The sequence below is a fragment of the Pseudacidovorax sp. 1753 genome, from assembly GCF_040544975.1.
In the GTDB taxonomy this organism is placed as follows: Bacteria; Pseudomonadota; Gammaproteobacteria; order Burkholderiales; family Burkholderiaceae_C; genus Xenophilus.
In genome coordinates, this window is sequence record NZ_JBEPKY010000009.1 from 54,038 (window position 1) to 111,708 (window position 57,671).

Consider the following 57,671-nt stretch of genomic DNA (forward strand, 5'->3'; position numbering starts at 1 on the left):
ACCGCCGTCCGTTCCGGCACTCCAACAGTAATGACAAGCCGGATCTGCGCGCCAAAATGACAACGTTGTCATTTCAGCCCATCCAATCAGGAGACATCATGAAGAAATTCCTTTGCGCAGCATTGGCCGGCCTGTCACTGGCCGCGGCCGCCGCCGACGCCTGGCCGAACAAGACCGTCACGCTGGTCGTGCCCTTCCCTCCCGGCGGCTCCACCGACCAGGTGGCCCGGGCGCTGATGCCGGTGATGAGCGAGTCGCTCAAGCAGAGCTTCATCGTGGACAACCGGGCCGGCGCCACCGGCACCATCGGCGCCACCTTCGTCAAGCGCGCGCCGGCCGATGGCAACACCTTCCTGGTCACCTCCCTCGGCCCGCTGGTCATCGTGCCGCACCTGATGAAGGGCCTGCAGTTCGATCCGCTCAAGGACTTCGATCCGATCACCGTGGCCGTGGCCTCGCCCAACGTGCTGGTCGTGCCGGCCGCGTCACCGCACAAGAGCGTGGCCGACGTCATCGCCTACGAGAAGGCCAATCCGGGCAAGATGACCTTCGCCTCCGCCGGCGCCGGCTCCAGCGACCACCTGACGGCCGAGCTGTTCTGGCAGCAGACCGGCACCACCGGCATCCATGTGCCCTACAAGGGCGGCGGTCCGGCCCATACCGACCTCATGGGTGGCCAGGTGGATGCCTCCTTCCAGAACGTGAACGCCGTGCTGCAGTACATCAAGGCCGGCCGCATGCGCCCGCTGGCCGTGACCAGCGCCAAGCGATCGCCGGTGCTGCCCGACGTCCCCACGCTGTCGGAGCTGGGCGTCAAGGGCGTCGAAGTGACCTCCTGGCAGGCCATCGTGGCCCCCAAGGGCCTGCCGGCGGACGTTCGTGAGAAGGCCGCCGCCGCCTTCGTCGCCGCCCTCAACGACCCGCGCGTCAAGGACCAGTTCACCGGCATCGGCTTCGAGATGGTGACCAACACGCCGGCCCAGTTCGCCACCTTCATGCAGGCCGAGTCCGCCCGCTGGAAGAAGGTGATCGAGACCGGAAAGATCTCGCTCGACTGAGCATCGACCTCGCCCTGCCCCGCACGCTTCCCTCCTGCACGCCATGTCCCACGACCGCATCACCTGGATCCGCCTGTCCTCCTGCTACCTTCCTCTGGCCACGCCCATCAGCGACGCGAAGGTGCTCACCGGGCGGCAGAAGCCGATGACCGAGATCGCCATGCTCTTCGCGGAGGTGGAGACGAAGGACGGGCACCGCGGGTTGGGCTTCTCGTATTCGAAGCGCGCCGGCGGTCCCGGCCAGTTCGCGCACGCGAAGGAGGTGGCGCCCGCGCTGCTGGGCGAGGACCCGAGCGACATCGCGCGCCTGTGGACCAAGCTGTGCTGGGCCGGCGCCTCGGTCGGCCGCAGCGGCATGGGCGTGCAGGCCATCGGCGCCTTCGACGTGGCGCTGTACGACCTCAAGGCGCGGCGCGCCGGGCTGTCGCTGGCCAAGTTGCTGGGGGCGCAGCGCGAGTCGGTGCGCTGCTACAACACCTCCGGGGGCTTCCTGCATACACCCATCGACCAGCTCAAGGTGAACGCGGCCGCGTCCATCGAACGCGGCATCGGCGGCATCAAGCTGAAGGTGGGCCAGCCCGACGGCAAGATCGACATCCAGCGTGTGGAGGCCGTGCGCCAGCACCTGGGCGACCATGTGCCGATCATGGTGGATGCCAACCAGCAGTGGGACCGGCCGACGGCGCAGCGCATGTGCCGCATCTTCGAGCAGTTCAACCTGGTGTGGATCGAGGAGCCGCTGGACGCCTACGACCACGAGGGTCACGCCGCACTGGCAGCCACCTTCGACACGCCCATCGCCACCGGCGAGATGCTCACCAGCGCCGCCGAGCACGGCGACCTGATCCGCCACCGCGCCGCCGACTACCTGATGCCCGATGCCCCGCGCGTGGGCGGCATCACGCCCTTCCTCAAGATTGCGGCCCAGGCCGAGCATGCCGGCCTGATGCTGGGGCCCCATTTCGCCATGGAACTGCATGTGCACCTGGGTGCCATCTACCCGACCGAACCCTGGGTCGAACACTTCGACTGGCTGGAACCGCTGTTCAACGAACGGCTGGAGATCGCGGGCGGCCGAATGTTGGTGCCCACGCGCCCGGGCCTGGGCCTGTCGCTGAGCGAGCAGGCCCGCAGCTGGACCCGCGAGACGGCCGAAGTGGGCGAACGCGCCTGAGCGTCCATTCGCGCCTTGACCCGACGAAGATCCCCCGATGAGCTCCACCCGCCCGCCCCTTCGCATCGCCATGCATCCCGCCGACAACGTGGCCATCGTGGCCAACGACGGCGGACTGCCGGCCGGCACCGTGTTCGCCGATGGCCTTACGCTGGTCGACAAAGTGCCCCAGGCCCACAAGGTGGCGCTGGAGGACATCCCCGAAGGCGGTGCCGTGCGCCGCTACGACGTGGTCATCGGCTATGCGCTCAAGCCCATCCCGCGCGGCAGCTGGGTGCACGAGCGCCTGCTGCGCATGCCCGAGGCGCGCTCGCTGGAAGGCCTGCCCATCGCCACCGTGCGGCCCGAGCCGCTGCCGCCCCTGGACGGCTACACCTTCGAGGGCTACCGCAATGCCGACGGCTCGGTCGGCACCCGCAACATACTGGCCATCACCCAGACGGTGCAGTGCGTGGCCGGTGTGACCGACTTCGCCGTGCAGCGCATCAAGGCCGAGTTGCTGCCGCGCTATCCGAACGTGGATGACGTGGTGGCGCTCGAGCATTCATATGGCTGCGGCGTGGCCATCGACGCGCCCGATGCGGTGGTGCCGATCCGCACGCTGCGCAACATCAGCCTCAACCCCAACTTCGGCGGCGAGGTGATGGTGGTCAGCCTGGGCTGCGAGAAGCTGCAGCCCGAGCGGCTGCTGCCGCCGGGCAGCATCCCGCTCGTCGACGAGCGAAACGTCGCCGACGTCGGCAAGGCCGAGGAAGCCCCGCTGGACGTGGTCTGCCTGCAGGACGAGGCCCACGTGGGCTTCATGTCCATGGTCGATTCCATCCTGCGGCAGGCCGAGGTGCACCTGGCGCGCCTCAATGCCCGCCGCCGCGAGACGGTGCCGGCCAGCGAGCTGGTGGTGGGCGTGCAGTGCGGCGGCAGCGATGCCTTCAGCGGCGTCACAGCGAACCCGGCGGTGGGCTTCTGCACCGACCTGCTGGTGCGCGCCGGCGCCACCGTGATGTTCAGCGAGGTGACCGAGGTGCGCGACGGCATCGACCAGCTCACGGCCCGCGCCGCCACGCCGGAGGTGGCGCAGGCCATGATCGAGCAGATGGCCTGGTACGACGCCTACCTGCAGCGCGGCCAGGTGGACCGCAGTGCCAACACCACGCCGGGCAACAAGAAGGGCGGCCTGTCCAACATCGTCGAAAAGGCCATGGGCTCCATCGTCAAGAGCGGAAGCGCGCCCATCAGCGGCGTCGTGGCGCCGGGCGAGAAGGCGCGGCAGAAAGGGTTGCTGTATGCCGCCACGCCCGCCTCGGACTTCATCTGTGGCACGCTGCAGCTGGCCGCCGGCATGAACCTGCATGTGTTCACCACCGGCCGCGGCACGCCCTACGGCCTGGCCGAGGCGCCGGTCATCAAGGTGGCCACCCGCAGCGATCTGGCGCGCCGCTGGCACGACCTGATGGATGTCAATGCGGGCCGCATCGCCGATGGCGAGGCCAGCATCGAGGACATGGGCTGGGAGCTGTTCCGCCTGATGCTGGATGTGGCCTCGGGCCGCAAGAAGACCTGGGCCGAGCAGTGGAAGCTGCACAACCAGCTGGTGCTGTTCAACCCGGCGCCGGTGACCTGACCGCAGGCCTGCACCGTACAAATCCCGGGGCGGCTTGCGGGAACCCCCTCGATAGAATCGAACGCCCACGATCGCCGGTGTCCCCTTGTCCGACCGTTTCGCCGTTCTCCCCCAGTACCTCTATCCCAAGCAGGCATTGACCTCCTTCGCAGGCTGGGTGGCCGGCAAGGAGCGCGGCGCACTGACGACCTGGATCATCCGCAACTTCGTCGCCAAGTACGGCGTCGACATGAGCGAGGCGATCGAGAGCGACATCGCGCGCTACGCGAGCTTCAACGACTTCTTCACCCGCGCCCTCAAGCCCGGCGCCCGGCCGATCGCCGACGCACCGCTGGTCTGCCCGGTGGATGGCGCCATCAGCCAGTTCGGCCCCATCGCGGGCGACCAGATCTTCCAGGCCAAGGGCCACCGCTATTCCACCACGGCCCTGGTCGGCGGTGATGCCGGCCTGGCGGCGCAGTTCCAGGACGGCAGCTTCGCCACGCTCTACCTGAGTCCGCGCGACTACCACCGCATCCACATGCCCTGCGATGGGCGGCTCACGCGCATGATCTATGTGCCGGGGGCGCTGTTCTCGGTCAATCCGACCACGGCGCGCGGGGTGCCGGGGCTCTTCGCCCGCAACGAGCGGGTGGTCTGCGTCTTCGAGAGCGACCACGATCCTTTCGTGCTGGTGCTGGTGGGTGCCACCATCGTCGGCAGCATGGCGACCGTCTGGCATGGCGTGGTCAATCCACCACGCGGCGGCGAGATCCGCGAATGGCGTTACGACGATCCGGCCCTGCGCTTCGTCAAGGGCCAGGAGATGGGACGCTTCCTGCTGGGCTCGACGGTGGTGATGCTCTTTCCGCCGCCGGCCCTGTCGTTCAACAAGGACTGGGCGCCAGGGCACGCGGTGCGTCTGGGCGAGCCGATGGCCGGTGCGGGTGCGCACCGATAGACTGCGACACGACCGGCCGCAGTGCCGGCACCAGCCCCGAGACGACATCCCGGGCCGCCCCGAGCCCACGACGAGGAGGGTTTGCCGATGAGCTCCAAAGACCAGGCCGCCGTGCGGCAACTGCTGGCGCTGCTCGAAGCGCGGTATGCGCTGCGCGTGCTGTGGGCCCTGAGGGACGGCCATCCGCAGACCTTCCGCCTGCTGCAGGACAGCGTGGGCGGCATCACGCCCAACACCCTCAACACCCGCATCAAGGAACTGCGCGAGGCCGGCCTGCTGTGCCATGGCGGCGACGGCTACTGCCTCACCACCAGCGGTCAGGACCTGCTCAAGCGCCTGTCCGACCTGCAGGCCTTTGCCGGCCGCTGGCAGGTCGGTCTCGTCAAGAAGACACCCGCGACACCCGCCGAGGCATCGCCCTCCGCCTAAACTCGCGCGTTTGCCCCCGCCGCCCTGCATCCCTGCTGCCGGTGCGGCCCGTCCATCCAAAGGAATCTCCATGCCCACCACCGCATCCGGCCTGCAGTACGAAGACACCGTCGTCGGCGAAGGCGCCGAGGCCAGCGCCGGCCAGTACGTCCATGTGCACTACACCGGCTGGCTCTACAACGATGGCCAGCAGGGCGCCAAGTTCGATTCCAGCCTGGACCGCAACGACCCCTTCGCCTTCCCGCTGGGCGCCGGCCACGTGATCAAGGGCTGGGACGAAGGCGTGGCCGGCATGAAGGTCGGTGGCAAGCGCACGCTGATCATCCCCCCGGGCCTGGGCTACGGCGCCCGTGGCGCCGGCGGCGTGATCCCGCCCAATGCCACCCTGAAGTTCGACGTCGAACTGCTCGACGCTCGCTGAGCCCCGCGCCCCTGCGCACCCAGGCGGCCCACGACGGCCGCCTTTTTGCTTCGGCTCAATCGCCTTCCTCGATGGCCCTCGCGGCCCTCATTGGAAATTTCTTAGCCTTTGCGCAGCATCCCCACCTTGAAAAGGGCCTTGGGGCCCCTAGCTGCTGGGCAGTTTCGAACCCCAACGTTCCATCGACCATGACGGAGAACACCCCCCATTCGCCCGCCCCGGAAGGCCAACAGGCCGCCGCCGACGCCCAGAATGACGCCGTGCACACCGAGGGCACGGCCGTGCAGAACCTGGAAGCCGAGCTGGCAGAGCTGAAGGCCAAGTCGGCCGAGCTGGCCGACCAATACCTGCGCGCCCAGGCCGACGTTCAGAACGCCCGTCGCCGCGCCGACGAGGAAATCTCCAAGGCACGCAAGTTCGCCGTGGAGTCCTTCGCCGAGAGCATGCTGCCCGTGCTCGACAGCCTGGAAGCCGGCCTCGCCATCAAGGAGGCGACGCCCGAGCAGATCCGCGAAGGCGCCGAAGCCACGCTGCGCCAGCTCAAGAGCGCACTGGAGCGCAACAAGGTGATCGAGGTGGCGCCTGCCGCCGGCACCAAATTCGACCCGCACCAGCACCAGGCCATCTCGATGGTGCCCGCCGAGCAGGAAGCCAACACCATCGTGAGCGTGCTGCAGAAGGGCTACACCATCGCCGAGCGCGTGCTGCGGCCGGCCCTGGTCACCGTCGCGGCGCCCAAGTAATTCGTCATTGCTCCACAGGAAATCCCCGGCGCATCCCTTGAATATGGCCGGGTTATCCACAAGTTCAGCACAACAGATTCTTCAGATTCAGGAGTAACAACACCATGGCCAAGATCATCGGCATCGACCTGGGCACGACCAACTCGTGCGTGGCGATCATGGAGGGCAACAACACCCGCGTGATCGAGAACTCGGAAGGCGCGCGTACCACGCCGTCCATCATTGCGTATCAGGAAGACGGCGAAGTGCTGGTCGGCGCCTCGGCCAAGCGCCAGGCGGTCACCAACCCGCGCAACACCCTGTATGCGGTCAAGCGCCTGATCGGCCGCAAGTTCGAAGAGAAGGAAGTGCAGAAGGACATCGACCTGATGCCTTATGCCATCTCCAAGGCCGACAACGGCGACGCCTGGGTGGAAGTGCGCGGCAAGAAGATGGCGCCTCCGCAGATCAGCGCCGAGGTGCTGCGCAAGATGAAGAAGACCGCCGAGGACTACCTGGGCGAGCCTGTGACCGAGGCCGTGATCACGGTGCCGGCCTATTTCAACGACAGCCAGCGCCAGGCCACCAAGGACGCCGGCCGCATCGCCGGCCTGGAAGTCAAGCGCATCATCAACGAGCCCACCGCGGCCGCGCTGGCCTTCGGCCTGGACAAGCAGGACAAGGGCGACCGCAAGATCGCCGTGTATGACCTGGGCGGCGGCACCTTCGACGTGTCGATCATCGAGATCGCCGACGTCGACGGCGAGAAGCAGTTCGAGGTACTGTCCACCAACGGCGACACCTTCCTGGGCGGCGAGGACTTCGACCAGCGCATCATCGACTACATCATCACCGAGTTCAAAAAGGAACAGGGCGTCGATCTGTCGAAGGACGTGCTGGCGCTGCAGCGCCTGAAGGAAGCGGCCGAGAAGGCCAAGATCGAGCTGTCGAACTCGTCGCAGACCGACGTCAACCTGCCCTATATCACCGCTGACGCCACCGGCCCGAAGCACCTGAACATCAAGCTGACCCGCGCCAAGCTGGAAAGTCTGGTCGAGGACCTGGTCGAGCGCACCATCGCCCCCTGCCGCACGGCCATCAAGGACGCCGGCATCAGCGTGAACGACATCAGCGACGTGATCCTGGTGGGCGGCCAAACCCGCATGCCCAAGGTGCAGGAGAAGGTCAAGGAGTTCTTCGGCAAGGAGCCGCGCAAGGACGTGAACCCTGACGAGGCCGTGGCCGTCGGTGCCGCCATCCAGGGCCAGGTGCTGTCGGGCGACCGCAAGGACGTGCTGCTGCTGGACGTGACCCCGCTGTCGCTCGGCATCGAGACGATGGGCGGCGTGATGACCAAGATGATCACCAAGAACACCACGATCCCGACGAAGTTCGCGCAGACCTTCTCGACGGCCGACGACAACCAGCCGGCCGTGACGATCAAGGTGTTCCAGGGCGAGCGCGAGATCGCCTCGGGCAACAAGCTGCTGGGCGAGTTCAACCTGGAAGGCATTCCGCCGGCGCCGCGCGGCACGCCGCAGATCGAGGTGAGCTTCGACATCGATGCCAACGGCATCCTGCACGTCGGTGCCAAGGACAAGGGCACCGGCAAGGAAAACAAGATCACCATCAAGGCGAACTCGGGCCTGTCCGAGGACGAGATCCAGAAGATGGTGAAGGACGCCGAGCTGAATGCCGCCGAGGACAAGAAGAAGGTCGAGCTGGTGCAGTCGCGCAACCAGGGCGAGGCCATGGTCCACAGCGTGCGCAAGTCGCTGGGCGAGCATGGCGACAAGCTCGACGCCGGTGAGAAGGACAAGATCGAGGCCGCCATCAAGGAGCTCGAGGAAGTCCTGAAGTCCGACGACAAGGATGCCATCGAGGCCAAGACCACGGCGCTGATGACCGCCAGCCAGAAGCTGGGCGAGAAGATGTACGCCGACGCGCAGGCCGCCGCGGGTGCCGCAGGTGCTGCGGCCGGGGGCAGCGCAGGTGCGGAAAATGCAAGCGCCAAGCCGGCCGACGACAACGTGGTCGACGCCGAGGTCAAGGAAGTCAAGAAGGGCTGATTGCCTTGAGCTGACGCGGGGCTGGTCACCTGTCCAAGGGTGGTCCAGCCTCTTTTCGTTTTCCACCGAACCGCTTCCGCGCGAGTCCCATGGCAAGCAAACGCGACTACTACGAGGTCCTCGGCGTTCCCAAGAACGCGGGCGAGGACGAGATCAAGAAGGCCTATCGCAAGCTGGCGATGAAGTACCACCCTGACCGCAATCAGGGCGATGCCGCCACCGAGGCCGAGGCGAAGTTCAAGGAGGCCAAGGAGGCCTACGAGATGCTGTCGGACGCCGACAAGCGCGCGGCCTACGATCAGTACGGCCACGCTGGCGTCGACCCCAACATGCGGGGCGGCATGGGCGGGGGGCCCGAGGGCTTCGGCGGTTTCGCCGAGGCCTTCGGCGACATCTTCGGCGACGTCTTCGGCGGCGGCGCTGGGGCGCGCCGCGGCGGCGGCCGGCAGGTGTTCCGCGGCAGCGACCTCAGCTACGCGATGGAGATCACGCTGGAAGAGGCGGCTGAAGGCAAGGACGCGCAGATCCGCATCCCCAGCTGGGACGAATGCGGCACCTGCCACGGCAACGGCGCCAAGCCCGGCACGAAGCCGATCACCTGCACCACCTGCCACGGCTCGGGCGCCGTGCAGATGCGCCAGGGCTTCTTCAGCGTGCAGCAGACCTGCCCGCAATGCCGCGGCACGGGCAAGATCATTCCTGAGCCCTGCCCCACGTGCCACGGCCAGGGCAAGGTCAAGAACAACAAGACGCTCGAGGTGAAGATCCCCGCCGGCATCGACGACGGCATGCGCATCCGCAGCACCGGCAATGGCGAGCCGGGCACCAACGGCGGGCCGCCGGGCGACCTCTACATCGAGATCCGTCTGAAGAAGAACGAGGTCTTCGAGCGCGACGGCGATGACCTGCACTGCATGGTGTCGGTCAGCATGACCACCGCGGCGCTGGGCGGCGAGATCGAGGTGCCCACGCTCAAGGGTCCGGCCGCTATCGACATTCCCGAAGGCACGCAGAGCGGCAAGCAGTTCCGCCTGCGCGGCAAGGGCATCAAGGGCGTGCGTTCCAGCTATCCGGGCGACCTCTACTGCCACATCCGGGTGGAAACGCCGGTCAAGCTGACCGAGTACCAGCGCAAGCTGCTCAAGGACCTGGACGAGTCGCTCAAGAAGGGGGGCGACAAGCACAGCCCGCAGGAGAAGGGTTGGCTGGACAAGGCCAAGGAATTCTTCAGCTGATCCCGCAGGGGAGGTGCTTCGCGCCCTCCTCTGCCACCGCTCAGGCGCTGCGCGACTCCGGTCGCCAGCGCCTTTTTCGTGTCCCGGCCCGGCGGGCGCCGCGCCCGCAGCCGCCAGGAAGTGTTGTCGGCCGGCCACGCTCCCTTCGCTGGTTTCGCTGAGGTCCTCGGCCTACGCGCCTGTGGGGCGACACCGACGGACGTAGGTCTTTCCCTCGATTCCTGCGGGTTTGCATGCATGGCTCCATCCAACGGCACGTCTTTTGCGTAATAGAAGGTGTGCCAGCCGGGGTGGAACTTCGGCCCGGTGTGCGGCCCCAAGAATTGGGCGGGTTTCGGCCCCTTCATCGAAGCGCACGCCGCGCGAAGTTCTGCCGTATGCTGGAACCGCGTCTTGAGGAGTTTCCGGAGCCTGGCGGCCTGGTCATCCGCTGTGGCTCGATGTTGAATCCTGCCGACCCATTGGAGGTGTGCACCCATGGACGTCATCAGCAACTTCACCGCCCGGTACGAGCGAACGCGCGAAGAGGTCATGTCGCTGCAGGACTACCTGAACGTCTGCAAGCGCGACGCCACGGCCTACGCGACAGCCGCCGAGCGGATGCTGAAGGCCATCGGGGATCCGGAGGTGGTCGACACCCGCAACGACCCGCGCCTGTCGCGGATCTTTGCGAACAAGGTCATCAAGATCTACCCGGCCTTCCGCGAGTTCTATGGCATGGAAGACGCCATCGAACAGGTGGTCTCGTACTTCCGCCATGCGGCCCAGGGCCTCGAAGAGAAGAAGCAGATCCTCTATCTGCTCGGCCCGGTGGGCGGCGGCAAGAGCTCCATCGCCGAGCGGCTCAAGCAGCTGATGGAGCAGGTGCCTTTTTATGCCATCCAGGGCTCGCCGGTGAACGAGTCGCCGCTGGGCCTCTTCGATGCCGCCGAGGACGGCGAGATCCTGGAGAAGGAATACGGCATCCCCCGGCGCTACCTGCAGCGCATCCTTTCGCCCTGGGCTGTCAAGCGGCTGGAGGAATACGGCGGGGACATCCGGCAGTTCAAGGTCGTCAAGCGCTATCCCTCCGTCCTCAAGCAGATCGCGGTGGCCAAGACCGAGCCGGGCGACGAGAACAACCAGGACATCAGCTCGCTGGTCGGCAAGGTCGACATCCGCAAGCTCGAGACCTATGCGCAGGACGACCCCGACGCCTACAGCTATTCCGGCGGCCTCTGCCTGGCCAACCAGGGCCTGCTGGAGTTCGTGGAAATGTTCAAGGCGCCCATCAAGGTGCTGCATCCGCTGCTCACCGCCACACAGGAAGGCAACTTCAAGGGCACGGAAGGCTTCGGCGCCATTCCCTTCGACGGTGTGGTGCTGGCCCACAGCAACGAGAGCGAGTGGAAGGCCTTCCGCAACAACAAGAACAACGAGGCGTTCCTCGACCGCATCTACATCGTCAAGGTGCCGTACTGCCTGCGCGTCTCGGAAGAGATCCGCATCTACGACAAGCTGGTGCGCAACTCCTCGCTGGCCGCCGCGCCCTGCGCGCCGGGCACGCTGAAGATGATGGCCCAGTTCTCCGTGCTCACGCGCCTGAAGGAGCCGGAGAACTCCAACGTCTTCAGCAAGATGCAGATCTACGACGGCGAGAACCTGAAGGACACCGATCCCAAGGCCAAGTCGCTGCAGGAGTACCGCGACTATGCGGGTGTCGACGAGGGCATGAGTGGTGTCTCCACCCGCTTTGCCTTCAAGATCATCTCCAAGGTCTTCAACTTCGACAGCACCGAGGTTGCCGCCAATCCGGTGCACCTGATGTACGTGCTGGAGCAGCAGATCGAGCGCGAGCAGTTCCCGCCCGAGACCGAGCAGAAGTACATCGGCTACATCAAGGAGATGCTGGCGCCGCGCTACGCGGAGTTCATCGGCAAGGAGATCCAGACGGCGTACCTCGAGAGCTACTCCGAGTACGGTCAGAACATCTTCGACCGCTACGTGACCTATGCCGACTACTGGATCCAGGACCAGGAGTATCGCGACGTGGACACCGGCGAGGTCTTCGACCGTGCGGCCCTCAATGCCGAACTGGAGAAGATCGAGAAGCCCGCAGGCATCTCCAATCCGAAGGACTTCCGCAACGAGATCGTCAACTTCGTGCTGCGGGCGCGGGCCAGCAACAGTGGCCGCAACCCGACGTGGACCAGCTACGAGAAGCTGCGCACGGTGATCGAGAAGAAGATGTTCTCGAACACCGAAGAGTTGCTGCCCGTGATCAGCTTCAACGCCAAGAGCAGCGCCGACGAGCAGAAGAAGCACGAGGACTTCGTCACGCGCATGGTCGAGAAGGGCTATACGCCCAAGCAGGTGCGCCTGCTCTGCGAGTGGTACCTGCGCGTGCGCAAGTCGTCCTGACCGATCGTCTCCGCCACCATGGAGGTGCTGCACCTTGGCGATGTTCCAGCAGATCATTGACCGGCGCCTGTCGGGCAAGAACAAGTCGGTCGGCAACCGGGAGCGCTTCCTGCGCCGCTATCGCACGCAGATCCGCGACGCGGTGCGCAAGGCGGTCAGCGGCCGGGGCATCCGCAACTTGGAGGCAGGCGAGGACATCACCCTGCCGCGGCGCGACGTGTCCGAACCCACCTTCGGGCATGCCCAGGGCGGCAACCGTGAGTACGTGCACCCGGGCAACCAGGAGTACGTGCGCGGCGACCGCATCGAGCGGCCGAAGGGCCAGGGCGGCAGCGGCTCGGGCAGCGGCCAGGCGAGCGACAGTGGCGAAGGCGAGGACGATTTCGTCTTCCGACTGACGCGCGAGGAGTTCATGCAAGTCTTCTTCGAGGACCTCGCCCTGCCCCACCTGATCCGCACGCAGCTGGCCGAGGTGCCCGAGTGGAAGAGCCACCGTGCCGGCTTCACCAGCGACGGCACGCCCAACAATCTGCATGTCGTGCGCTCCATGCGCGGCGCGCTCGCGCGGCGTATCGCACTGGGCGGGCAGGACCGCAAGGACATCCGCGCGCTCGAAGCCCGCATTGCCGACCTGGCGCGCGAGCCCGAGCCGGATGCGGAACTGCTGAAGTCCTTGCAGGACGAGCTGGACGGCATCCGCCGCCGCGCGCGGCATGTGCCCTACATCGATCCCATCGACCTGCGATACCGCAGCCGGGTTCGCACGCCGGTGCCCAGCGCCAAGGCGGTGATGTTCTGCCTGATGGACATCTCCGGCTCCATGGACGAGGCGCGCAAGGACATGTCCAAGCGCTTCTTCATGTTGCTGTACCTGTTCCTGACCAAGCACTACGAGAAGATCGAACTCGTCTTCATCCGCCATCACACGCAGGCGCAGGAAGTGAGCGAGGACGACTTCTTCCATGCCACCGAGACCGGCGGCACGGTGGTCTCCAGCGCGCTGGTGCTGATGCGCGACATCATCCGCGCCCGCTACCCCAGCAGCGAGTGGAACATCTACGGCGCGCAGGCCAGCGACGGCGACAACTGGCACCAGGACAGCGGGCGCTGCCGCGAGCTGTTGGCCGATTCGATCCTGCCGCTGGTGCGCTATTACGCGTATGTGCAGGTGGCCGAGGCCGAACAGAACCTGTGGCAGGAATACACGCAACTCGAAGAGCGCTTCGGCCACTTCGCGATGCGCAAGGTGTCGAGCGCGCAGGACATCTACCCGGTGTTCCGCGATCTGTTCAAGAAGGAAGGCGCGGCAGCCGCCGCCTAAGTGGGAATGAACCCGCCAGGAGCCAAGGACACGATGACCCCGTCCCGCCTGCCCCCCGTCTTCGAGCGTGCGCCCGAGCGCCTGCCAAGCCCGTCCGACTGGACCTTCGAACTCATCGAGACCTACCACGACGAGATCGCCAGAACGGCACGGGCCTTCGGCCTGGACACCTACCCGAACCAGCTGGAGATCATCTCGGCCGAGCAGATGATGGATGCCTACGCCAGTGTGGGCATGCCGGTGCTCTACCGCCACTGGTCCTATGGCAAGCAGTTCATCGCCACCGAGAAGAACTACCGCCGTGGCCACATGGGCCTGGCCTACGAGATCGTCATCAACTCCGACCCGTGCATCTCCTATCTGATGGAGGAGAACACGATGGCCATGCAGTCGTTGGTGATCGCCCACGCAGCCTATGGCCACAACAGCTTCTTCAAGGGCAACTACCTCTTCCGGATGTGGACGGACGCCTCGTCCATCATCGACTACCTCGTCTACGCCAAGAACTACATCGCCGAGTGCGAGGAACGCCATGGCGTGGAGGCTGTGGAAGACCTGCTCGACTCCTGCCACGCGCTGATGAACTACGGCGTGGACCGCTACCGCCGGCCGCAGAAGCGGTCGCTGGCGCAGGAGAAGGAACGGCGCGCCGAGCGCGAGGCCTACATCCAGCGCCAGCTCAATGACCTGTGGCGCACGGTCCCACGCTCCGGCGCTGCGGCGCAGGACCCGCAGGCGGCGCGCCGCTTTCCGGAGGAGCCGCAGGAGAACCTGCTGTATTTCATCGAGAAGAACGCCGCCCTGCTTGAGCCCTGGCAGCGCGAGGTGGTGCGCATCGTGCGCAAGGTGGCGCAGTACTTCTATCCGCAGCGCCAGACGCAGGTGATGAACGAGGGCTGGGCCACCTTCTGGCACTACACGCTGCTCAACACCATGTACGACCGCGGACTGCTCGCCGACGGCTTCATGATCGAGTGGCTCAGCTCGCACACGGCTGTGGTGTACCAACCGCCCGTGGGCCACCGGGCCTACAGCGGCATCAATCCCTATGCGCTGGGCTTCGCGATGTACAGCGACTTGAAGCGCATCTGCGAGAAGCCCACCGAGGAAGACCGGCAGTGGTTCCCGGACATCGCCGGCTCCAACTGGCTGACGACGCTGGACTACGCCATGCGCAACTTCAAGGACGAGAGCTTCGTCGGCCAGTTCCTCAGCCCGAAAGTGATGCGCGACTTCCGCTTCTTCGCCATCCGCGACCATGAGGCCGATCCGGAACTGGAGGTGGCGGCCATCCATGACGAAGCCGGTTACCGGGCCCTGCGTGAATCGCTCGCGCGGCAGTACGACCTGGGCAGCCGCGAGCCCGACATCCAGGTGTGGAACGTGGACCTGCGCGGCGACCGCTCACTGACGCTGCGCCACACCCAGCGCAACAACCGTCCGCTGCATGAAGAAACGCCCGAGGTGCTCAAGCACGTCGCGCGGCTCTGGGGCTTCGACGTCCACCTGGAGAGCGTGGACGACAAGGGGCGCGTGGGCTATCGCAAGACGGTCAGCCCGAAGCGCAGCTGATCATCGTCAGCGGAAGCTGGCGAAGCATTGCGCCAACTCGTCCTTCCAGGCCTTCTTGGCCGTGGCATCGGCAAAGCTGCCGTCAAAGCTGTTGGCGGCCAGTTGCCAGGCCTGCGCAGACGTCAGCCCAGTGGCCGCAAAGGTCTGCAGGAAGTTCTCGTTCATGTAGCCGCCGAAGTAGGCCGGGTCGTCCGAGTTCACGGTCGCGACCAGGCCGGCACCAAGCAGCTGCCCCAGGTTGTGCTGCGACAACTGCGGGAACACGCACAGCTTGAGGTTGGAGAGCGGGCAGACCGTCAGAGGAATTCGGTCTGCGGCCAGGCGCTTCATCAGCGCAGGGTCCTTGGTGCTCTGCACGCCGTGGTCGATGCGCTCGACCTTGAGGACATCGAGCGCGCTCCACACATAGGCGGGCGGGCCTTCCTCGCCGGCATGCGCGACGAGGTGAAGGCCCAACTCGCGGCAGCGCGCGAAGACGCAGGCGAACTTCTCGGGCGGATGGCCGACCTCGCTCGAATCGAGGCCCACGCCGATGAACTGGTCCCGGAAAGGCAACGCCTGCTCCAGCGTCTCGAAGGCCGACTCCTCGCTCAGGTGGCGCAGGAAGCACAGGATCAGCGCGGCATCCACGCCCAGCGCCGTCTTGGCGTCCACGCACGCCCGGTGCAGGCCGCCGATCACCGTGGCCATCGACACACCGCGCTCGGTGTGCGTCTGCGGGTCGAAGAACATCTCGGTGCGACGCACGTTGTCGGACGCGGCGCGCTGCAGGTAGGCCCAGGCCATGTCGTAGAAGTCCTGCTCGGTGAGCAGCACGCTGGCGCCGGCGTAGTAGATGTCCAGAAAGCTCTGCAGGTTGGTGAAGGCATAGGCCTTGCGCAGTTCTTCCACGGTGGCATAGGGAATGGCCACGCCGTTGCGCTGCGCCAGCGCGAAGATCAGTTCGGGCTCCAGCGAGCCCTCGATGTGCATGTGCAGTTCCGCCTTGGGCATGGTGCGCAGCAGCTCGGGCAGGCGGGCGGCGGGGATGGCGGCGGGGTCGAAGGGCAGGCTCATGGTGGAGATGATTCAGCGATCGCGATGGCCAAGCATAAAGCGCCAGCAAAGAAAAACGGCCGCTCGAAAGCGGCCGTAGGTGTTGCCGGTGCACCCGCGGAACCGGCTCTGCCGGGCCGCCGGGTGCGCCCCTTGAGGGGGATTCGGCTACACGAAGTGAGCAAGAAACGGGGTGGTCAGTTCTTGCCGGGCACCTTGCCTTCCACGCCCTTGACGTAGAAGTTCACGCCCGACAGGAACTTGTCGTCCGCGGCAGCGCCAGCAGCGATAAGTTCCTTGCCGTCCTGGCCGACGATCGGGCCCTTCCAGATCTGGAAGGTGCCATCCTTCAGGCCCTTCTTGACCTCGTCGACCTTGGCCTTGATGTCGGCCGGCACGTCGTCGGCCACGGAGACCAGATCGATCGCGCCTTCCTTCACGCCCCACCAGGTCTGGCCGGTGGCCCAGGTGCCGTCGAGCACGTCCTTGGTGGCCTTGATGTAGTACGGGCCCCAGTTGATCACGGCCGAGGCCAGGTGGGCCTTGGGACCATAGGCGGTCATGTCGCTGTCCCAGCCGAAGGCGCGCTTGCCCTTCTCTTGCGCCGTCTTGAGCACGGCCGGCGAATCGGTGTTCTGGAACAGCACGTCGGCGCCGCCGTTGATCAGGGCCGTGGCAGCCTCGGTTTCCTTCGGCGGGCTGAACCATTCGTTGACCCACACCACATTGGTGGTGATCTTGGGGTTCACCGACTGGGCACCCAGCGTGAAGCTGTTGATGTTGCGCAGCACCTCGGGGATCGGCACCGAGCCCACCACGCCCAGCTTGTTCGACTTGGTCATGGCGCCGGCGATGATGCCGGCCATGTACGCACCCTCATAGGTGCGGCTGTCGTAGGTGCGCATGTTCTCGGCCGTCTTGTAGCCGGTGGCATGCTCGAACTTCACGTCCTTGGCGTCGCCAGCGACCTTCAGCATGGGCTCCATGTAGCCGAAGGTGGTGCCGAAGATCAGCTTCTTGCCCTGGCCCACGAAGTCGCGGAACACGCGCTCGGCATCGGCCGACTCGGGCACGCTCTCGACAAACGTGGTCTTGATCTTGTCGCCGAATTCCTTCTCCAGCGCCTTGCGACCGTTGTCGTGGGCGAAGGTCCAGCCGCCGTCGCCCACCGGGCCGACGTAGGCGAAGGCGATCTCCAGCGGTGCCGTCGACGCCGGGGCCGGCGCAGCGGCGGTGGGCGCAGGCGCCGCGGGAGCTGCCGCAGCTGGCGCCTCTTCCTTCTTGCCGCAACCCACCAGGGCGGCAGCAGCCGCGGCGGAGATGGCGGCGAGCTTGAGCAGCGAGCGCTTGTTCAGATCGGTCATTGTCTAAAGGTCCTTGGCAGCAAGACGTTGAGGGAGGTGAAAAATTCAGCGCGCATTATGAGCCGGGGTAGAACGGTTTCCCGATCGACGCAGGCATGTTGACGCGGATGAAGGCGGGGTTGCGCGAGATCAGCGCCAGCACCACGATGGTGGCCACGTAGGGCATCATGGCGAGGAACTGGCTGGGTACGTCGACGCCCACGCTCTGCAGGTGGAAACCCAGCTGCGTCACGCCGCCGAAGAGGTAGGCGCCCAGCAGCACCCGCAGGGGCCGCCAAGTGGCGAAGGTGGTGAGCGCCAGCGCGATCCACCCGCGGCCGGCCACCATGTTCTCCACCCACAGGCCGGTGTAGACCACCGACAGGTAGGCGCCCGCCAGGCCGCACAGCGCGCCGCCGGCCATGACCGCCATCAGCCGGATGCGCCGCACCGGATAGCCCAGCGCATGCGCCGACTCGGGCGACTCGCCCACCGAGCGCAGCACCAGCCCGGCCCGCGTGCGGTACAGGAACCAGATCAGCGCGAAGGTGAGCGCCACCGCGAAGTACACCAGCGGATGGTGGCGGAACAGCGCCGGCCCGATGAAGGGAATGTCGCCCAGCACAGGGATGGCGAAGGCCATGCCGCCTGGCGCCTTGGCCTGCACGTAGTTGATGCCGACGAAGGCCGAGAAGCCCACGCCGAAGAGCGACAGCGCGAGGCCCGTGGCGTACTGGTTGGTGTTGAGCCAGATCACCAGCACGCCGAACAGGCCCGCCAGCAGCGCACCCACCGCCATGCCGGCCGCAAAGCCGATCCAGGCGTTGTGCGTGTGCACATAGGCCGCGAAGCCGCCGATGGCGGCGCACAGCATCATGCCCTCGGCGCCGAGGTTGACGATGCCGGCCTTCTCGTTGATGAGCAGGCCGAGCGCGGCGATGGCCAGCACAGTGCCGGCGCTGAGCATGGCGCCCAGGAGGAGTGCGTAGCTTTCCATTCAGGCCTCCCGCCGGGCCGCCCCGAGGGAGGCCTGCGCCCCCTCGGGGGGGAGCGAATACACGAAGTGATGAGCGTGGGGGTTCATTTCTCAGGCTTCTTTTACTTGAGGGGCAACATCCGGCGTCGATGCCTGCAACGAGGCAGTGCCCGCCGTGGGCGGCACCGGCCGCGCTGCCGCCTTCATGCGCACGCGGTACGCCACCAGCGTGTCGCAGGCCAGCAGCGTGAACAGCAGCAGGCCCTGGAACACCGCCGTCAGCGACTTTGGCAGGCCCAGACGGGACTGCGCCAACTCGCCGCCGATGTAGAACATGCTCATCAGGATGGCCGAGAACACCATGCCCACCGGATGCAGCCGCCCGACGAAGGCCACGATGATGGCTGCGAAGCCGTAGCCCGCGGGCACATAGGGCGTGAGCTGGCCGATGGGGCCGGCCACTTCCAGAGCGCCGGCCAGGCCGGCGGCGCCGCCCGAGGTCAGCAGCGCGATCCACACCGCGCGCCGGGCCGAGAAGCCCGCATAACGCGCCGCCGCCGGCGCCAGCCCGCCCACCTGCTGCGCGAAGCCCAGCCGGGTGCGGAACAGGAAGACCCACAGCGCCGCCACGCCCACCAGCGCGATCACGATGCCGATGGTCACGCGCGAGCCCTTCATCAGCCGCGGGATCTGCGTCACCGCCTCGAAGGTCTTGGTCTGCGGGAAGTTGTAGCCCATCGGATCCTTCCAGGGGCCGCCCACCAGCCACAGCAGCAGCAGCGTGGCCACGTAGACCAGCATCAGGCTGGTGAGGATCTCGTTGGCATTGCACACGTCCCGCAGCCAGGCCACGATGGCCGCCCACAGCATGCCGCCCAGCACGCCCGCCAGCAGGATGGCCGGCACGATCCACGGACCGGTGTTCTTGTCGGCCAGCAGCGCCATGCCGCCCGCGGCGATGGCGCCCAGCACGAACTGACCCTCGGCGCCGATGTTCCACACGTTGGAGCGGAAGCACACCGCCAGCCCCAGCGCGATGACCAGCAATGGCGTCGCCTTGACCAGCAGCTCGCCGATGGCATAGCTGCTCTTGATCGGCTCCCAGAAGAAGACCTGCAGCCCCCGCACCGGGTCCTTGCCCAGCGCGGCGAACAGGATCACGCCGATCACCACCGTGATCAGCAGCGCCAGGATGGGCGAGCCGTAGCTCCAGAAACGCGACAGCTGCGGCCGCAACTCAAGCTTGAGCATGGATGCCCTCCTCCTTCGTGCGCACGCTGGCGCCCTCCCACAGTCCGCTCATCCATTCGCCGATCTGCGGCACGGTGGCCGCCGCCCGGTCGATGGAAGGCGACAGCCGCCCCTTGGCGATCACATGCAGCCGGTCGCTGATCTCGAACAGCTCGTCCAACTCCTCGCTGACCACCAGCACGGCGCAGCCCGCGTCGCGCAGCGCCAGGATCTCGGCGCGGATCAAGGCGGCAGCGCCCACGTCCACGCCCCAGGTCGGCTGCGACACGATGAAGAGCTTGGGCCTGGCATCGATCTCGCGGCCGACGATGAACTTCTGCAGGTTGCCGCCCGACAGCGACTTGGCCGCCGACTGCGGCCCGCCGGCCTTGACCTTGAAGCGCTCGATGATGGCGCGGGCCTGCTGCTCCAGCTGGCCGATGCGCAGCCAGCCGCCGCTGCCCACCGCGTCGTCGCGCGTGAGCAGCAGGTTGTGGGCGAGGCCCAGCGTGGGCACGGCGCCGCGGCCCAGCCGCTCCTCCGGCACGAAATGCAGGCCCAGCCTGCGGCGCGCCCGCGGACGCAGCCGGCCGGCACCCTGGCCGAAAAGGCGGACCATGCCAGGCTCGGCCCGCACGTCCTCGCCCGACAGGGCGTAGAGCAGCTCCTTCTGGCCGTTGCCGGACACGCCGGCGATGCCCACCACCTCGCCCGCGCGCACCTGCAGCGAGACGCCGTCCAGGTCCACGCCGAACTGGTCCTCGCGCGGCAGGCTGAGGCGCTCGACCGACAGCGCGACCTCGCCCACGTTGGACGGCCGGTGCGTCAGCGGGGGCGGCTCGGCGCCGATCATCAGGCGCGACAGCGACTCGTTGGTCTCCTGCTGCGGATTGCACACGCCCGTGACCTTGCCGCCGCGCAGCACGGTGCAGGCGGTGCACAGCTCGCGGATCTCGTGCAGCTTGTGGCTGATGTAGAGGATGGAGCAGCCCTCGGAGGCCAGCTTCTTGAGCACCACGAAGAGCTTCTGCACGGCCTGCGGCGTCAGCACCGAGGTGGGCTCGTCCAGGATCAGCAGCTTGGGGTCGGTGAGCAGCGCACGGATGATCTCCACCCGCTGCATCTCGCCCACCGACAGCGTGTGGACCGGCCGCAGCGGGTCGATCTCCAGCCCGTACTCGCCGGCCTTGGCCACGATTCGGCGCGTGACGTCGGCCAGCGCCAGGCTCTTGTCCAGGCCCAGCCAGACGTTCTCGGCCACCGTCAGCGTGTCGAACAGGCTGAAGTGCTGGAACACCATGCTGATGCCCAGCTGACGCGCCTCCTGCGGATTGCGGATGGCCACCGGCTGGCCGTTGAAGTTCACCGTGCCCTCGTCCGGCTTGACCGAGCCGTAGATGATCTTCATCAGCGTGGACTTGCCGGCGCCGTTCTCGCCCAGCACGGCATGGGTTTCGCCGGGCTGGACGGTGAGCGACACGTCGCTGTTGGCGACCACCGAGGGATAGCGCTTGGTGATGTGCGCGAGCTGGAGTCTGGGGGGGGACATGGGGGTGGCCTTCGGGGGTCGCTCTTTTAAGAAAAACGGTGAATGCTAGTCGCCTGGGGCCGGCCCGGATAGGTCAGTGACCCGGCAGGTAGATGTACTTGAACAGGAAGATCCCGCCGATCACCCACACCATCCAGTGCGCCTCCCGCGCCCGGCCGGTGATCAGCTTCAGCACCGCATAGCTGATGAAGCCGAAGGCCAGGCCATTGGCGATGGAATAGGTGAAGGGCATCGCCAGCGCGGTGATGGCCGCGGGGATGACCTCGGTGGTCTCGTTCCAGTCCAGTTCGGTCAGGTCCCTCAGCATCAAACATGCCACGAAGAGCAGGGCCGGCGCCGTCGCATAGGCCGGCACCACGCCGGCCAGCGGCGCGATGAACAGGCAGGCCAGGAAGAGCACCGCCACCGTCAGCGCCGTCAGGCCCGTGCGGCCGCCGGCCTGCACGCCCGCCGCGCTCTCTACATAGGCCGTGGTGCTGGAGGTGCCCAGCAGCGAGCCCGCGAAGATGGCGCCCGAATCGGCCAGCAGCGCCTTGTTGAGCCGGTCCATCTTGCCCGGCACCAGCAGGCCGGCACGCTTGGCCACGCCCATCAGCGTGCCGGTGGCATCGAACAGCTCGACCAGGAAGAACACCAGAATCACATTCAGGATGCCGCCAGCCAGCGCGCCCTTGATGTCCAGCTGCAGCAGCGTGGGCACGATGGAGGGCGGTGCCGACACCACGCCCTTGAACTGGTTGCCGGCAAAGAAGAAGCTGGCCAGCGTCACGGCCACGATGCCGATCAGGATGGCGCCCGGCACCTTGAGCCGGTCCAGCATCACGATCAAAAAGAAGCCCAGCACCGCGAGCACGGCCGCGGGCTGGTGCAGGTCGCCCAGCGTGACGTAGGTGGCCGGCGAGGCGGCGACGAAGCCCGCGCTCTTGAGCGCGATCAGCGCCAGGAAGAGGCCGATGCCCACCGTGATGGCATAGCGCAGCGACAGCGGAATGCCGCGGATGATCAGCTCGCGGATGCGGAACAGCGTCACCAGCAGGAACAGGCAACCCGAGACGAACACCGCCCCCAGCGCGGCCTGCCAGGTGAAGCCCATGTGCTGCACCACGCCGTAGGCGAAGTAGGCATTCAAGCCCATGCCCGGTGCCAGCGCGATCGGGTAGTTGGCATACAGGCCCATGATGGCCGAGCCCAGCGCGGCGATGACGCAGGTGGCGACGAACACGGCCTCCTTCGGCATGCCCGCGTCGCCCAGGATCGAGGGGTTGACGAAGATGATGTAGGCCATCGTGAGAAAGGTGGTCAGGCCTGCCAGCAGTTCGGTGCGCACGGTCGTGCCGTGCTCCTGCAGCTTGAACAGCCGCTCGATCGCATTCATGGGTCTTGTCTCCGGTGTTGTTGTGAATGAAGGAAGCGAAAGGAATCAGGGGCCGCCGGGCTGACGCAGCGAGGCGGCCGCGTTCTTGACCTGCTCGCGCAGCCACTGGGCCGCACTCGACGAATGCGTGCGCTCGTGCCAGAGCTGGTAATAGAGCAGGCGCGGCAAGGTGGCCGGGCAGTCGAGGATGCGCACCGGCAGCTGCTGCGCAAAGCGCTCGCAGAACTGGCGGCCGGTGGTCAGCACCAGCAGGCTGCTGGCCACCATCTGCGGAATCAGGCTGAAGTGCGCGCAGCGCGCCGTGATGTTGCGCTGGCGCCCGATGGCGTCGAGCAGCTGGTCGATGATCCCGCGCGCGCCCGGGTGCGTGGGCGTCGGCGCGATGTGCTCGGCCTCCAGCCAGGTCTCGAAGTCCCAGCCGCGGCGCACCGCGGGGTGCTCCTGGCTCACCATCGACACCACCTCGTCGCCGAATAGGCGCGACATGTGCAGGTCTTCGGGCGGCTTGAGCCAGTTGCCGATCACCAGGTCCAGCGTGCCTTCGGCCAGGTGGGCGTGGTAGTCGGAATCGGACGAAAGCGGATGGATCTCGATGCGCGTGAGCGGTGCCAGCCGCTTGATCTGGGTCACCACCAGCGGCAGGAACAGCGGATCGAGGTAATCGTTGGCGGCGATGCGGAAGGTGGTGGCCGCCGTCTGCGGATCGAAGCCGCGCACGTCCGAGAACAGCATCTCGGCGGCGCGGAGGATGCTGGCTGCGGGCTCGATCATGCGCAGGCCTGCCTCGGTGGGCACCATGCCGGAGCCCGAGCGCACCAGCAACGGATCGCCCGACAGCTCGCGCAGCCGCTTGAGCGCGGCCGAGACGGCCGGCTGGTACATGCCCAGCCGCAGGGCAGCGCGCGAGACGCTGCGGTCGGTGAGCACGGTGTAGAGCACCCGGATGAGGTGCAGATCGATCTTGTCGAAGAGGGCCTGGTCTCGCATGGGGCCTCACTCTGCCAGAGACAGGCGACGCCCGGCCCCGTGGCGGGGCCATGGCGACGACGGTCCCGGCCGAACGATCAGGCGGCGGCGGGAGCGGACTGGACCGCGTTCAGTGCACGCAGGATCGCTTCGCTGGTGGCCGGTGCCCGCAGCGGTGGATCGACCCGGTGGCCGCCCGCGGCCGACACGGCATCGCGGATGGCAAAGAACACCGAGAAAGGCAGCAGTAGCGGCGGCTCGCCGACAGCCTTGCTGCGGTGGATGGAATCCTCGGCATTGGGGCCGTCGAAGAGCCGCACGTTGAACACCGGCGGGCAGTCGTTGGCCGTGGGGATCTTGTAGGTGCTGGGCGCGTGCGTCAGCAGCTTGCCGTTGCCCGGGTGCCAGACCAGCTCCTCGGTGGTGAGCCAGCCCATGCCCTGGATGAAGGCGCCTTCGACCTGGCCGATGTCCACCGCGGGGTTGAGCGAACGGCCGGCATCGTGCAGCACGTCGGCACGCAGCAGCTTCCATTCGCCGGTCAGGGTGTCGATGACCACCTCGCTCACCGCCGCGCCATAGGCGAAGTAGTAGAAGGGATGGCCCTGCATGGTCTGTGCGTTCCAGTGCAGGCCGGGCGTGCTGTAGAAGCCGTCGGACCACAGTTGCACCCGGTCGGTGTAGGCCTCGGCCACCAGCGTGGCGAAGGTGAGTTCGCGCCCGGCCACCTGCACCTTGCCATTGGCGAATTGCACCGCGTCGGGCGTGCCGCCATGGCGGCGCGCGGCGAAGTCGGCGAGCCGCTCGCGGATCTGGCGGGCCGCGTCCTGCGCGGCCTTGCCGTTGAGGTCGGCGCCGGTCGATGCGGCCGTGGCCGAGGTGTTGGCCACCTTGGTCGTGTCGGTCGCCGTGGCGCGCACACGCTCGAATTCCACGCCCAGCTCGTGCGCCACCACCTGCGCCACCTTGGTGTTCAGGCCCTGGCCCATCTCGGTGCCGCCGTGGTTCACGAGGATGGAGCCGTCGGTGTAGACGTGCACCAGCGCCCCGGCCTGGTTGAAGTGCGGCACGTTGAAGCTGATGCCGAACTTGATCGGCGTGAGCGCCATGCCGCGCTTGAGCACCGAGCTCTTGGCGTTGAAGGCCGCGATGGCCTCGCGACGCTCGCGATAGCTGCTCGAATCCTCGAGCTGGTCGACAAGCTCGTGGATCACGTTGTCGCGCACCGTCTGGCCGTAGGGCGTGACGTTGCGCTCGGTCTTGCCGTAGAAATTGGCACGGCGCACGTCGAGCGCATCGCGGCCGAGCTGGCGGGCGATGGAGTCGAGCACGTACTCCACCGCGATGGCGCCCTGCGGCCCGCCGAAGCCGCGGAAGGCGGTGTTGCTCTGGGTGTTGGTGCGGCCCGAGAAGCCATGCATGCTCACCTCGGGCAGCCAGTAGGCGTTGTCGAAGTGGCACAGGGCGCGGGTCATCACCGGGCCGGACAGGTCGGCAGAGTGGCCGGCGCGCGAGACCATGCTGATCTCGGCGCCGAGGATGCGGCCTTCGTCGTCGAAGCCCACTTCGTACTCGTACCAGAAGCAGTGACGGCGGCCGGTGATCAGGAAATCGTCGTCGCGGTCCGGGCGCAGCTTGACGGGGCGACGCAGCTTGTTGGCCGCCACGGCGGCGATGCAGGCGAACAGGCCCGACTGCGACTCCTTGCCGCCGAAACCGCCACCCATGCGCCGGCATTCGATGTGCACCTCGTTGGAATGCAGGTGCAGCGCATGCGCCACCAGGTGCTGCATCTCGGTGGGATGCTGGGTCGAGCAGTAGACCTGCATCGTCCCGCCTTCCTTGGGGATGGCGTAGCTGATCTGGCCTTCGAGGTAGAACTGCTCCTGGCCGCCGACGTCGAGTTCGCCCTTCAGGCGGTGCGGCGCGGCCTCGATGGCGGCACGCACGGCCAGCCCCTTGTCGCTGCGGGTCAGGTGCATGGGCGGCACCACGTACTGGCCGCGGGCATGCGCCTGCTGCGGCGTCAGCACCGGCTCGGCCGGTGCCACGCGCGCGGCTTCCTTGGCGCGCGCGGCGGCGCGGCGGGCCTCGGTGCGGGTGCGGGCGATGACGGCAAAGAGTGGCTGGCCCAGGAAGCGGATCTCGCCGTCACAGAGCAACGGATCGTCATGCACGATCGAGCCACAGTCGTTGGCGCCCGGAATATCGTCGGCCACGATCACGTCCACCACGCCGGGCATGGCGCGGATGGCGTCCAGGTCCAGCCCTTCCAGCCGGCCGGCCGCCACGGGCGACAGGCCCAGCGCGCAATGCAGCGTGCCGGCCAGCTCGGGCAGGTCGTCGGTGTAGGTGGCCTCGCCGGCCACGTGCAGATGGGCGGATTCGTGCGGGCGGCTGATGCCCACGCGGGCGCCCTGGGCCAGGGCCTGGGCTTCGGCCCGGGTGTCGATGCGGGCGGCCGTGTTGGCGGCGTAGTCGGCGAAGGCCTCAGCGGACTGCAGCAGGGCGGGGTCGATCGGCTTGTTCATCGTTCAGGCTCCGAAGGCAGGGGCGTGGGGCATCACCGTCCAGACGCTGGTCTCCTGCGCCTCCAGCGGCTCGTCGGCGCGCGTCTCCAGCCAGAAGCGCTGCAGCAGGTTCTGCGCCACCTGCAGCCGGTAGTCGGCCGAGGCGCGCAGGTCGGTCATCGGCTTGAAGTCCTGGGCAAGTGCGGCCTTGGCGGCTTCGACGGTCTGCTGGGTCCAGGGCTTGCCGACGAGGGCGGCCTCGGCCTGGGTGGCACGGCGCACGATGGCGGCCATGCCGCCGTAGGCCAGGCGGATGCTGCGCACCACCTCGCCGTCCAGCTCCAGCGCGAAGCCGGCGCACAGGGCCGAGATGTCGCAGTCGAAGCGCTTGCTGATCTTGTAGCCGCGCAACTGGCGCTCGAAGGCCGACAGCGGCAGCGCGATGCCCTGCACGAACTCGCCGCTCTGCAGCTGGTTCTTCATGTAGTCGACGTAGAAGTCGGTCAGGGGCATGCGGCGCACGCAGTGGCCCTTGCGCAGTTCCACCTCCGCATCGAGCGCCATGAGGATGGGCGGCGAGTCGCCGATGGGCGAGCCGTTGGCCACGTTGCCACCCAGCGTGCCCGCATGGCGGATGGGCGGCGAGGCGAAGCGCAGCCACACGTCCTGCAGCGAGGGCGCGCGCTGCACGATGGCGGACCAGGCGTCTTCCAGCGAGACGGCGGCGCCGATCCACAGCTCGTCCTGCTCCACCACGTCGATGCGCTTGAGCTCGGGCACGTTGCCGATGTAGAGGATGTCGCCCAGGTCGCGGAACTGCTTGTTGACCCACAGGCCGATGTCGGTGGAGCCGGCCAGCAGCCGCGCCTGCGGCTTGGCCACGCGCAGTTCCGCGAAGGCCTCCAGGCTGACGGGTGCGTGGAAGTGGTCAGTGCGGTGGCCGAGCGGCGCGGCGTAGTCGAAGGTGGCGTCGGTGCGCAGGGCCTGCAGTGCCTGCACCACGGGGGCGGTATCCAGCCTGACCGGCGGCAGGTCGAACATCTTCTGGCCCGCGTCGAGGATGGGCCGATAGCCCGTGCAGCGGCACAGGTTGCCCGACAGCTCGTCGGCCAGCTGCTGGCGCGTCGGCCGGCTGCCGCGCTCGCCGTGCTGCTCGTAGCTGGCCCACATCGACATCACGAAGCCCGGGGTGCAGAAGCCGCATTGCGAGCCATGGCAGTCCACCATGGCCTGCTGCACCGGGTGCAACTGCTGGACGGGATGCTTGGAATGCCGCTCGCCGTCGTGCACGCAGGCGGTCTGCGCCTTGAGGTCCTCGACGGTGAACAGCGCCTTGCCATGCAGCGTGGGCAGGAACTGGATGCAGGCGTTGACCGTCTGCAGCTTCAGCCCGCCGACGGCGCCGGATTCACCTTCGGCGGCCAGTTCGCCGATCACCACGGTGCAGGCGCCGCAGTCGCCCTCGTTGCAGCCTTCCTTGGTGCCGGTGCAACGCGCGTCCTCGCGCAGCCAGTCGAGCACGGAGCGCGTGGGATGCACGCCGTCGACCGCCACCACGCGGCCGCGGTGGAAGAACTGGATGGGTTGGGTGAAGGTGCTCATGGATCTCGTGGGGGCAGCGAAGCCGCAGGCGGCGCGGCGATGGGCGAAGTTAGTCGGAGTCGAGCTTACGCGGATACGCCCTGGGCCATAGAGGCCATCCGCCAATCGTTATGCGCCGCGCGTGGGCACCCTCGCCATGCACCGTGGCGTCACCTGCGCGACCCATGCTGGTGCCGCAGGCCCTGCGGCGGTGCAGCATCCGGTCAGGCCGGCAGGCCAGTGTCGTCGCCGAACAGGCGCACGATCTCGCCGCGCAGCCAGCGGTTGGGCGCATCGTCCTCGAAGCGGCGGCTCCAGTGCAGGGCCACGCCGAAATCGCGCAGGGGAAAGTCGGGCTCGACGATGGCGAAGCCGGCGCCTTCGCCGAAGCTGCGGGCGATGTTGCGCGGCATGACCACCGCCAGGTCGGTGTCGCGCACGATGGCAGGCAGCACCATGAAATGCTCGGTCACCAGCCGCACGCGCTCCTCCAACTCCATCAGCTGCAGGATGCGCAGGGTGTCGGCATGCGAGCGCACGGCCACGAAGTCCAGCGTCTGCAGCGCCGCCAGCAGCGCCTTGCCGCGCAGGGTGCGGCGGGCGAAAGGATGACCGTCGCGCACCAGCACGATGTAGCGGTCGTTCAGCAGGTGCTGGCGCCGCGTGTCCTTCACCTTGGGCAGGAAGCCGAAGGCCAGGTCGATGCGGCCCTCGTCCAGCGCGGCGGCGATGTCCTGCGGGCGCAGCGGCAGCGTCTCCAGCCGCACGCCGGGCGCCAACGCGCGCAGGTGCTGCATCAGCGGCGGCAGGAAGCGGCCCTCGCCGATGTCGCTCATGTGGATACGGAAGGTCTTGCGCGAGCGGGCCGGGTCGAAGCGCTCGGGCTCGGCCACGGCCTCATGGAGCGCCGCGAGCGCCGCCCGCACGGCCGGCGCCAGCCGCTCGGCCCGCGGCGTGGGCGCCACGCCGCCGGCCACCCGGGTGAACAGCGCGTCGCCCAGCGCCAGCCGCAGCCGCGTCAGGCCATGGCTGACCGCCGGCTGGGTGAGGCCCAGGGCCTCGGCGGCGCGGCTCACGTTGCGGGTGTGGTGCACGGCATCGAAGACGCGCAGCAGGTTCAGGTCCAGCTTTTCCATATGCACGCCGTTCATAACACTTAGCGGGTCCATTGCATTGAGGACATGCCCCAGGCGCCGGACACTCCGCGCTTTCGCATGAGCGGCCCCCCGGGCCGCGGTGGCCGACGCCCCTGGACGCGCGGCCAGGCCCCCACGACGGAGAGACAAGAACATGGAAGTTTCCTTCAGCAAGGAAGTGCAGGCGCTGCGCCTGGGCGCGGGCCAGACCTTCCACGGCGAGGGCATCCTGGCCATCACCAAGGGCCTGCTGCAGGCCGGCGTGGCCTACGTGGGCGGCTATCAGGGCGCGCCGGTGTCGCACCTGCTGGACGTGATGGTGCAGGGCCGCGACTACATGCAGGAGTTGGGCGTGCACGTCGAGGCCTGCTCCAACGAGGCTTCAGCCGCGGCCATGCTGGGCGCCTCCATCCACTACCCGCTGCGCGGCGCCGTCACCTGGAAGTCCATCGTCGGCACCAACGTGGCGGCCGATGCCCTTTCCAACCTCAGCTCGCCGGGCGTGACCGGCGGCGTGCTGATCGTGGTGGGCGAGGACTACGGCGAAGGCGCCAGCGTGATCCAGGAGCGCACCCATGCCTATGCGCTCAAGTCCAGCCTGTGCCTGCTGGACCCGCGCCCCCACCTGCCGACCATGGTGCGCATGGTGGAGGAAGGCTTCAACCTCTCCGAGGCCTCGAGCATGCCCTGCATGATGGAGCTGCGCATCCGCGCCTGCCACGTGCGCGGCAGCTTCGACTGCAAGGACAACCGCGCCCCGGCCGTCAGCACCCGCAGCCTGATGGAGGAGCCGGCCCGCTTCGACTACGAGCGCCTGGCCCATCCGCCCGTCACCTTCGGCCACGAGAAGCGCAAGAGCGCCGAGCGCATTCCGGCCGCGCAGCGCTACATCGCCGAGCACGGCCTGAATGAGCTGATGCCCGGCCCACGCGAGGACCTGGGCATCGTGGTGCAGGGCGGGCTCTACAACGCCCTCATCCGCGCGCTGCAGCAGCACGGCCTGGCCGATGCCTTCGGCCAGAGCGAGATCCCGATCCTGGTGCTCAACGTCACCTATCCGCTGGTGCCGGCGCAGATCGTCGACTTCGCCGCCGGCAAGCGCGCCCTGCTGGTGGTGGAGGAAGGCCAGCCCGAGTACATCGAGCAGGACATCGCGACGCTGCTGCGCCGCCGCGACCTGCAGACGCCGCTGCACGGCAAGGACCTGCTGCAGATGGCGGGCGAGTACACCACCGAGGTGTTGACCCGTGGCCTGGCCGCCTTCGCCGCGCGCTACCTGCCCGAGGGCGCCGGCCAGACCGGTACCGACTGGCTGGCCGCCAACGACGCGCGCCGCCGGGCCGTGGCCGAGCTGCTGGGCAAGCCGCTGCCGGGGCGGCCGCCGGGCTTCTGCATCGGCTGCCCGGAGCGGCCGGTGTTCTCGGCCCTCAAGCTCGCGCAGCAGGAAGTGGGCAAGGTGCACATCGCCGCCGACATCGGCTGCCATGCCTTCGGCACCTTCGAGCCCTTCAGCGGCGGCCATTCGATCCTGGGCTACGGCATGAGCCTGGCCAGCCGCGCGGGCGTCTCGCCCATGATGCAGCGGCGGGTGCTGTCGATCATGGGCGACGGCGGCTTCTGGCACAACGGCCTGCTCACCGGCGTGCAGAGCGCCCTCTTCAACGGCGACGACGCCGTGCTGCTGATCTTCAAGAACGGCTACACCAGCGCCACCGGCACGCAGGACATCATCTCCACGCCCGACGAGGACACCAAGGCCCGCGCCGAGGACAAGCAGCAGAGCCTGGCCCACAAGAACCACACCATCGAGGACACGCTGCGCGGCCTGGGCGTGAAGTGGATGCGTACGGTCCATACCTACGAGGTGGCGACCATGCGGGCCACGCTGACGGAGGCCTTCACGACCTCCTTCGAAGGGCTGAAGGTCATCATTGCCGAAGGCGAATGCCAGCTGGAGCGCCAGCGCCGCATCAAGCCCTGGATCGCACAGCTGCTCAAGAAGGGCGAGCGCGTGGTACGCGTGAAGTACGGCGTGGACGAGGACGTGTGCAACGGTGACCACGCCTGCATCCGCCTGTCGGGCTGCCCCACGCTGACACTCAAGGACAACCCCGACCCGCTGAAGGTGGACCCGGTGGCCACCGTCATCGACGGCTGCGTGGGCTGCGGCCTGTGCGGCGCCAATGCGCATGCGGCCACGCTGTGCCCCAGCTTCTACCGGGCCGAGGTGGTGCAGAACCCGCGCTGGCACGAGCGGCTGCTGCACGGCCTGCAGTCCGCCCTGGTGCGCGCCCTGCGCCCGGCATGAGGAGCAACCCATGCCCGCTTCGCTCCATCCCCGCTTCCACACCATGAATCCCATCGCGTCCGCGAATCAACGCCCCCTCACCCTGCTCCTGTGCGCCCTGGGCGGCGAAGGCGGCGGCGTGCTCACCGAATGGCTGATCGAGGCCGCCCGCCATGCGGGTTACGCGGCGCAGAGCACCTCGGTGCCCGGCGTGGCCCAGCGCACCGGCGCCACCACCTACTACGTCGAGGTCTTCCCGGTGCCGCTGGCGCAGCTGCAAGGGCGCCAGCCGGTGTTCAGCCTGGTGCCAGCCCCGGGCGCGCTGGACGTGATCGTCTCCTCCGAGTTGCTGGAGACCACGCGCCAGATCGCCAATGGCATGGCCGACCCAACGCGCACCCAGGTCATCACCTCCTCCAGCCGCAGCCTGACCACGGCCGAGCGCATGGCGCTGGGCGACGGCCGGGCCGATGCGGCGCAGCTGCTGGAGGTGGTGCGCCGCTTCAGCCGCGCGCACCAGGTGCTGGACATGGCGGCGATGGCCCGCGAATGCGGCACCGTCATCAGCAGCATCATGTACGGCGCCATCGCCGGCAGCGGCGTGCTGCCCTGGCCGCGCGCGGCCTTCGAGGCGGCGATCCACGATCCGGCCTCGGGCAAGGCGCCGGGCGCCACCGCGGCGGCCAGCCTGCGCGGCTTTGCCCGGGCCTACGAGGCGGTGAATGCACCGCGGCAGCAGGCGGCCTTCGTCGATGCGCTGCTGAAGGACCCGAAGGTGGAAGCCACGCCGGCCCCGACGCTGCCCGCCGACCTGGCCAGCCGCTTTCCGCCCGCCGTGCACGAGATGATGGCCCTGGGCCATGCGCGCACGCTGGAGTACCAGGACGGGGCCTACGCAAGTCGCTACACGGACCGCCTGGCGCGCGTGCTCGATGCCGAACGCGCGTCCGCCCCCGCGGGCGCGCACGGCTGGGCCATCACCCGCGAGATGGCCCGCTGGCTGGCCCTGTGGATGGCCTTCGACGACATCGTGCGCGTGGCCGCGCTCAAGGCCCGCGCCAGCCGCGCCGAACGGGTGCGCATGGAGGTCAAGGCCGGCGAGGCCGACCTGCTGCGCGTCTACGACCACTTCAAGCCCGGCGTGCCGGAATTCGCCGCCCTGCTCCCGCCCGCCCTCGCCCGCCGGCTGCAGGACTGGGACCGCGCCCGCCAGCGCCGCGGCCAGTCGCCGTGGGCCCTGCCGCTGAAGGTGGGCAGCCACTCGGTCATGGGCATGGCCGCGCTGCGGCTGCTCGCCAGCCTGCGCCGGCTGCGGCCCATCGGCAGCCGCTTCGCCGAGGAGCAAAGGCTGATCGAGCACTGGCTGGCCGCCGTCCAGGCCGGCGCGCGCGAGGACTGGGCCCTCGGCCACGAACTCGCGCTGTGCGGCCGCCTGATCAAGGGCTACGGCAGCACCAACGAGCGCGGCAAGGCCAACCTGCTGCACATCGTCGACCACCTGGCCCGCAGCCCAGGCCGCACGCCGGCCGAGCGCGCGCAGGCCATTGCCGCGGCCCGCGAGGCCGCGCTGGCCGACGAGGCCGGCACCGCCCTCGACGCCACCCTGCGGGCGCACGGCGCGCCGCCGCGCCCGGTGGCCGAGCAGCCCATCCGCTGGATGCGCCGGCCGCCCCGCTCGCAGGGCCAGGGCGCCTGAGACACCGAGACCCCCAATAGACCAAGAAGGAGACAAGCGATGACCTCTCATCCCCACCCCGCCATCCGCAACCGGCGCCGCCGCCTGGCGCTGACCCTGGCCGGTGCCGCGTGCGTGGCCGCCACCCTGGCGGCACCGCTGGCTGCCCATGCCCAGGCCTGGCCGACCAAGCCGATCCGCGTCGTGGTCAACTTCCCGCCCGGCGGCGCGGCCGATCAGTTGGCGCGGCTCGTGGGCCAGCCCCTGTCGGAGGCGCTGGGCCAGCCGGTCGTGGTCGAGAACCGCGGTGGCGCCAACGGCAACATCGGCGGCGAGGTGGTGGCCCGCGCCCCGGCCGACGGCTACACGCTGCTGATGAGCTCCGGCGGCATGGTGTCGGTGAATCCGCACCTGTACGAGAAGATGCCCTTCGATCCCGCCAAGGACCTGGTGCCGGTGGCCGCCGCCGCGCGCGTGCTGGTCTACCTGGTGATCCGGCCCGAGCTGCCGCCCAAGAACATCCAGGAGTTCATCGCCTACCTCAAGGCCCGGCCGGGCAAGCTCTCCTACGGCTCGCCCGGCGTGGGCAGCTCACCCCATCTGGCGGGCGAGATGTTCAAGTCGCAGACCGGCACCTTCGCCACCCATGTGCCCTACCGCGGCGCGGCGCCCGCGCTGCAGGACCTGCTGGCCGGCCAGATCGACTACTACTTCGACCCGGGCATCGCGCTGCAGCAGGTCAAGGCCGGCAAGCTGCGTCTGCTGGCGGTGGGCAGCCCGCAGCGCTCGCCGCTCTTTCCCGATGTGCCCACGCTGGCCGAGGCCGGCCTGAAAGGCTTCGACGCCGACACCGTGTTCGGCTTCTACGCGCCGGCCGGCACGCCCGCGCCGGTGATCGCGCGGCTCAACACCGAGATCAACAAGGTGCTGGGGCTGCCGATGGTGAAGGAACGCATCCAGCAACTCGGCGGCGAAGCGGCGCCCGGCACGCCGGCCGCCTTCCACGACCGCGCGATGGCCGATTCAACGCGCTTCGGGGCCATCATCAAGGAGCGGGGCATCAAGGCCGATTGAGGCCCGCCCCGCCCGCATGAGCCCCTCTGCCCTCGGCGACGGGCGAGGAGGCTCCCCGGTCGCGCCGCCGTTAACCTGCCGCCATGTCCAAGACCATCACCTACACCGCCCGCGTCGAATTCGGCGACTGCGACCCTGCCGGCATCGTCTGGTTTCCCAACTTCTTCGGCTGGATCGACGCCGCCTCGCGCCATTTCTTTGCCGGCTGCGGCGTGCCGCGCTGGGAAGAGACGACACGCACCCTCGGCGTCGTCGGCACGCCGCTGGTGGACACCCAGGCCCGCTTCGTCAGCACCGCCAGCTATGGCGACACGCTCCACTTCGCCGTGCAGGTCCGCGAGTGGCGCGAGAAGAGCTTCGTGCAGGCCTACCGCGTGACCCGCGACGACCCCGAGGGCGAGACGCTGATCCTCGAATGCGAGGAAGTGCGCATCTTCGGCGGCAAACGGCCCGACGGGCGGCTGCGCGCGCTTCCCATTCCGCCCGAGATCCGCGCCTTGTGCGAGTGAGCCGGCGCCCTGCGCCCCGGCGCGGGAGACCTCAACAGCGCGGCACACGCGCCTACACGCGGATGGGCAGCCGCAAGGGAACATCCGGCGGCTCGTGACGTCGGCCGAGCGCAGCGCCTCGACGCAGACGGCCCGCCCGTCCGGGGCCGCGGGGGCCGGGGCCGCGCCGTCCCTCCTGCCCCTACGTCCGTCCATGATCCACACCATCGCCCTGCAACCGGCCCCTGGGGGCTCGCCATCCGCCGCCAGCGGGCGCTGCAAGGGCTGCCGCGAAGGCGAGGTGCCGCTCTTTCCCTTCAGCTTCGCCTACCAGCCGATCCTGGACCTCCAGGCTGGCGAGATCTGGGCGCACGAGGCGCTGGTGCGCGGGCCGGACGGCGAAGGCGCCATGACGGTGCTCGACCAGGTCAATGCCGACAACCGCTACCGTTTCGACCAGGCCTGCCGCGTCAACGCGATCCGCATCGCCGCCGCGCTCGGCATAGACACGCGCCTGTCGATCAACTTCCTGCCGCAGGCGGTGTACCGGCCGGAGATCTGCATCCGCACCACGCTCGAGGCAGCCGACAAGTACAGCTTTCCGCGCGACCGCATCGTGTTCGAGGTGACCGAAGGCGAGCGGGTCAGCGACGGGCCCTGGCTCGCCTCCATCCTCACCGAGTACCAGCGCTGCGGCTTCCTGACGGCCATCGACGACTTCGGCGCCGGCTACGCGGGCCTGACGCTGCTGGCCGACTTCCAGCCCGATGTCGTCAAGCTGGACATGGCCCTGGTGCGCAACGTCGACACCAGCCGCGCGCGCCAGGCCATCACCCGCGGCATCCTGCGCATGTGCGAGGAGCTGGCCATCACGGTGGTCGCCGAGGGGGTCGAGACGGCCGGCGAGCGCGACTTCTTCCTGCACGAGGGCGTGCGGCTGATGCAGGGCTACCTGTTCGCCCGGCCGCGCTTCGAGTCCCTGGCGCCGAAGGCCGAGATCTTCGGCTGAACCGGCGCCGGGCGGCCCCGCCTCAGTCCGGCATCACCAGCAGCGCGCGGAAGTCGTTGACGTTGGTGTGCGTGGGCCCGGTCACCAGCAGGTCGCCGAGTGCATCGAAGAAGCCATAGGCGTCGTTGCGGTCCAGGTGGTCCGACAGCTTGAGGCCGCGTTGCGCCGCGCGGGCCAGCGTATCGGGTCCGACGAAGGCGCCGGCGTTGTCCTCCACGCCGTCGATGCCGTCGGTGTCGGCGGCAAGCGCCCACACGCCGGGCTCCCCCATCAGCGCGCCGGCCAGGCCCATGCAGAACTCGCCCGCGCGTCCGCCCCGCCCCTTGGCGGTGCCGGGCGGGCGCTGGCGCACGGTCACCGTGGTCTCGCCGCCAGACAGGATCACGCAGGGCCGCGCGAAGGGCGTGCCGTGGCGCGCCACCGCGCGGGCCAGGGCGGCGTGCACCTTGCCGACCTCGCGCGACTCGCCTTCCATGTCGTCACCCAGCACATGGGCGTCGATGCCCGCCGCGCGGGCCGCCAGCGCGGCCGCCTCCAGCGACTGCCGCGGCGTCGCGATCAGGTGCACCGCATGGCCGGCAAACGCGGCATCGGCCGGCTTGGGGGTTTCGAGGCAGCCGCCGCGCAGGCCTTCCATGACGCGGGCCGGCAACTCGATGCCGTAGCGCTGCAGGATGGCGAGGGCGTCTGCGCAGGTGCTGCCGTCGGGCACCGTGGGGCCGCTGGCGATGACGGCCGGGTCGTCGCCGGGCACGTCGCTGATGGTGAGCGTGACCACCCGGGCCGGCGCGCAGGCCGCGGCCAGCCGGCCACCCTTGATGCGCGAGAGGTGCTTGCGCACGCAGTTCATCTCGCCGATGTGCGCGCCCGATTCGAGCAGCTGGCGGTTGATGCGCTGCTTGTCCTCCAGCGTCAGCCCCTCGGCCGGAAGCGTCAGCAGCGCCGAGCCGCCGCCGGAGATCAGGCACAGCACCAGGTCGTCGGCCGTGAGGCCATGCGTGAGGGCGAGCATGCGCTCGGCGGCGCGCAGGCCGGCGGCGTCGGGCACGGGGTGCGCGGCCTCCACCAGCTCGATGCGCGACGGCACGCCCGCCGGCCGCGGCGGGATGTGGCCATAGCGCGTGGCCACCAGGCCCGACAGCGGGGCGTCCTGCGGCCAGAGGGCCTCCAGCGCCTGCACCATGGAGCCCCCGGCCTTGCCGGCGCCCAGCACCAGCGTGCGGCCGCGCGGCGGCGGGGGCAGGTACTGGCCCATGCGCGCGAGGGGCAGCGCCTGGTGCACGGCGACACGGTAGAGGTGTTCGAGGAAGGCGCGCGGCTGCTGCTTCGGATCAGGAAGGGAAGCGGACGCGGTGTCGGATGCGATCATGTTCTTTGTCTCCAGGGATCCGGCAAAGCCGCCGAGGTCTTTGAATGCGCGAGAGGACTGTACCGATGAAAACACTGCTGATCCGCCACGCGAGCTGCGTGGCGACCTTCGACGACGCGCGCACCGAGCTGCGCGATGCCTCGGTGCTGGTGCGCGGCCACCGCATCGAGGCCATCGGCCCCGCGGCCGACCTGCCGCAGCAGGCCGACGAGGTGATCGATGCCCGCGGCCATCTGGTCATGCCGGGGCTGGTCAACACCCATCACCATATGTACCAGTCGCTGACGCGCGCCATACCGGCGACGCAGGACGCGGAACTCTTCGGCTGGCTGCGCGGGCTCTACCCGATCTGGGCCGGGCTCACGCCCGAGATGGTGAACGTCTCCACGCAGGTGGCCATGGCCGAGCTGCTGATGTCGGGCTGCACCACCAGCAGCGACCATCTCTACATCTATCCCAACGGCGTGCGGCTGGAGGACAGCATCGAGGCCGCGCAGGCCATCGGCATGCGCTTCGTCGCGTCGCGCGGGGCCATGAGCCTGGGCCAGTCGAAGGGCGGCCTGCCGCCCGACCGCGTGGTGGAGGACGAGGAGGCCATCCTGCGCGACACCGAGCGCCTGATCACCACCTGGCACGACCGCAGCCACGGCGCCATGGTCAACGTGGCGGTGGCGCCCTGCTCGCCCTTCTCGGTCAGCCGCGAGCTGATGCGCGATGCCGCGGCCCTGGCCCGCCAGCATGGCGTGCGCCTGCACACCCACCTGGCCGAGAACGACCACGACATCGCCTTCACCCGCGAGAAGTTCAACTGCACGCCGGCCGAATACGCGCAGGAACTGGGCTGGCTGGGCGACGACGTCTGGCATGCCCACTGCGTCAAGCTGGACGAAGCCGGCATCGGCCTGTTCGCGCGCAGCCGCACCGGCGTGGCCCACTGCCCTTGCAGCAACATGCGCCTGGCCTCGGGCCTGGCGCCCATCCGCCGCATGCTCGACGCTGGCGTGCCCGTGGGCCTGGGCGTGGACGGCAGCGCCAGCAACGACGGCGCGCACATGGTCGGCGAGGCGCGGCAGGCGCTGCTGCTGGCGCGGGTGCGCCGCTCGCTCGATGCCTTCGGCTGCGACCACGGCCCGGCCGAGATGACCGCCCGCGACGCGCTGGCCATGGCCACCCGCGGCGGCGCCCAGGTGCTCGGCCGCGCCGACATCGGCCACCTGGCGCCGGGCATGTGCGCCGACCTGGCCCTGTTCGACCTGCGCACCCTGGGCTTCGCCGGTGGCGCCGTGCACGACCCCGTGGCCAGCCTGCTGCTGTGCGCCAGCCCGCAGGCGGCGTACACGGTGGTCAACGGGCGGGTGGTGGTGCGCGAAGGCCAGCTGGCGACGGTGGAATTGCAACCGCTGGTGGAGCGGCACAACCGGCTTGCGTTTGAGCTGGCGCGCACCATGCCGTAGCGCTGGGGTCATGAGTCGTAGCTCTTGAATCGGTAGAAATTGCTTATCGGTGGCTTTTTTATATTCGTCTCTTCCGCCATTCCGCGAAAAGGCTGAACAATAGAGGTGCAACAAGATTGAGGAGAAGAGATATGTTTCGAAAGAGCGTTGCTGCAGTTTTGACGTGTGCCACGATTTTTCTGGTCGGTTGTGCGAGCCCCGTGCCACGGGTTGAGATAGCACAAGAAAAGTTGGCAAAGATCAAGACAATTTCAGTTGTCCGCGTCCCGGAACCGAAGACGTATACCGTCCTCAATATCGGCCATCCCGGGATGGCATTTGGACTGATTGGCGGATTGATCGCCGCCGCTGATCAAAACAACAAGCAGGAGACACTGTCAAAGGCCTACCGGGAGCAAGGCATCGCCATCAACAACGTCCTGGTGGCCGAGTTGGTGAAGGAACTTAATGCTCAGGGCTTTATTGCACAAGAACAAGATGCCCCGTGGAAAGAAGCGGATAACAGGTACAGCCTAAAGTTTGAAGACATTCAAAGCACCGCTGACGCGGTTCTCGTGGTGTCGCCGACCATAGAGGGCTTTGTTTCCCCCCAGGGCAGTACGTTGTACCTACCAACCATCACCGCACCTGCCACACTGCTCGGCGATGACAAGAAGAATCCGATGTACCGCGGCTTTCACGCAGTCGGATGGAGCCCGACTGCAGAGGGGTGGCGGTCGACGGAAGCCAAGAACACGTACCCAAACTTCGGTGCGTTGATGGCAGACCCGAAGGCCAGCGCGCAGTCACTTGAAGATGCCGCCAGGAACCTGGCCCAATCCGTATCACGCGACCTCAAACGCGCATCAAATACTGCTAGGAACTGAAGCGACAACCAGCGGATGCCCCTTTGAAGAGCGCCCCTGCGCCCTTCATGAGCGTTTGCTTTGCGCCCGACTTCATTGCGTCTTCGCCCCGCCCTGGAACCAGCGCCCGATCAGCGCCCGCTCGGCCTCGGTGATACCGGTGGCGTTGTTCATCGGCATGATCTTCGTCACCACCACCTGCTGGTAGACGGCCTGCGCATGCGCGGCCACCTGCTCGGGCGAGTCGAGCCGCACGTTCTTCATCTGCACGGCGGCGCCGTGGCACAGGTAGCAGCGCTGCTCCAGCACCTTCTGCACCTCGGCATAGGCCACGGGCGCGGCCTGTGCGGCGGCGGGTTGCGGCGCCACGGGCTCGGGCTTCATCCAGACGATGGTCAGGCCCAGCACGGCGACACCGAGCATGGCGTAGGGCAGTGGGTTCTTCGCGTTGCCCAGCTTCCAGCGATGGCGCACCACGAAGAACTGGCGGATGGCGGCGCCGCCCAGCATGATCAGCAGCAGCACGATCCAGTTCTGCGGATGCGTGTAGGTGAAGCTGTAGTGGTTGGACAGCATCGCGAACAGCACCGGCAGCGTGAAGTAGGTGTTGTGCACGCTGCGCTGCTTGCCGCGCTGGCCGTGGATTGGGTCCACCGGCTTGCCCTCGCGCAGGGCCGCCACGCTCTTGCGCTGGCCCGGGATGATCCAGAAGAACACGTTGGCGCTCATGGTCGTGGCCATCATGGCGCCCACCAGAAGGAAGGCGGCGCGTCCGGCGAACCAGTGGCAGGCCAGCCAGGCCGCGAAGGCGATGAAGAGCGCGATCAGCACGCCGACGATGGTGTCGCCGTTCTTGCGTCGCCCGAAGATCTGGCAGATGCCGTCGTACACCATCCAGAACACGACGAAGAAGGCGAGCGCGACGGCGATGGCGGCGCCGGGCTGCCAGTCCATCTTGCTCTTGTCGATGAGGTAGGTGCTGGCGTTCCACAGGTACGACACCGTGAAGAGCGCGAAGCCGCTCAGCCAGGTGGAGTAGCTTTCCCAGAAGGACCAGTGCAGGTGCTCCGGAATCTTGCGCGGCGCCACCGCGTACTTCTGCATGTTGTAGAAGCCGCCGCCGTGCACGGCCCATTGCTCGCCGCCGACACCCTTGTCGAGCGATTCGGCGTCCTTGGGCTTCTCGAGGCTGTTGTCCAGCATCACGAAGTAGAAGGAGGCACCGATCCAGGCGATCGCGGTGATGACGTGGAGCCAGCGCAGCAGCAGGTTGGCCCAGTCGAGGTAGTAGCTTTCCATCGCTCAACCCTGAGGTGATGAGAGTTCTGTCCTGCTCACCACCGCGGGCGCTGTAAGCAGAAGGTGCCGCGAACGCTTGGCATCGGGGGGCCGATGCGCCTCATCGCTCCGCTGCGGCGGTTTTGTTGTGGACGCGAGTGTATACAGTTTGCCGGTCCGGGCGCGGCTCGCGCGCGGGCCGCCAAGGGTTATCACTGACATGCCACGGCTGGCTGCAATAAGCATGCCGCCGGAGCGGCCCACCGACGTGGCGGACGAACGCGGCACGACCCGCCAGGGCGGGCGTGCCGCCTCAGCCTGCCGCGTCCGCCAGGGCCGCTTCGGCCGGCGCAACCGGCGCGGCATAACGGCGCACCAGCGCCAGCAGCTCGTCCTCGCCGTAGGGCTTGCCGAGGTAGTGGTCCACGCCCAGCGCCTGCGCATGCTCGCGGTGCTTGCCCGCGATGCGCGAGGTGATCATGACCACCGGCAGGTCGGCCAGTTGCGTGTCGGCGCGGATGTTGCGCACCAGGTCGAAGCCGTCCATGCGCGGCATCTCGATGTCCGACAGCACCAGCGCGGGCCGCTCGCCCTGCAGCAGTTCCAGCGCCTGCAGGCCGTCGGCGGCCAGCGCCACCCGCCAGCCTTCGCGCTGCAGCAGGCGCTGCGTCACGCGGCGCACGGTGATGGAGTCGTCCACCACCATCACGAGCGGTACCTGGGCCGCCGTGCGGCCCGGCTGGCCGGCGGCATCGGGCGCGGGCAGGTCCGCGGCCAGGCGCTGGCGCCGCCGCGCCTGCCCGCCGTGCAACGTGCCGAGCACCACCGGGTTGTGGATCATCACCACGGCGCCGGAGGCGAGCACGGTGATGCCCACCAGGCCCGGCACGCGCGCGAGCTGCGGCCCCAGGTTCTTGACCACCACTTCCTGGCTGCCGAGCACCTCGTCCACATGCAGCAGCACGCGCTGGGCGGCGCTGCGCACCACCACCAGGGTGTTGGCGCGGCCGGGTGGCTGCTCGCTGGCGTCGGAGGCCTGCAGCAGCGCACCCGCCCAGTAGAAGGGCAGGCGCTCCCCGCCGTAGCCGCTGTGCGCCTCGGCATAGGCCTGGGCCAGCTCGGTGGCGCCGGCGCGTTGCACCAGCTCGACCAGGCTGGCGGGCACGCCGAAGGTCAACCCGCCCGCGCGCAGCATCACCACCTGCGTGACGGCCGTCGTCAGCGGCAGCACCAGGCGGAACTCGGTGCCCTGCCCCGCCGTGCTGCGGGTCTCGATGCGGCCGCCCAGGGCCGTCACCTCGGCGCGCACCACGTCCATGCCGATGCCGCGCCCGGCCAGTTCCGAGACCTCGGTCGCGGTGGTGAAGCCGGGACGGAAGACCAGCTCGGCCAGTGCCCGCTCGTCCAGCGCCGCGCCGGGCTCGATCAGCCCCTGTGCCTCGGCGCGGTCGCGGATGCGCTCGGCCCGCAGGCCACCGCCGTCGTCGGCGAAGCGGATGGCGATGTCGTTGCCGTCCTGGCGCATCTCCACGCGCAGTTGCCCGGTGGCCGGCTTGCCGGCGCGCTCGCGCTCCGCGGGCGGCTCGATGCCATGGACCACGGCATTGCGCAGCAGATGCTCGAAGGCCGGCGCGATGCGGTCGAGCACGCCGCGGTCCATCTCCACCTCGCCGCCGAGCAGGTCGAGGTGCACCGGTTTGCCCGTTTCCTTGGACGCCTGGCGCACCACGCGGTACAGCCGCTCGGCCAGGTTGTCGAAGGCCACCATGCGCGTGCGCAGCAGCGAGCGCTGCAGCTCGCGCGTCTGGCGCGCCTGGGTCTGCAGGCCGTCCTCGGCCACCTGCACGGTGCGCTGCAGCGTACGGTGCACGGCGGCGACGTCGTCCACCGACTCGGCCATCATGCGCGTCAGCTCCTGCACCCGGGTGAAGCGGTCGAACTCCAGCGGGTCGAAGCCCTGCGCATCGCGCGACTGCATCTGGCGCGACTGCATCTGGCTTTCGGCCTGCACCTCCAGGTCGCGCAGCTGCTGGCGCAGGCGCTGCAGGTTGCCGGTGAGTTCGCCCAGGGCGCCGCGCAGTTGCTCGACCGAGGCCTCGACACGGCCACGGGTGATGGTCACCTCGCCGGCCTCGGCCATCAACCTGTCGAGCAGTTGGGCGCGGATGCGCACCACCGCCCCGGCCCCCGGGGCGGCGGCCAGCGCTGCGGCGGGCTGGGCAGCCGCGAGCGCGGCGTCGAGGCCGGCGGGACGCGGCACCTCGTCCGGCATGCCGCCGGCGGCCGACGCCAGCGGCGCGGAGGCATCGCCGGTCTGGATGCGCAGCGCCGGCGCGCTGTGCTCGGCCGCGACGGAATCGGCCGCCAGTTGCTGGCGCCGCGCCTCGTCGGCCGAATCGGCGGCGCGGAGCTGGTCGAAATCGGCCTGCAGCACGTCCAGCCGGCCCAGGGCCTGCTCCAGCGCTTCGCGCACGGTGTCGCCCAGGCCCAGCGGCTCCAGCGCCGATTCCATCTGGTGGGCGCGCTGGCCCAGGCGCATCGCCCCCGCCAGCCGGGCGCTGCCCTTGAGGGTGTGCAGGGCCCGCAGCACCTGTGCGCGGGCGTCGCCGTCGTCCGGCTGCGCGGCCCAGGCGCGCAGCGCCCGGCTGAGGGCGGGCAGCAGTTCGGCCGCCTCCTCCTCGAAGATGGGAAAGAGCTCGTGGTCGACGGCGTCCTGCACCGCGCCGAGTTCGTCCTCGGGCTCCAGCGCGACATCGGGCCCGGGCGCCGAAGCCGGTCCCAGCGTGGATGCCGGGGTGGCGGCGGGCAGTTCGAGCAGGGCGCGCAGCCGCTCGGGCAGGCCGGCGTTGGGGGCCTTGACGAAGCCGGCCGCGAACTGGTGCAGCAGCCGGCGGATGTCTTGCGCAGCCTCGACGAGCACGGCCGCCTGGGCCGCGCCCGCGCGGTGTTCGCCCTGCAGGTGCTGCAGCGCGTTCTCCACCAGCCGCGCGAGTTCGGACAGCAGCGCGAAGCCGACGGTGGCCGAACTGCCGGCCAGCGAATGCGCCGCGGCAATCGCCTCGTCGGGCAGGCGCGTGCCCGGCGAGGGGGCCCAGGCCGCCAGCCGTTCGACCAGCTGGCGCGACCATTCGTCGGCCTCGCTCAGGTAGACGTTGTAGAGCGCCAGCGGAATGCGCAGTCCGCCGACCAGCCGCACGTCGTCGCCCGCGACGGGCGCCGGGGCTTCCTGAGGCGGTGGCGTGGCCGGCGCTGCGTCGTCCTGCACCGGGTCGGGGGCTGCGTCGTCGGCCATCGACGGCTCGCCGGCCGCGGGCTCGGGCGGCGCCATCGACAGCTCGAAATCCACACCGTAGTCCGAGGACAGCGGCACCGAGTCCTCGGCCGGCTCAGCCTGCGTGGTGCGCTCGAAGTCGGCGAGCGCGGCATCGGCCTCGGACTCGTCCTCCTCGCGGCGCATCGGGGCCGGCAGCGTAGGCGGCTCGTCGAAGGCGAACTCGGCCTCCATGCGGGTGTGGCCGAAGCTGGCAGGCGCCGGGATCGGCGGGCGCGGCGGCGGATCGGGCAGCAGGAAGTCGAGGTCGGCCGGCTGGGTCGGGCCGCCCAGATCCAGCTCGGGCAGCAGGTCGGGATCTTCCACGGGCGCCGGCAGCGGCTCCAGCGGGGCCGGCAACGTGGTGGCCTCGAAGTCGGGCTCGAAGACCGGCAAGGGGGGCAGTGCCTCGGCCGCCGGGGGCGGCTCGGCCGGTGCAGGCGGCGCCCATACCGGCGCGGGCGCGGGCGCGGGCGCGGGCGTCGTCGCACGGACCGGCGGCACCGGGTCTGCGGACTCGGGAGCCGCAGCCAGCGCGCGCATCGGCGCCAGCCAGGGCGCGCCGGCCGGTGGCGTGCGGCCCTCGGCGATGGCGTCGATCCATGCGGCAAAGCCGGGCAGCGCGACTTCGGTCGCCGACATCAGCGCCGGGTCGGCACGGCGCTGCTCGGCCAGCCAGGTGTTGAGCACCTGCTCGCAGGCCCAGGCGGCGTCGCCGAATTCGGTCAGCCCCACCATGCGGGCACTGCCCTTGAGCGTGTGGAAGGCCCGGCGCAGCACCGTGAGTTCGTCGTCGCTGCCCGGCGGCTCGGCCAGCGAGCGCAAGGCGGCGCGGGCGGACTGCAGCACCTCGCGGGCCTCGTCCAGGAAGATGGCGCGCAGGTCGTCCTCGTCCAGCTCGGCCACGTCCATGCCCGGAGGCGATGCCGCCTCGGCGGGTGCCACGGATGGCGGCGACGCGGTCGGCCAGGTCTCGGCGGCGCGGCTGAATTCCTCGAGGGCCGGCGCCACGGGCGTGCCCACCTCGGCCAGGCGCTGGGCGATCTGCGCGTCCACGGCGCGGGCGCTGTCGATCACCTCGGCCGGCAGCTCGTCGCGCGGCGGCACCACGGGCGCCGGCGCGCCCTGGCGGCCCATGAGGGGATCGAGCCGGCCGGCGGCCTCGTCGAAGACGAAGAGCCGCCGCGCCAGCGCCGGCTGGTAGGCCAGCATGTCGATCAGGAAGCCGAGTGCGCCCAGGTTGTGGCCCAGGCGCTCGACGCCCGGTGCACCGGGCGCGATGGCACCCTGGCCGGCGCCGTCGGCCAGCAGTTGCTCCACGTCCTCGCGCATGCGCTGCACGGCGCGCGCAGCCTGGTCCAGGCCCAGCACCGACAGGACGCCGCGCATCTGCGTGAGCTGGGCCGGCACGGCGCGCAGCACGCTGCCGTCGCCTGGCCGGCGGAAGAACTGGTCGAGCGATTTCTCCAGCTCGCCCAGGTGGGCGCGCAGTTCGTCGACCACGGTGCCGAGGCTCTGGCGATCGCTCACGCGGTGGTAGAGCGCCTCCATCCAGGGCGCCAGCGGCTCGGACGGCGCGCCGCGCCGCGCGCGCTCGATGCGGCCGGCCAGTTGCACGATGCGCTCGGCCAGTTCGCGGTTCTGCGGATCGAGGTCGTCGAAGGCGGCCTCCATGTGCAGCAGCGCGGTGGCCACTTCGAGCGCCAGTTCGGTCGACGGCGGCACGCCGCGGTGGATAACCTCGCCCAGCACCTGATCGAAGGCCTGCACCAGCGGCGCGGCGGCCGGGTACAGCGCCATCAGCGATTCGCCCAGCTGCGCGAAGCTGTCGGCAGCGGGGCGCAGGCGGTTGAGGTCGCCCTCGGAGATGGCGGACCAGCATTCCTTGGCGGCCTCGGCGCGACGGCGGGCCTGCGCCAGCACCGCCGGATCGAAGCGGCCGAAGCGGCGCTGCTCGTAATCCACCGGATCGCCGCGGCCCAGGCCCCAGGCGCGGCGCACGGTCGTCAGCAGCGGCAGGGGGGCCGGCGGGGGCACCGGCACGCGCGCCTGGGCGCAGAAGAAGAGCAGGTCCTGCCCCAGCCGGTCGGCCACGGGCGCCGTGCCGCGGGCCAGGGCGGCGTACTGCAGCATCACCCTCGAGGCGGTGCGGCGCACGTACGCATCGGCCACCAGCACGCTGGCTCCGAGGGCCTCGAAGAAGGCACCGGACAGCAGCCAGAAGCCGGCGGGCGGCGTGCCGGGCGGCTGCCCGGCCATCAGGCGCAGGCACAGCGCGGCCAGGCGGCGGGCCGACTCGGCATTGCCGCTCTTGACCACCTGGAGCAGGTCGCGGTCGAGCCCGGCGCGCACCGGTGCATCGAGCACCAGCGGCGGCACACCCTCGGGCCGGGGCAGTGCGGGCCAGGACCACGGCTCGGGCCACAGGTCGGCGGGGTGGATGCGGTCGGCACCCGCCAGCTCCAGCATGTCGCGGTAATGCGGGAACAGCCCCAGCACCGGCGCCGGACGGCCGGCCATGAGGCGGGCCAGGAAGTCGGCCAGCGCGAAGCCGGCCCGCTCGATGGCGGCCGTCGAGGCATCGGTCTGCAGCGCCGGCTCGCGCTGCAGCCGCTGCACGGCCCATTCCATGCCCGATGCCAGCCGCCCTGCCCCGCCCTGCCCCACCAGCTGCAGCGCGCCCGCCGCCTGATGCAGGTGATGGACCGCCGCCTGCAGATCGGCCTCGTCGCCCGCCTGCCCCGGCGCACGCCCCAGCTGATGCCGGTGCATCGCCTTGGCCGCGTTCTCCAGCGACTTGCGCACCTCGCCATGCACCCAGGCCAGGGGGCCGAGGTCGGTGGTGGCGCCGTCCATCGCCGATGTGCCGCTCGCGTGAGGTGCGTTCATGCGTTCACTCCGGCAAGCCCAACCTGGCGCGCGGCGCCAGCGCCAGCAACCGCCACTGGCTTCCCGTTCGAATGGCCGCGGAGCAGGCCAAGCGGGAACATCCGCGGAACCGGCTTTGCCGGGCCGCTGGAGAGGTCTTGCAGACCGCGCTGCGCCAGTGGCGCAGCCCCTCGCCAGTCGGGCCTGGTCCACTGGACCAGGCCCGTACGGGCCCGGCCCCCTTGAGGGGGGAGGCGAAGCGCGAAGCGCGCAGCCTGGGGGTGTTCCATATCACGCGATCTTGAAGCGCGCGACCGATTGGCGCAGCTCCTCGGCCATCTGCGAGAGCTCGCGCACCTGCCGTGCCGTGGCGCGGGTGCCTTCGCCGGTCTGCTCGGTCACGGCAAAGATGTGCTGGATGCTCGCGGCCACGACGTTGGCCGATTCGGCCTCGCGCGAGGCCGACTGCGAGATCTCCTCGATCAGCTCGGCCAGGCGGCGCGACACGCGGTCGATCTCGGACAGCGCCGTGCCCGCGTTGTCGGACAGCCGCGCGCCCTCGACCACGCCCTGCGTGGAGCGCTCCATGGCGCCCACGGCGTCCTGCGTGTCGGTCTGGATCGCCTTGACCAGCGCGGCGATCTGGCGCGTGGCGTCGCCCGAGCGTTCGGCCAGCCGCTGCACCTCCTCGGCCACCACCGAGAAGCCGCGCCCCGCCTCGCCGGCCGAGGCGGCCTGGATGGCGGCGTTCAGGGCCAGCACGTTGGTCTGCTCGGTGATGTCCGAGATCAGCTCGGTGATCTCGCCGATCTCCTGCGAGGACTCGCCCAGCCGCTTGATGCGCTTGGCCGTGTCCTGGATCTGGTCGCGGATCGCGTTCATGCCGCCGATGGTGTTCTGCACCGCCGACAGGCCCGATTCCGCCGCCTGCAGCGACTGGCGCGCCACCGCGGCCGACTCCTGCGCCTGCGCCGACACGCCGTTGATGCGCGCGGCCATGCTCAGCACCGACTGGCCGGTCTCGCGGATCTCGCGCAGCTGCTCGGTCGAGGCGGCCAGCAGCTCGGTCGAGGTCTGGTCGACTTGGCCCGTGGTGTGGGCCACGCGGGTGGCCGTGTTCTGCACGTTGCCCACCAGCAGCCGCAGCTCCTCGACGGTGTAGTTCACCGAGTCGGCGATGGCGCCGGTGATGTCCTCGGTCACGGTGGCCTGCTGCGTGAGGTCGCCCTCGGCCACGGTCTGCAGCTCGTTCATCAGCCGCAGGATGGCGCTCTGGTTGGCGCTGTTGACGCGGTTGGATTCGCGGGCCTGCTCCTCGGCCTGCTGGCGATCGCGCTCGGCGGCGGCCGCGCGCTGGCGACCTTCGCGCACCTGCAGCCAGCCGATGGCGGCGGCCAGGCCCAGCGCCGCCAGCGACAGCAGGACCAGCAGCGCCAGTTCCTCGAAGCCCAGGCCGGTGCGCGACTGCAGGCGCGTCTGCAGCTCGCCCAGGGCGCGGCGCAGGGGCTCGCTGTCGGCCAGCACGGCCGCCTGCGCCTCGCGCGCGGCCACCACGCCCTGCAGGTTCTCCAGCACGGCGCGGGCCTGGGCCTGGTTCTGCTGATGGCTGGCCAGGAGGGCGTTGAGCGACTCGCGCGCCGCGGGGTCGCGCAACGGCGACAGGCCCAGCGAGGCGCTGCCGTCCTGCAGGCCACGCACCAGCTCCTCGAAGCGGGTCATGTCCTTGCCGAGCAGGAACACCGCGTCGGGGCTCACGCCCTCGACGGTCAGGAATTCGCTGGCCGACTTGCCGATGCGCTGGGTGAGCATCGCCAACTGGCTCGCCGCCTGCGCCTCGGCCGGCGAGGCGCCGCGCAGGGCGGCGGTGGCCACGGTCTGTGCGGCGTCCAGCTGGTCGGCCGACTGGCGGGCGATGCCGCGCAGGCCCGCGCCCACCTCGATCAGCACCTTCTGCTGGCCCAGCACCACCTTGGCACCGGCTTCGGCCCGCGCCGCCAGCGGCTGGATGCGGGCCAGGATCTCGGCATCGGCGGCGCCCAACGGCGACAGGCCCAGTTCGTCGTCGCCACGCGCCAGGCCGGCGACCCGCCGCGTGAGGTCGTCCGTGCTGTCGCGCAGCTCGGCGAAGGCGGGCACCGTGCCGACGAGGGCCTGCGACACCGACTTGGCCAGCCGCTGCGACTGCATCAGCGCCTGGCCGGCCGAAGCCAGCTGCTGCGAGACACGGTCCGCGCGCACGGCCGTCCAGCCGGCGGCCGCCAGCAGCATCAGCACGAGCAGGGCCAGCAGGGCGATGAGCCAGCGCTGGCGCACGGCGGGCATGCGGCCGGCCGCGGCCGGTGCAGCGGCAGGGCGGAGCGCATCGGCCTTCGCCGCGGCGGCCGGCGGCCGTGGCTCCAGTCCCGCGGGCCGCGTCTCGGTGCGGCGTGCGGCGGCAGCCGGCGCCGGCCCGGGCGAATCGGCGCCGATCACGGTGGCCGGCTGGTCCAGGTCCGCGACGCCGGGGTCGCGGCCTGGCAGGTACTTCTTGAGCGTATCGACGATCGGGGTCACGGTCGGTCCTTCGGAACGGAGACGGCGGCGCGGATCGTCACGCCGCGATGTGCAGGAAGGCGGGATCGGCCGCCAACGCCTGCAGGTCGAGCACCTGCCAGGCCCGGCCCTCGCCGTCGGCCAGGCAGGCGCCCAGCCAGGGCGGGCGCACCGCCTCGGCATGCAGCACGCCGGTGAAGGCGCTGCCGCTGCGCAGGCCGGCCAGCGCATCGACCCGCAGCGCGGCGTTGACGCCCAGTGCTTCGCCCAGCGCCACCAGGTGCGACCCCTCCTCGCCCGGCTGGCCCGCCTCGGCGGGCAGGGGCGAGTCGGCCAGCCAGTGGGCCAGCCGGATCACGCCGCACAGCCGTCCGCGCAGGTTGGCCACGCCGAGGAACCAGGGCTTGACGTAGGGAACGGGCTGCGGCGCCGCGGCCGGAAATATCTCGCCGGCCTGCGGCAGCGGCAGCAGGCAGGCACGGCCACCGGCCTGGACCGCCAGCCACTGTGCCGCCATCGGACGCGCCTGGGCGGCCTGCAGCCGCTCGGCCAGGCGGGCCTGGAAGGCGCGCAGGGACTCACGCTGCGCCATGGGCCACCCGGACGCGGATGCGTGCGCGCCACCGCTGCCCGCCCGGGGCGGCAGCACGGTCGGCAGCGGAGGGGCCAGCGGGACGCATGGGGCCGCCTCAGTCCAGCGCGCGGATCTTGGCGAGCAACTCGTCGGCCTGCACGGGTTTGACGATGTAGTCGCGCGCCCCCTGGCGCAGGCCCCACACACGGTCGGTCTCCTGGCCCTTGCTGCTGCACATGATCACCGGCACCTGGGCGAAGCGCGGATCGCGCATCAGGCTGCGGGTGAACTGGAAACCGTTCTGCCCCGGCATGACGATGTCCATCAGGATCAGGTCGGGCAGGCCGATCTCCAGGTGCCGCATCGCGGCCTCGGCGTTCTCGGCGGTGCGCACGGCAAAGCCGTTGCGCTGCAGCAGGTCCGACAGGAATACCAGCTCGGTGCGGGAGTCGTCGACGACGAGCACGCTGCGGATGGTCATGGGCGGTGTTCTCTCGTGCCTGCGCGCAGGGCGGCGCAGGCCATCATGTCGCGGATGGCGCCGGGGCGGTGCCGTCGCCGCCGAACTGCCGCACGGCCTGCAGCAGCTGGTCCTTGGTGAAGGGTTTGGTCAGGTAGTCCTGCGAGCCCACCATGCGCCCGCGGGCCTTGTCGAAGACGCCGTCGCGCGAGGAAAGCATGACCACCGGCACATGGCTGAACTGGGCATTGCGCTTGATGATGGCGCAGGTCTGGTAGCCGTCCAGCCGGGGCATCAGGATGTCGCAGAAAATCAGCTGCGGCTGGTGGTCGTTCACCTTCGAAAGCGCGTCGTAGCCGTCCTCGGCCAGCAGCACCTCGTGGCCGCCCTGCTTGAGGAAGATCTCGGCACTGCGCCGGATCGTGTTGCTGTCGTCGATCACCAGCACCTTGAAACCCGATCCGTTCGCACTCATCGCCATCCTCTTGTCTTGGCCGCCGGCCGCACTGCGCGGCCGCGGCAACCGGGCGGTGCCGTCGCCGCGAGGCTCAGATCTCGACCATTTCGAAATCTTCCTTGCGCGCGCCGCACTCCGGGCAGGTCCAGTTCATCGGAACATCGGCCCAGGCCGTGCCCGGGGCAATACCATCGTCGGGCCAACCTGCCGCTTCGTCGTAGATCCACCCGCAAATCAGGCACATCCAGGTTTTCGTATTCATCGCAGCTTACGGGCCTCGTTCAAATAATGCAACAATTGTATCTAGACGTCACCCCTTTTGACGTTGTCAAAAGGACCCGTGACATGCTTCCGCGCAGCGCCCGCCCATTCATGCAGAGACCCGGCATCCGGGCCCTCGAGGCAGCGCAACCGGGCGATGTTAACGAAGGTGACGCAGCGGGAGATGACCCTGCGCAGTCCCCGCTTCTTCCCGCCGAAGAGCTGCGCCAGCCCTGCGTGCTGGTCTTCAACGCCGGCGACGCCAGCGGCGCCACGGGCCTGAGCGCGGACGCGCTGTCGGTGGCTTCGGTAGGCGCCCACATGCTGGGGGTGACCACCGGCGTCTATGTGCGCGACACCGCCGAGGTCTTCGACCATGTGGCGCTGGACGAGGAGCACGTGGCCGAGCAGGCCCGCGCCATCCTGGAGGACGTGCCCGTGCAGGCCATCAAGGTGGGTTTTGCCGGCAGTCCCGACAACCTGAGCCTGGTGGCCGAGATCGCCTCCGACTATCCCGAAGTGCCCGTGGTGGCCTACATGCCCAACCTGTCGTGGTGGGAGGACGAGCCGATCGACAGCTACCTGGACGCCTTCCGCGACCTCGTGCTGCCGCAGACGGCCGTGCTGGTGGGCAACCAGGGCACGCTGCGCCGCTGGCTGCTGCCCGACTGGGACGGCGACCGCCCGCCCACGCCGCGCGACATCGCCCGCGCGGCCGGCGAACTGGGCGTGTCGTACACGCTGGTGACCGGCATCCTGCGGCCCGACGGCTGGATGGAGAACGTCCTGGCGTCGCCCCAGTCCACGGTGCTGAGCGAGAAATACGAACGGCTCGATGCCGTCTTCGCCGGTGCCGGCGAGACGCTGTCGGCCGCGCTGGCCGCTCTGCTGGCCACCGGCGCCGACCTGAGCTCGGCCACCGCGGAGGCCTTGGCCTACATGGACCGCAGCCTGGACGCGGGCTTCCGCCCCGGCATGGGCCAGGTGCTGCCCGACCGCCTGTTCTGGGCCCAGCCCGACGACGACGACGAAGAGGAGGACGACGGCCTGGACCGGGCCGACTTCGCCCTGCCTCCCCATGACACGCGGCATTGAATGCCACCCCTCCCATGACCATCGACACCAATCTCCAGCTCTTCGACCGTGCCCGCGCCGTGATCCCGGGCGGCGTCAATTCGCCCGTGCGCGCCTTCCGTGCCGTCGGCGGCACGCCCCGCTTCATCGCCCGCGCCCAGGGCCCCTACATGTGGGACGCTGCCGGCCAGCGCTACATCGACTACATCGGCTCCTGGGGCCCCATGATCCTGGGCCATGGCCATCCGGCCGTGGTCGAGGCCGTGCAGCGCGCGGTGGCCGAGGGCTTTTCCTTCGGCGCGCCGACCGAGCGCGAGATCGAGCTGGCCGAGGCCATCCTGGCGCTGATGCCGTCGATGGAGATGGTGCGGCTGGTGAGCTCCGGCACCGAGGCCGCCATGAGTGCCCTGCGCCTGGCGCGCGGCGCCACCGGCCGGCGCCACATCGTCAAGTTCGAGGGCTGCTACCACGGCCATGCCGACGCGCTGCTGGTCAAGGCCGGCTCGGGCCTGGCCACCTTCGGCAACCCCACCTCCGCCGGCGTGCCGGCCGAGGTGGTGCAGCACACGCTGGTGCTCGAATACAACAACATCGCCCAGCTCGAAGAGGCCTTCGCGCTGCACGGCCACGACATCGCCTGCGTGATGATCGAGGCCATCGCCGGCAACATGAACTTTGTGCGGGCCACGCCCGAGTTCGCCCGCCGCTGCCGCGAGCTGTGCACCCAGCATGGCGCGCTGCTGGTGTTCGACGAGGTGATGACGGGCTTTCGCGTCGGCCTGCACGGCGCGCAGGGAGTGCTGGGCATCACGCCCGACCTCACGGTGCTGGGCAAGGTGATCGGCGGCGGCATGCCGCTGGCGGCCTTCGGCGGGCCGCGCGCCATCATGGAGCAGCTGGCGCCGCTGGGCCCGGTCTACCAGGCCGGCACGCTGTCGGGCAATCCGGTGGCCACGGCCTGCGGCCTGGCCACGCTCAAGGAGATCGCCCGCCCCGGCTTCTACGAGACCCTGTCGGCCAAGACCCGCGCCTTGGCCGAAGGCCTGCGCCACGCCGCGGCTGATGCCGGCGTGCCTTTCAGCGCCGATTGCGAAGGCGGCATGTTCGGTTTCTTCCTGCTGCCCGCGCTGCCGCAGAACTACGGCAAGGTGATGACCAGCGACGGCGCGAAGTTCAACGCCCTGTTCCACGGCCTGCTCGACCGCGGCGTGTACATCGCGCCGGCGCTGTACGAGGCCGGCTTCGTGAGCGCCGCCCATGCGGCCGAGGACATCTCCGCCACCATCGAGGCGGCGCGCGAGGTGTTCAAGACGCTGGGCTGAGCGCCGGCAGCCGGCGGCGCCGCGTCAGCGACTGGCCGGCCGCTGCGCCAGCACCCACTGCGCCATCAGCCGCGCATCGGCCTCGCCGATCTGCGGATGGCGCGGCATGATCACCCGCCCCCAGTCGCCGACGCTGCCCTCGCGGATCTTGCGCGCGAGCAGCGCCACGGCCTCGGGGTTGTCCGCATGCCGGGCCGCGATGGCCTGCCAGCCCGGGCCCACCGCCTTGCGCTCGGCCAGGTGGCAGCGCATGCAGTCGCTGGCCTGCACCAGCGTGTAGCCCTCTGCCACCGGCCCCGTGGCGGCCACGGGCGGCTTGAACACATAGCCGCGCAGGATGAGCCAGCCGGTGATCAGCATGCCGGCCGCGGACATCGCCACGAACAGCGCCAGCAGCACCAGCAGCCAGCGCGGGCGCCGGGGCGGCGCCTCGTCTTCCGTCGCCCCCGGGCGGCCCGTCGCGCCCATCAGTGGCGGAAGTGGCGCACGCCGCTGAACACCATGGCCACGCCACGCTCGTCGGCGGCGTCGATCACTTCCTTGTCGCGCATCGAGCCGCCGGGCTGGATGACGCAGGTGGCGCCGTGGTCGATCACCACGTCCAGGCCGTCGCGGAAGGGGAAGAAGGCGTCGCTCGCCACCGCCGAGCCGGCCAGCGACAGGCCGGCATGCTCGGCCTTGATGCTGGCGATGCGGGCGGAGTCGAGGCGACTCATCTGGCCGGCGCCCACGCCCAGCGTCATGCCGCCCTGGCAGAAGACGATGGCATTGCTCTTGACGAACTTGGCCACCTTCCAGGCGAAGAGCAGGTCCTGCAGCTCGGCCTCGGTCGGCTGCTTTTTCGTCACGACCTTGAGGTCGGACAGTTGCAGCTCATGGTTGTCGGCGGTCTGGATCAGCAGGCCCGAGCCCACGCGCTTGACGTCCTGCGCATTGAGGCCGCGCGCCCAGGCGCTGGCGCCGTCGCGCTTGATGCCGTCGAGCGAGATCTGCAGCACGCGCACATTGGGCTTGGTCTTGAGCAGCTCCAGCGCATCGGGGCTGAAGGCGGGCGCCATCAGCACCTCGACGAACTGCTTGCCCACGGCCTGGGCCGTGCCGGCATCCACCGGCGTGTTGAAGGCGATGATGCCGCCGAAGGCCGAGGTGGGGTCGGTCTTGAAGGCCTTGCCGTAGGCCTCGCCCGCGTCGGCACCGATGGCCACGCCGCAGGGGTTGGCATGCTTGACGATCACGCAGGCCGGCACGTCGAAGCTCTTGACGCATTCCCACGCCGCATCGGCATCGGCGATGTTGTTGTAGCTCAGTTCCTTGCCCTGCAGCTGCTTGGCCGTCACCAGCGAGCCAGGCGCGGGATACATGTCGCGATAGAAGGCCGCGGCCTGGTGCGGGTTCTCGCCGTAGCGCAGGTCCTGCACCTTGACGAAGCGGCCGTTGCTCTGCGCCGGGAAGGCGCTGCGCTGCGGCACCGGCTGGCCCGCGCTGGCCTCGAAGTCGACCGACGACAGCCAGTCGCTGATGGCGGCGTCGTAGTTGCTGATGCGGTTGAAGGCAGCGACGGAGAAGCCGAACTTGGTCTTGTCGCTGATGCGGCCGTGGGCCTTGAGTTCTTCCAGCGCCGCGCCGTACTGGCTGGCGTCGGTCAGCACCGCGACGTCCTTCCAGTTCTTGGCGGCGCTACGCACCATGGCCGGGCCGCCGATGTCGATGTTCTCGATGGCGTCTTCCAGCGTGCAGCCGGCCTTGGCCACCGTGGCCTCGAAGGGATAGAGGTTGACCACCAGCAGGTCGATGGTGGCGATGCCGTGCTCGGCCAGTGCGGCCATATGGGCCGGCAGGTCGCGGCGGGCCAGCAGGCCGCCGTGGATCTTCGGGTGGAGCGTCTTCACGCGGCCGTCGAGCATCTCGGGAAAGCCCGTGTGGTCGGCCACCTCGGTGACGGGCAGGCCGGCCTCGGCCAGCAGCTTGGCGGTGCCGCCGGTGGACAGCAGCTGGACGCCCAGCGCATGCAGCCCCTGGGCGAGGTCAAGGACGCCGGTCTTGTCGGAAACGGAAATGAGTGCGGTCAGTGCCATGGGGATGCCAGTCGGGTCTGGGGCTTCGTTGGAATTCGGTTCACTTGGCGAGCTTGTGCTCGAGCAGCTTCTTGCGCAGGGTGTTGCGGTTCAGGCCCAGCCACTGGGCGGCGCGCGACTGGTTGCCCTCGGCGCGGTCCATGACCACCTCCAGCAGCGGCTTTTCGACGGCACGCACCAGCATGTCGTGCAGGCCGTCCGGCTCGGTGCCGCGCAGGTCGCGGAAGTAGTCTTCGAGGCTGGATTTCACGCACTCCTCGATCGTGTGTTTGCTCATGTCGTCGTTCGTTCGATGTGTCTTGTGACGGCGCCCGATCCCCCGCGCGCCGCGCAACCACCGCCTGCGTTCAGCAGGTGAGGCAGCCGCTGTCTTCTTCGTCTTCTTCCTGCAGGGCATCCGGCCCGGCGGTGGCCTCGGGCATGCGGTCCATCCGCTCGCCCAGGGCCTCGAAATAGTCGGCCACGGCCTGCCACTGCGTGGCGGAGTCCTCCAGCCGGTTCATGCGCTGACGGAAGTCCTCGCCGCCCGGCAGCGCCCGTACGTACCAGCCGATGTGCTTGCGCGCGGTGCGCACGCCCGTCACCTCGCCGTACAGCGCGTAGTGCTCGTGCAGATGCGCGAGCAGCAGCCGGCGCACCTCGGCCACCAGCGGCGGCGCCATGGTCTCGCCGGTGGCCAGGAAGTGGCCCACCTCGCGGAAGATCCACGGCCGGCCCTGGGCCGCGCGGCCGATCATCAAGGCGTCGGCGCCGGTGGCGGCCAACACGTCGCGCGCCTTCTGCGGCGAGTCGATGTCGCCGTTGGCGACCACCGGGATGCCCACCGATGCCTTGACGGCCGCGATGGTGTCGTACTCGGCGAAGCCCTTGTAGCCTTGTTCGCGCGTGCGGCCGTGCACCGTCAGCATGCGGATGCCGGCGGCCTCGAAGCGGCGTGCCAGCGCCACGGCATTGCGGTGCTCGGTGCTCCAGCCGGTGCGCATCTTGAGCGTCACGGGCACGCCATGCGGCGCGGCGGCGGCCACCACCGCCTCGGCGATGGCGAGGGCCAGCGGCTCGTCGCGCATCAGCGCCGAGCCCGCCCACTTGTTGCAGACCTTCTTCGCCGGGCAGCCCATGTTGATGTCGATGATCTGGGCGCCGCGGTCGATGTTGTACTGGGCCGCCTCGGCCATCATGGCCGCGTCGGTGCCGGCGATCTGCACGGCGATGGGCCCGGGCTCGCCGTCATGGTTGGCCCGGCGCGAGGTCTTGAGCGAACTCCACAGGTCCTTGCGGGAGGTGACCATCTCGCTCACCGCATAGCCCGCGCCGAGCGAGCGGCACAGCATGCGGAACGGCCGATCCGTCACGCCCGCCATGGGTGCGACGAACAGGCGGTTCTCCAGCGTGATGTGGCCGATCTGCATGAGGTGGGGAGGAAAAGCGCGCAGCGCCGCGGACGCTGCTGAAAAATGAGGCACGGATTCTAGCCACCCGCGATTTCAGCGGCTGAAACGCGCACGCAGGCGACGGCCGCCGACCGCCGACCGCCGACCGCCGACCGCTGGCCGCTGGCCGTTGCCGCCGGCAGCACGCCCACGGGCATGCACACGGCCTGCGCGCCGACGTGGGCCGCACCTGCCATTCCTATACTCCCGCCCCCATGGAAGCCTGGTTCGAGTCCGTGATGGCCGCCGCGATGGCGGCACTGGCACTGCCGCAATTCGGGCTGTCGACGCTGTTCGTCGTCGCCTTCGTCTCGGCGACGCTGCTGCCCCTGGGCTCGGAGCCGGCGCTCTTCGGCCTGCTCAAGCTCAATCCCGAACTGTTCTGGCCCGCCGTGCTGGTCGCCACCGCCGGCAACACGCTGGGCGGCGCGCTCACCTGGTGGATGGGCTATGGCGCCCACAAGGTGGCCGACAAGTACAGCCATTCCAGTCACCACCTGCGGGCCATCGCCTGGCTGGAGCGCCTGGGCCCCAAGGCCTGCCTGCTGAGCTGGCTGCCGCTGGTGGGCGATCCGCTGTGCGCCGTGGCCGGCTGGCTGCGCATGCCCTTCTGGCCCTGCGTGGTCTACATGTCCATCGGCAAGTTCGGGCGCTACCTGTGCATGACGGTGGCGCTGCTGTACATCTGGCCGAACCATTGAAGGCGCCCAGCAAAAGGGCCTGCCCCGTCGCCGGAGCAGGCCCTTGCGCTGGTCTTGTCCGCGGCAACGGCCGCGACGCTCAGACGTTGAACAGGAAGTTCATCACGTCGCCATCCTTGACGACGTATTCCTTGCCTTCGCTGCGCATCTTGCCCGCGTCCTTGGCGCCCTGCTCGCCCTTGAAGGCGATGTAGTCGTCGAAGGCGATGGTCTGGGCGCGGATGAAGCCGCGCTCGAAGTCACCATGGATCACGCCGGCCGCCTGGGGGGCCGTGTCGCCGATGCGGATGGTCCAGGCGCGCACTTCCTTCACGCCGGCGGTGAAGTAGGTCTGCAGGCCCAGCAACTTGAACGCCGCGCGGATCAGGCGGTTCAGACCCGGCTCTTCCTGGCCGATCTCTTCGAGGAACATCTTCTTGTCCTCGTCGTCCATGTCGGCCATGTCCGCTTCCATCTTGGCGCAGA

At 69.3% G+C, this 57,671-nt stretch carries 45 protein-coding genes (1 of these 45 cut by a window edge); 22 read left to right on the forward strand and 23 right to left on the reverse strand.

Translation table 11 applies throughout. From position 1 onward, the window contains the following. The first annotated feature begins 98 nt into the window (after nt 1–98). From ABIC63_RS12720 to ABIC63_RS12775, 12 genes are all read left to right on the forward strand, one after another. Entirely contained in the window at nt 99–1,058 is a 960-nt protein-coding gene (locus ABIC63_RS12720) for a Bug family tripartite tricarboxylate transporter substrate binding protein (RefSeq protein WP_354320018.1), read from the forward strand. A gap of 43 nt (nt 1,059–1,101) precedes the next feature. Further along, entirely contained in the window at nt 1,102–2,232 is a 1,131-nt protein-coding gene (locus ABIC63_RS12725) for an L-talarate/galactarate dehydratase (RefSeq protein WP_354320019.1), read from the forward strand. Between the two features lie 37 nt (nt 2,233–2,269). Next, nucleotides 2,270–3,853: a galactarate dehydratase gene (garD, locus tag ABIC63_RS12730; RefSeq protein ID WP_354320020.1), complete on the forward strand. Its 1,584-nt coding sequence runs from the start codon at nt 2,270–2,272 to the stop codon at nt 3,851–3,853. 85 nt (nt 3,854–3,938) lie between these two features. After that, nucleotides 3,939–4,793: an archaetidylserine decarboxylase gene (gene asd, locus ABIC63_RS12735; RefSeq protein ID WP_354320021.1), complete on the forward strand. Its 855-nt coding sequence runs from the start codon at nt 3,939–3,941 to the stop codon at nt 4,791–4,793. 87 nt (nt 4,794–4,880) lie between these two features. Next, nucleotides 4,881–5,222 (forward strand): winged helix-turn-helix transcriptional regulator, encoded by a 342-nt coding sequence (locus ABIC63_RS12740; RefSeq protein ID WP_017759147.1) that lies wholly within the window; start codon nt 4,881–4,883, stop codon nt 5,220–5,222. A gap of 64 nt (nt 5,223–5,286) precedes the next feature. Then, entirely contained in the window at nt 5,287–5,643 is a 357-nt protein-coding gene (locus tag ABIC63_RS12745) for an FKBP-type peptidyl-prolyl cis-trans isomerase (protein WP_043113473.1), read from the forward strand. A 188-nt stretch (nt 5,644–5,831) separates the two neighbouring features. Next, nucleotides 5,832–6,386 (forward strand): nucleotide exchange factor GrpE, encoded by a 555-nt coding sequence (gene grpE, locus ABIC63_RS12750; protein ID WP_354320022.1) that lies wholly within the window; start codon nt 5,832–5,834, stop codon nt 6,384–6,386. 104 nt (nt 6,387–6,490) lie between these two features. Next, on the forward strand, nt 6,491–8,434 hold the full coding sequence (gene dnaK, locus ABIC63_RS12755; protein ID WP_354320023.1) for a molecular chaperone DnaK: 1,944 nt from the start codon (nt 6,491–6,493) through the stop codon (nt 8,432–8,434). 89 nt (nt 8,435–8,523) lie between these two features. Further along, nucleotides 8,524–9,669 (forward strand): molecular chaperone DnaJ, encoded by a 1,146-nt coding sequence (dnaJ, locus tag ABIC63_RS12760; RefSeq protein WP_294372750.1) that lies wholly within the window; start codon nt 8,524–8,526, stop codon nt 9,667–9,669. A gap of 477 nt (nt 9,670–10,146) precedes the next feature. Further along, nucleotides 10,147–12,069 (forward strand): PrkA family serine protein kinase, encoded by a 1,923-nt coding sequence (locus tag ABIC63_RS12765; protein ID WP_294372752.1) that lies wholly within the window; start codon nt 10,147–10,149, stop codon nt 12,067–12,069. Nucleotides 12,070–12,103: 34 nt separating this feature from the next. Then, nucleotides 12,104–13,390, forward strand: a complete 1,287-nt coding sequence (locus ABIC63_RS12770) for a YeaH/YhbH family protein (RefSeq protein ID WP_502935868.1) — start codon at nt 12,104–12,106, stop codon at nt 13,388–13,390. A gap of 33 nt (nt 13,391–13,423) precedes the next feature. Further along, the gene (locus ABIC63_RS12775; RefSeq protein WP_354320024.1) at nt 13,424–14,962 is read left to right on the forward strand and encodes a SpoVR family protein; all 1,539 of its coding nucleotides are present in this window, start codon (nt 13,424–13,426) and stop codon (nt 14,960–14,962) included. A 6-nt stretch (nt 14,963–14,968) separates the two neighbouring features. Here ABIC63_RS12775 and ABIC63_RS12780 read toward each other — a convergent pair whose 3' ends face one another. The 10 genes from ABIC63_RS12780 to ABIC63_RS12825 form a co-directional block, all read right to left on the reverse strand. Continuing rightward, nucleotides 14,969–16,018 (reverse strand): adenosine deaminase, encoded by a 1,050-nt coding sequence (locus tag ABIC63_RS12780; RefSeq protein WP_354320025.1) that lies wholly within the window; start codon nt 16,016–16,018, stop codon nt 14,969–14,971. A gap of 176 nt (nt 16,019–16,194) precedes the next feature. After that, on the reverse strand, nt 16,195–17,361 hold the full coding sequence (locus ABIC63_RS12785) for a BMP family ABC transporter substrate-binding protein (RefSeq protein ID WP_017759137.1): 1,167 nt from the start codon (nt 17,359–17,361) through the stop codon (nt 16,195–16,197). Between the two features lie 55 nt (nt 17,362–17,416). Continuing rightward, a complete protein-coding gene (locus ABIC63_RS12790; RefSeq protein WP_017759136.1) occupies nt 17,417–18,337 on the reverse strand; it encodes an ABC transporter permease in 921 nt (306 codons plus the stop codon). A 90-nt stretch (nt 18,338–18,427) separates the two neighbouring features. After that, nucleotides 18,428–19,567, reverse strand: coding sequence for an ABC transporter permease (locus ABIC63_RS12795; protein ID WP_354320026.1), 1,140 nt, complete (start codon nt 19,565–19,567; stop codon nt 18,428–18,430). Beyond that, a complete protein-coding gene (locus ABIC63_RS12800) occupies nt 19,554–21,095 on the reverse strand; it encodes an ABC transporter ATP-binding protein (protein WP_354320027.1) in 1,542 nt (513 codons plus the stop codon). Before ABIC63_RS12800 ends, ABIC63_RS12795 begins: the two co-directional genes overlap by 14 nt. A 73-nt stretch (nt 21,096–21,168) precedes the next feature. Then, nucleotides 21,169–22,470, reverse strand: coding sequence for an NCS2 family permease (locus ABIC63_RS12805; protein WP_354320028.1), 1,302 nt, complete (start codon nt 22,468–22,470; stop codon nt 21,169–21,171). A gap of 45 nt (nt 22,471–22,515) precedes the next feature. Further along, complete coding sequence (locus ABIC63_RS12810; protein WP_294372782.1) at nt 22,516–23,457, reverse strand: LysR family transcriptional regulator; 942 nt, start codon at nt 23,455–23,457, stop codon at nt 22,516–22,518. A 77-nt stretch (nt 23,458–23,534) separates the two neighbouring features. Beyond that, a complete protein-coding gene (xdhB, locus tag ABIC63_RS12815) occupies nt 23,535–25,967 on the reverse strand; it encodes a xanthine dehydrogenase molybdopterin binding subunit (RefSeq protein WP_354320029.1) in 2,433 nt (810 codons plus the stop codon). A 3-nt stretch (nt 25,968–25,970) separates the two neighbouring features. Next, a complete protein-coding gene (gene xdhA / locus ABIC63_RS12820) occupies nt 25,971–27,548 on the reverse strand; it encodes a xanthine dehydrogenase small subunit (protein ID WP_354320030.1) in 1,578 nt (525 codons plus the stop codon). Nucleotides 27,549–27,751: 203 nt separating this feature from the next. Next, nucleotides 27,752–28,678, reverse strand: a complete 927-nt coding sequence (locus ABIC63_RS12825; protein ID WP_354320031.1) for a LysR family transcriptional regulator — start codon at nt 28,676–28,678, stop codon at nt 27,752–27,754. Between the two features lie 139 nt (nt 28,679–28,817). Here ABIC63_RS12825 and ABIC63_RS12830 point away from each other — a divergent pair, with 139 nt between their 5' ends. From ABIC63_RS12830 to ABIC63_RS12850, 5 genes are all read left to right on the forward strand, one after another. Continuing rightward, a complete protein-coding gene (locus tag ABIC63_RS12830; protein ID WP_354320032.1) occupies nt 28,818–30,971 on the forward strand; it encodes a thiamine pyrophosphate-dependent enzyme in 2,154 nt (717 codons plus the stop codon). A 10-nt stretch (nt 30,972–30,981) separates the two neighbouring features. After that, complete coding sequence (locus tag ABIC63_RS12835) at nt 30,982–32,646, forward strand: indolepyruvate oxidoreductase subunit beta family protein (protein WP_354320033.1); 1,665 nt, start codon at nt 30,982–30,984, stop codon at nt 32,644–32,646. A 39-nt stretch (nt 32,647–32,685) separates the two neighbouring features. Beyond that, a complete protein-coding gene (locus ABIC63_RS12840) occupies nt 32,686–33,699 on the forward strand; it encodes a Bug family tripartite tricarboxylate transporter substrate binding protein (RefSeq protein WP_354320034.1) in 1,014 nt (337 codons plus the stop codon). Nucleotides 33,700–33,782: 83 nt separating this feature from the next. Then, nucleotides 33,783–34,208: an acyl-CoA thioesterase gene (locus ABIC63_RS12845; RefSeq protein ID WP_294372797.1), complete on the forward strand. Its 426-nt coding sequence runs from the start codon at nt 33,783–33,785 to the stop codon at nt 34,206–34,208. A 193-nt stretch (nt 34,209–34,401) separates the two neighbouring features. Then, complete coding sequence (locus ABIC63_RS12850; protein ID WP_354320035.1) at nt 34,402–35,196, forward strand: EAL domain-containing protein; 795 nt, start codon at nt 34,402–34,404, stop codon at nt 35,194–35,196. A 22-nt stretch (nt 35,197–35,218) separates the two neighbouring features. Here the strand turns inward: ABIC63_RS12850 and ABIC63_RS12855 are convergent, their stop codons facing one another. Next, a complete protein-coding gene (locus ABIC63_RS12855) occupies nt 35,219–36,565 on the reverse strand; it encodes a glycerate kinase type-2 family protein (protein WP_354320036.1) in 1,347 nt (448 codons plus the stop codon). Between the two features lie 65 nt (nt 36,566–36,630). On the opposite strand from ABIC63_RS12855, the gene ABIC63_RS12860 reads away from it, so the two are divergent. Both ABIC63_RS12860 and ABIC63_RS12865 read left to right on the forward strand, forming a co-directional pair. After that, entirely contained in the window at nt 36,631–38,019 is a 1,389-nt protein-coding gene (locus tag ABIC63_RS12860; protein WP_354320037.1) for an 8-oxoguanine deaminase, read from the forward strand. A gap of 131 nt (nt 38,020–38,150) precedes the next feature. Further along, entirely contained in the window at nt 38,151–38,885 is a 735-nt protein-coding gene (locus ABIC63_RS12865) for a hypothetical protein (RefSeq protein ID WP_354320038.1), read from the forward strand. Between the two features lie 72 nt (nt 38,886–38,957). On the opposite strand, the gene ABIC63_RS12870 is transcribed toward ABIC63_RS12865, so the two are convergent. From ABIC63_RS12870 to ABIC63_RS12900, 7 genes are all read right to left on the reverse strand, one after another. Continuing rightward, complete coding sequence (locus tag ABIC63_RS12870) at nt 38,958–40,163, reverse strand: urate hydroxylase PuuD (protein ID WP_354320039.1); 1,206 nt, start codon at nt 40,161–40,163, stop codon at nt 38,958–38,960. 292 nt (nt 40,164–40,455) lie between these two features. Continuing rightward, nucleotides 40,456–46,341 carry a hybrid sensor histidine kinase/response regulator gene (locus tag ABIC63_RS12875; protein WP_354320040.1) on the reverse strand — a complete coding sequence of 1,962 codons (5,886 nt, stop codon included), beginning with the start codon at nt 46,339–46,341 and terminating at the stop codon, nt 40,456–40,458. A gap of 270 nt (nt 46,342–46,611) precedes the next feature. Further along, entirely contained in the window at nt 46,612–48,873 is a 2,262-nt protein-coding gene (locus tag ABIC63_RS12880; protein ID WP_502935869.1) for a methyl-accepting chemotaxis protein, read from the reverse strand. Between the two features lie 37 nt (nt 48,874–48,910). Beyond that, nucleotides 48,911–49,444, reverse strand: a complete 534-nt coding sequence (locus ABIC63_RS12885; RefSeq protein WP_294372813.1) for a chemotaxis protein CheW — start codon at nt 49,442–49,444, stop codon at nt 48,911–48,913. A gap of 97 nt (nt 49,445–49,541) precedes the next feature. Then, nucleotides 49,542–49,907, reverse strand: coding sequence for a response regulator (locus tag ABIC63_RS12890; RefSeq protein ID WP_294372817.1), 366 nt, complete (start codon nt 49,905–49,907; stop codon nt 49,542–49,544). Between the two features lie 43 nt (nt 49,908–49,950). After that, entirely contained in the window at nt 49,951–50,361 is a 411-nt protein-coding gene (locus ABIC63_RS12895; protein ID WP_017757129.1) for a response regulator, read from the reverse strand. 73 nt (nt 50,362–50,434) lie between these two features. Beyond that, nucleotides 50,435–50,605 (reverse strand): rubredoxin, encoded by a 171-nt coding sequence (locus ABIC63_RS12900; protein WP_043113757.1) that lies wholly within the window; start codon nt 50,603–50,605, stop codon nt 50,435–50,437. Nucleotides 50,606–50,715: 110 nt separating this feature from the next. Here ABIC63_RS12900 and thiD point away from each other — a divergent pair, with 110 nt between their 5' ends. Both thiD and hemL read left to right on the forward strand, forming a co-directional pair. Continuing rightward, entirely contained in the window at nt 50,716–51,699 is a 984-nt protein-coding gene (thiD, locus tag ABIC63_RS12905) for a bifunctional hydroxymethylpyrimidine kinase/phosphomethylpyrimidine kinase (RefSeq protein WP_502935870.1), read from the forward strand. 14 nt (nt 51,700–51,713) lie between these two features. Continuing rightward, nucleotides 51,714–53,000, forward strand: coding sequence for a glutamate-1-semialdehyde 2,1-aminomutase (hemL, locus tag ABIC63_RS12910; RefSeq protein ID WP_294372824.1), 1,287 nt, complete (start codon nt 51,714–51,716; stop codon nt 52,998–53,000). Nucleotides 53,001–53,024: 24 nt separating this feature from the next. Here hemL and ABIC63_RS12915 read toward each other — a convergent pair whose 3' ends face one another. From ABIC63_RS12915 to dusB, 4 genes are all read right to left on the reverse strand, one after another. Next, nucleotides 53,025–53,468 (reverse strand): c-type cytochrome, encoded by a 444-nt coding sequence (locus ABIC63_RS12915; protein ID WP_294372827.1) that lies wholly within the window; start codon nt 53,466–53,468, stop codon nt 53,025–53,027. Further along, nucleotides 53,468–55,075 carry a bifunctional phosphoribosylaminoimidazolecarboxamide formyltransferase/IMP cyclohydrolase gene (gene purH / locus ABIC63_RS12920; protein WP_354320041.1) on the reverse strand — a complete coding sequence of 536 codons (1,608 nt, stop codon included), beginning with the start codon at nt 55,073–55,075 and terminating at the stop codon, nt 53,468–53,470. Before purH ends, ABIC63_RS12915 begins: the two co-directional genes overlap by 1 nt. A gap of 40 nt (nt 55,076–55,115) precedes the next feature. Further along, nucleotides 55,116–55,352: a helix-turn-helix domain-containing protein gene (locus tag ABIC63_RS12925; protein WP_076509440.1), complete on the reverse strand. Its 237-nt coding sequence runs from the start codon at nt 55,350–55,352 to the stop codon at nt 55,116–55,118. Nucleotides 55,353–55,422: 70 nt separating this feature from the next. After that, nucleotides 55,423–56,484, reverse strand: coding sequence for a tRNA dihydrouridine synthase DusB (dusB, locus tag ABIC63_RS12930; protein ID WP_354320042.1), 1,062 nt, complete (start codon nt 56,482–56,484; stop codon nt 55,423–55,425). 236 nt (nt 56,485–56,720) lie between these two features. On the opposite strand from dusB, the gene ABIC63_RS12935 reads away from it, so the two are divergent. After that, entirely contained in the window at nt 56,721–57,206 is a 486-nt protein-coding gene (locus ABIC63_RS12935) for a YqaA family protein (protein WP_294372838.1), read from the forward strand. A 79-nt stretch (nt 57,207–57,285) separates the two neighbouring features. On the opposite strand, the gene ychF is transcribed toward ABIC63_RS12935, so the two are convergent. After that, nucleotides 57,286–57,671, reverse strand: partial view of a redox-regulated ATPase YchF gene (gene ychF, locus ABIC63_RS12940; RefSeq protein WP_294372840.1) — the 3' end only. The gene runs 709 nt beyond the window's last position; 386 of the gene's 1,095 nt are visible here — the last part of the coding sequence; the start codon falls outside the window, past its right edge; its stop codon occupies nt 57,286–57,288.

Coding starts and splice junctions, on each gene's coding strand:
- ABIC63_RS12720 (WP_354320018.1), top strand. CDS start 99: ATGAAGAAATTCCTTTGCGCAGCATTGGCCGGCCTGTCACTGGCCGCG.
- ABIC63_RS12725 (WP_354320019.1), top strand. CDS start 1,102: ATGTCCCACGACCGCATCACCTGGATCCGCCTGTCCTCCTGCTACCTT.
- garD (WP_354320020.1), top strand. CDS start 2,270: ATGAGCTCCACCCGCCCGCCCCTTCGCATCGCCATGCATCCCGCCGAC.
- ABIC63_RS12740 (WP_017759147.1), top strand. CDS start 4,881: ATGAGCTCCAAAGACCAGGCCGCCGTGCGGCAACTGCTGGCGCTGCTC.
- grpE (WP_354320022.1), top strand. CDS start 5,832: ATGACGGAGAACACCCCCCATTCGCCCGCCCCGGAAGGCCAACAGGCC.
- dnaK (WP_354320023.1), top strand. CDS start 6,491: ATGGCCAAGATCATCGGCATCGACCTGGGCACGACCAACTCGTGCGTG.
- dnaJ (WP_294372750.1), top strand. CDS start 8,524: ATGGCAAGCAAACGCGACTACTACGAGGTCCTCGGCGTTCCCAAGAAC.
- ABIC63_RS12765 (WP_294372752.1), top strand. CDS start 10,147: ATGGACGTCATCAGCAACTTCACCGCCCGGTACGAGCGAACGCGCGAA.
- ABIC63_RS12775 (WP_354320024.1), top strand. CDS start 13,424: ATGACCCCGTCCCGCCTGCCCCCCGTCTTCGAGCGTGCGCCCGAGCGC.
- ABIC63_RS12780 (WP_354320025.1), bottom strand. CDS start 16,018: ATGAGCCTGCCCTTCGACCCCGCCGCCATCCCCGCCGCCCGCCTGCCC.
- ABIC63_RS12785 (WP_017759137.1), bottom strand. CDS start 17,361: ATGACCGATCTGAACAAGCGCTCGCTGCTCAAGCTCGCCGCCATCTCC.
- ABIC63_RS12790 (WP_017759136.1), bottom strand. CDS start 18,337: ATGGAAAGCTACGCACTCCTCCTGGGCGCCATGCTCAGCGCCGGCACT.
- ABIC63_RS12795 (WP_354320026.1), bottom strand. CDS start 19,567: ATGCTCAAGCTTGAGTTGCGGCCGCAGCTGTCGCGTTTCTGGAGCTAC.
- ABIC63_RS12800 (WP_354320027.1), bottom strand. CDS start 21,095: ATGTCCCCCCCCAGACTCCAGCTCGCGCACATCACCAAGCGCTATCCC.
- ABIC63_RS12805 (WP_354320028.1), bottom strand. CDS start 22,470: ATGAATGCGATCGAGCGGCTGTTCAAGCTGCAGGAGCACGGCACGACC.
- ABIC63_RS12810 (WP_294372782.1), bottom strand. CDS start 23,457: ATGCGAGACCAGGCCCTCTTCGACAAGATCGATCTGCACCTCATCCGG.
- xdhB (WP_354320029.1), bottom strand. CDS start 25,967: ATGAACAAGCCGATCGACCCCGCCCTGCTGCAGTCCGCTGAGGCCTTC.
- xdhA (WP_354320030.1), bottom strand. CDS start 27,548: ATGAGCACCTTCACCCAACCCATCCAGTTCTTCCACCGCGGCCGCGTG.
- ABIC63_RS12825 (WP_354320031.1), bottom strand. CDS start 28,678: ATGAACGGCGTGCATATGGAAAAGCTGGACCTGAACCTGCTGCGCGTC.
- ABIC63_RS12830 (WP_354320032.1), top strand. CDS start 28,818: ATGGAAGTTTCCTTCAGCAAGGAAGTGCAGGCGCTGCGCCTGGGCGCG.
- ABIC63_RS12835 (WP_354320033.1), top strand. CDS start 30,982: ATGCCCGCTTCGCTCCATCCCCGCTTCCACACCATGAATCCCATCGCG.
- ABIC63_RS12840 (WP_354320034.1), top strand. CDS start 32,686: ATGACCTCTCATCCCCACCCCGCCATCCGCAACCGGCGCCGCCGCCTG.
- ABIC63_RS12845 (WP_294372797.1), top strand. CDS start 33,783: ATGTCCAAGACCATCACCTACACCGCCCGCGTCGAATTCGGCGACTGC.
- ABIC63_RS12850 (WP_354320035.1), top strand. CDS start 34,402: ATGATCCACACCATCGCCCTGCAACCGGCCCCTGGGGGCTCGCCATCC.
- ABIC63_RS12855 (WP_354320036.1), bottom strand. CDS start 36,565: ATGATCGCATCCGACACCGCGTCCGCTTCCCTTCCTGATCCGAAGCAG.
- ABIC63_RS12860 (WP_354320037.1), top strand. CDS start 36,631: ATGAAAACACTGCTGATCCGCCACGCGAGCTGCGTGGCGACCTTCGAC.
- ABIC63_RS12865 (WP_354320038.1), top strand. CDS start 38,151: ATGTTTCGAAAGAGCGTTGCTGCAGTTTTGACGTGTGCCACGATTTTT.
- ABIC63_RS12870 (WP_354320039.1), bottom strand. CDS start 40,163: ATGGAAAGCTACTACCTCGACTGGGCCAACCTGCTGCTGCGCTGGCTC.
- ABIC63_RS12875 (WP_354320040.1), bottom strand. CDS start 46,341: ATGAACGCACCTCACGCGAGCGGCACATCGGCGATGGACGGCGCCACC.
- ABIC63_RS12885 (WP_294372813.1), bottom strand. CDS start 49,444: ATGGCGCAGCGTGAGTCCCTGCGCGCCTTCCAGGCCCGCCTGGCCGAG.
- ABIC63_RS12890 (WP_294372817.1), bottom strand. CDS start 49,907: ATGACCATCCGCAGCGTGCTCGTCGTCGACGACTCCCGCACCGAGCTG.
- ABIC63_RS12895 (WP_017757129.1), bottom strand. CDS start 50,361: ATGAGTGCGAACGGATCGGGTTTCAAGGTGCTGGTGATCGACGACAGC.
- ABIC63_RS12900 (WP_043113757.1), bottom strand. CDS start 50,605: ATGAATACGAAAACCTGGATGTGCCTGATTTGCGGGTGGATCTACGAC.
- thiD (WP_502935870.1), top strand. CDS start 50,716: ATGCAGAGACCCGGCATCCGGGCCCTCGAGGCAGCGCAACCGGGCGAT.
- hemL (WP_294372824.1), top strand. CDS start 51,714: ATGACCATCGACACCAATCTCCAGCTCTTCGACCGTGCCCGCGCCGTG.
- ABIC63_RS12915 (WP_294372827.1), bottom strand. CDS start 53,468: ATGGGCGCGACGGGCCGCCCGGGGGCGACGGAAGACGAGGCGCCGCCC.
- purH (WP_354320041.1), bottom strand. CDS start 55,075: ATGGCACTGACCGCACTCATTTCCGTTTCCGACAAGACCGGCGTCCTT.
- ABIC63_RS12925 (WP_076509440.1), bottom strand. CDS start 55,352: ATGAGCAAACACACGATCGAGGAGTGCGTGAAATCCAGCCTCGAAGAC.
- dusB (WP_354320042.1), bottom strand. CDS start 56,484: ATGCAGATCGGCCACATCACGCTGGAGAACCGCCTGTTCGTCGCACCC.
- ABIC63_RS12935 (WP_294372838.1), top strand. CDS start 56,721: ATGGAAGCCTGGTTCGAGTCCGTGATGGCCGCCGCGATGGCGGCACTG.